We start from the raw sequence: 57,671 nt of genomic DNA, 5'->3' as shown, positions 1-57,671 counted from the left end.
CTTCTCCCGCGGTGCGCGGAACCGTCTCGCCGGCGTTGGTCCCATCTCCATGACACTTGAAACAGACTTCGTACTCGAAGTTCACCGGATCGACGGGATTCCCTCCCACGTCGATGCCGCTGACGCCACGGAGGGCCCCCGAAGCCGTCGGGGCGGAAACACCCCCCGGCGGCGCCACCTGGTGAGGATTGTGACAATCCGTGCACTCCACGTGCCGAGGAGCGGTCAGCGGATCTTCCTCGGGATCGTGCACGCCGCTGGTCAGGGTGACCGGGTGCCTGTACGGCTGGCCGAACTCGGCCTCGGTGTTGTCACTGGCCACGTTCATGTTGTGGCAGGCCAGGCAGGTGTCTTCCTCGTTCCGCTGATTGATCCATCGCGGCTGAGCCGCCGAATGAGGATCGTGGCAGTTTCGACAACCGTTGGCGACGACGCTGGTCTCGTCCGACTCCGGCCAGGGGTCGGGAGGGGACCCGTTCCACCCCGCCGTGGACGTGGCATGCTGGCTGCTGTCCCAGTTGGTCTTGACGTGGCAGGAAAGGCAGAGGCCCGCCTGGTAGTTGGAGGTCACGAGGAAATTCCCGTAGCTGTTGTCGTGGGGATCATGGCAGGCGGTGCACTGCATCTCTCCATTGGCATCGAGGGTGACGGGCGGATCGATCGCCGCGGGGCTTTTCAGTTCCGGATCCAAACCGGCCAGGTTGTCGTCGTAGAGGAACGACACCGGGTGATCATCGCCCAGGTCGGTCTCGAGACTGCCGGTCGACGGATCCAGCATCCGGTGCCCGGCGGGAAAGGCGATTTCGCTGGGTTCGGAGACGACGTCACCCAGGGCCACCGTGCCGTCGTGACAGGACAGGCACATCCGGGTCGCACCGGTGGGCTGTCCCGGCTGGGCGTCGAGAGTCGGACTGTCGTAGAGCAGATAGCTCGCCCGGCTGTCGTTGCGATTCCACAAGGGGGCGCGGGTCGTCGCACGGTGCGGTGCGTGGCAGAAAATGCAGATCCGCTCTTCGGTCAAGGCTTTGACCTGCCCGGGCCCGCTCGTTCCCAGGTTGTGAACGGTATTCTCGATACCGGCCCAGGAATTCACTCCGACCAGGGCGATGATCCCGAAGATGACCCTTCGAGAGTTCATGGCTGCTCCTCAGTGGCTGCTAGAAGTTGGAAAACCTGAACCCTGCGATTGTAGGCGTCGGCCACAAGCAGACGACGACCCTCCTCGACCGTAACGCCGGCAGGCATCCAGAACTCCCCGGCCCCGTGACCACGTTGCCCGAGGGCCATCAGCAGTCGGCCCTGGCCGTCGAAGATCTGGATCACGTCAAACAAGGCGTCGCTGACGTAGATTCTCCCGAGCCGGTCGACGGCCACGCCCCGGGGACGATGGAAGGTTCCCGGGCCGTCCCCCGCGACACCGAAAACCTGCCGGCTCTTCCCCTCGGCGTCGAGCACCTGGATGCGGAAGTTCATGGCGTCCACGACGTACAAACGACCCCACGGCCCAATGGCCACATCGGTGGGAAAGTTGAACCGCCCCTCCTCCGCGCCCCGCCCCCCGAGCGAGGCGGTCACGGCACCGGCGTAGTCGACGAGCGCCAATGCGTGCCGGGTCACGTCACAGACGACGATACGCTGCCGCTCGGTATCGACGGCCAGACCCGCCGGGCGGGCCAGCGCGCCCTCGGCGCTGCGCCAGGCCACACGCCCACGGACGTCGAAGGCCACCAGGCGACCGGCCATCGAGTCGCTGACGACGAGAAGATCCGACCCGACGAAGGCGCAATCGACCGGTGTGTTCAGCTTGCCCGAACCCACGTGCCGAACCTTGCCTTCCGGCCCATGGACCCACACCACGCCCGCCCCCGGATCGGCGATACACAGTCGGCCGTCGCTTCCCGTCCCCAGGCCGTGGGGCCGACGATAACCCCGCTCGCCCGGGCGGTACTCTCCCGCCCAGGCCAGGCGGGCCTTCTCCGGCGGGGCAGGCCAGACCAGCGCCTCCCCGTCCGCCGGCTCGAAGGTGGGACCAGCCTCGAACGTGCATCCGCCCAGCAGGGCGGCGAGCACGAGAGCGGCGAGGCCCATGCCTCTCATCGGAAGCGTCTCCTCATTACGATCTGCACCTCGTCACGATCATCGACCCCGGAAAGCTCCACGTCCTGGTAGCGCACATACCATAGCAGGCGCAGTTCCACGGCCCGGAGTTGCCAGCGACCCACCAGCCGGCCCTGCAAGTAGCGGCCGTGGCGCCCTAGAATCACCTCGTTCCACCGCTCGAGGCCGAGATCCACCCGCAAGCGTCCGTATTGCAGCCGGACGTCCGTGCCGAAGAGCCGGGAACGGGTGTCGTCCACCCGATCGGGGTACGTCGTCCGCCGAATCTGCCCGCGGAGGTTGACCGAGAGCGCTCGCCCACGGAGCACCTGCCAGTTGGCTCCGAACTGTTTGCTGGCATAGGAGAGGATGTTGCTCTGCCGGTCTCTCCAGGCCCCGCGAACGCCCCAGCGCCGGCCGTCGTAGCCGGCACGCACCTCGGTATCGACCAGGTCCTCCAGGCGCGCGTCGCTCAGGCCGGAGAGTTGCCGGTTGTCCTTCTGGAAACGGGATCCCCGCAGCCACAACCCCCGCGTGCCGCGCCAGGCCGCGGAAACCCTCCGGGAGATGGCCACGGTCGACAGGTCGGGCACCGAGGTCACCAGGTAGTTGATGCGCAGGGCCTGTCCGGGAACGATGTCGCCTGCGGGAACCACGACGATTTCCGTCACCCCGTCCCGTTCGACGACTTCGTAGTCCATATTCTCGACATAGACGATTGTGCCCGTCGCATCCGTCACGCTCACCGAACCGGGAACCACGTCGGGATGGGCCAGGAGAATCGGGAAACCGAGTTCGTAGGTCTGATCCTCGGTGATCGGTCGCTCTCCGGTGGGCAGAGCCTCCTCCTCCGCCCGCCGGCCCCGCGACCAGCCCAACATCAGCGCTCCCGCCTCGAGGTGCCTGGTGTAGTCGAAAGTGAGCACCGCCTCCCGCACGTCCAGGGAGCCGTCGAGGGGCAGAGCCTGGTTCTCGAGCAGGGCATAGACCCGTGTCGCCAGCGAACCCCAGAGCAAGTGACTGCCCTGGAACTTGCCCTTCTTGCTGACCCGCTTGCCGATATCCTCTTCCTGGGACTGGTATTCGAACAGGGCGTTGAGCCGGAGATCCGGCAGGGGCTGAACGGCGACCGAACCGCTGCCGAGGAGGTAGCGCGATGTGGAGGTTCCCGTGCGATCGTAGCCGTAGAAGTTGGTCGCCAGCTGCACTTTGTTCGTGCCGCCCGGGCGATAGGACAAGCCCGCGCTCATGCGATGGGTGACGTAATCCTGCCGGGCCGCAATCTCGGAATAGTCCAGCCGCTCGGCCAGCAGGGAGACTCTACCCGTCTTTCCGCGGTGGTCGACCCGAAAGCCCAGGTCATTCTTGCGTTCGTCCCGCGGGTCCCCCTTGATGCCCCAGTTCCGGCTGCGACGCCAGTGGAAGCGCAACGGCCAGCTGCGGGATTTCCGCCGGATCGACAGCACCTCGCCGCGCCGGCGCACCAGGCGCGCGGGGGCGAAGGAAGAATCGAGTTCCTGGACGAAGCTGGTCGCAACGATTTCGCCGGACCAGCGGAATCCGGGCAGCAGGCCGAGACGGAAACGATAGTCGCTGTCGTTGGTGTCCTGACGACCCGCCAGGCGTCCCGCCGTCTCGTCCACGTCCGAACGCCGCACGCGCAACGTCCCGCCGAGAGAGAAAGGAAGCAAACTCGGGTGCAGGAAAGACCCTTCGAGGTCGGCACTGACACCGCCCAGCCAGGTGCTCTCCACCTGTTCGCTGACGAGGCCCGACTGGCCCGGCCGACGACTGGCGCGCTCGAGGTGGTAGCCGAAATCCAGGTAACCCTCGCCGAGATGGACGCGGATCGGCCGGACGATACGCGCACTCTGCGCGGCCGCGAGAGCCGGGACGAAAAGCAGCAGAGCGGCGCACAATCCGCCCCGGAGCCACCCTCTCCTCACGATGCCCCCTTTCCTCGTGCGGGGAGGGGAAAATGAGGATCGTGGCAGGTCACGCAGGCCGCATCCGCGACGGGGGGGTGCCTCTCGCCGAGATAGGCCGGCCGATGGCAGGTCGTGCAGAGGCCCACCACTTCGCCCCGTAGCAGCATGGGCTGGCGGCTGCGATGGGGGAGATGACAGGCCATGCACTCCCCGGCGGCCACCGGGCCGTGCGGACGTCTGCCCGCCGGCAGCGGGTTCAACAGGCCGAGCGACTCCCCGTGACAGCGCAGGCACAGTTCCCGCCGCGACAGGCGCAGACGCGCCGCTCCCGCGCCGGGGGCCGGATTCTCACCCTGCCCGGCGTGACACTGCTGGCAGAGCCGGGCCGCGTAGGGGCCATGGGTGCTTCCCTCCCAGACCGGGCGGCGACGGGAAGCCGGCTTCGGCACGGCCGGTCGGGGCGCCGCCGTTTCTTCCTTTCGGGCTTCCTCCTGGCGGGCGGCCCGGCGGCTGGGGGGATCGTCGAAGAGCGCCTCGAGAAGCTTGACCCGCCCCTCCCGGCTGCAAGCAGCGCCGAGCAGGCAAACCGTCAGCAAAAGAGCCAAAGCTCCCCTGCGTCCGGAGCCCGGTGAATTCACGGGTGGGTCTCTGTCTCGGCCGCCTCTACCGTCTCCCCCGCACCTTCCTCGGCAGGCTGACCGGCGCCTCCAGCCGGCTCTCCAAAAGCATAGATATTGAGCTTGTGGGGCCCGGCCTGGTTGGTCACCAGCACGAGATAGCGGGGAATGATGCGCGGATCGATCCTGGCGCGGAAGTAAGGCAGCAAGCTCGTGTCGAGAGTGATCTCGAAGGGCAGGTACATGTGCCCCTCGAAGTTACCGTACCCGCCATAGACCGTCGCGGGTTGTCCATCGGGAAGAAAGATCTGGGCGTTCTCGAACGCCGCATCGAGAACGTGCAGCAAGCCGTCCTCGTCGACGGCAATCCCCTTCGGGCGGGCCAGGTTGCCGGTCCAGTCTCCCGCCGACCCGTAGCTGGCGAGGAACTCACCCTCGGGGGTGAGCTTCTGCACCCGGAAATTCATGCTGTCGCAAACATAGAGTGCGCCGTCGGCGCCGATGGTGAGAAAGGAGGGATACTTGAAAGTGCCCGGAGAGCTGCCCTCGCCGCCGATGGTACCGACCCGCTTGAGCTTCAGGCGATCGTAGACCTCGATCTCGTGATCATGGATATCGGAGACGTACAGCCGGTCGCCGCGAACCGCCACATCGGTGGGGCGCAGCGTCTCGGGGTCACCGATGGCCGTCAGGAAGTGCTGGTCACCCGGGGCATAGACCATCACCTGGCGGCGCATGACGTCGGCCACGTAGAGGGTACCGTCATCGGCGAAGGCCAGCCCCGACGGACCGGCCAGCTTGCCCCCCCCCTTGTCGTCGATGTGATCGAAGAGGCCGGCGGCCAGATCGATCTTGATCACGGTGCGCAGGCTCGAATCCGCGATGAAGATGACACCGTCATGGACGGCGATGCCCCGGGGCCGGGTGAGTTCCTTCAGCGGCTTGCCACCCAGCAGCACCGCCGACAGGCCGCGACGAGCGCCCGGCAGATCGGCGTCGCTGGTGATCGCCGTGAGGAACTGGAGCCGCGGGGCGTCCGGCGGTGGCGGGAAGAAGGCCGGTCCCGAGACCGGGGGTGCCTTGCCTGCCGGCGAGCAACCCGCGAGCGCCAGCAGGCCGAAAGCAAGCACAGCGATGACCAGTCCAGACGGGAACGCAGCCTTCATCATCAATCTCCTCGCAAATCCACCGGCCCCACACAAACGACAGGCCGGGGAGAGAATACCCCCGGCCTGTCCCCGGTGTGGGAAGACACGTGCTTTGCCGGCCCCGCGCTACTTGTCGTGACAGGTCAGGCAAAGCCCCGAGGGGTTGCCGCCCTGGCTGGTCGTCTGGGCCACGCGCAGCAGGTGCGTGTTGGCGACGGCCTCGCCGGGCGCGTCATGGACGTCGTGACAGCTGTGACACTGGACCTTACCAGCCTCCAGAACGTCGGCAATCGTACCCGATCCACCCATGGTGTTGGAAGTCGGATGCAGGCCCGTGTCGGCGGTGTCATAGACGATCGAGATGGGGTGCGTGGCGCGCAGGTCCGGGTTTCCGCCATCGCTGAGCTGCGGAATCTGGTCCCCCGTGCCGATAAAGTTGGTGCCGCCATTGTGGTTGTCGAAATCGTCGATGGCGACGGTGCCGTCATGGCAGCCGAGGCACATCTTGGTGATGCCCGTCGGCTGGGCGTCGGCGGCGCCATCGAGCGTCGAAGAGGAGTACATCGTGTAGCTCGCCGTGGACAGTGCATGGTTCCACAGAAGCCCCTCGAGTCCACGGGTGCGGCCGTGATCGTGGGGAACGTGGCAGACGCGGCAGATCTCGCCACGATCGTTCCAAGCTTCGCTCGAGAAATCGTGGGGGCTGTTGGTGATGCCGTTTCCGGCGCCATTGGCCAGAACCGGGGCCACCATCACGGTCCACAGCACGGCTGCCAGGATGGTCAGTAGGAACGCGCTCTTTTTCTTCATTGCTGGTCTCCTTGGAAGGGGTCGTGTCTTCCACTTCCTCTGCTCGAGTTTCTTGCTCCCCGTGGGCCGCAGGCGGCCAGTTCGTTTGCCGGGGGCAGGCTTACTGCCTACTTGGTAAGTCAGTCATTGTTTTACCCCGATTCGCCCCCGTTGTCGAGTGAAATTCTAGGCTTTTTGGGTGCGCCGGGAGCCGGCCGCCAAACCCTTATTTATTAGTAAGTTGCGAATCGTCATAAAGGACAACCCCAGTCTCTTTTCATGGTTTTGCGGGCTTGTCCGCCCCGGGATGTTCTCAGGCGCCTGACTCGCCCCGCGCCACGGCGATGTCCAGCGCCCGCTGCGCGAGGGCCTCGAATCGGCGGCGGGCCCCCTCGAAGGCCGCCCGGGTGGGCCGTTGAATCAGGGCCGGCCCGGCCAGGGACCGCAGCAGACTATCGGGAGGGGAAAGCAGCGCCAGCCCGATGGCCGGGCCCAGGGGCTCGGCGGCCACCTGCTCGAAGCGGGCCAGGACCCTGGCCACTTCCTGCTTCAGCCCCACCGCGCCACCGCCCCGGGGGCGACGGCCGTCGAAAGCCCGGGCCAGTTCCCCCCGCCCCAGCCGGGGCAAATGGTCGCGGAGATCCGGCCAGGCCACCAGGTCCATCCCCGCGATCCGGGCTCCCCGGCTGGAGAGGCTGAGGAATCGCGCCTGGGGGTCTCGAGCCCGAATCGCCTGGAGGATCTGCTCGGTCTGTTCCCGGTAGCAGACGAAGGGCCATTCCGCCTCCAGTCTCCGGCCGGTCCAACCGAGCACCGGCTCGGTCGGCGCCGACCGCCCCCCACGTCGCCCGGCCCCGTCCTCCGGATCCAGAGCGAAGTCGAGACCCGTCGCCAGGACGGGAAAGCCCCCCAGGGTCCAGGCCAGCACCAGGGCCGTGGTTCCCGCGTTACCACCCGTGGGCAACGAGGCGCTGCGACCGAACCACCCGGCCAGCCAGCCATCGCCCGGGCCGAGGAAAACCGCCCTCCGTTCGATCGGCCACTCCAGGTGGGCGGGATGAGTGCTCGCCTTGGCAAAGAGAACGACGTCTTCCAGCAACTCGGCCGGGACCCCCTCGAGATCCGCGCTGCAGTCCTTCCCCTCGATCACCACGACCCCGTCCGGGCGCAGGCCCCGCGCCGCCAGGGCGCGAACCGAGGAGTTGGTGGCCAGCAGGACGCAGCGATCCGCCGCACCCTCCAGGGCGTCGAGCAGCCCGTCGCGGGAGGGGCCCGAGCCCACCACCAGCACCGGGCGACCGGCCAGTGAACCGAGCAGGTCCGCCACGCTGGCCGAGGTCATCAGCCCGGGGAGGTTCGCCGCCAGGTGATCCTGCCAGCTCTCCGCCGAGGCCAGGAGCGTCTCCTGCTCGACCCGGGCCTGGCGCGACCACTCTCGAATCGCCCTCTCGAACTCCGCGCTGCTCGGGGGGCCCGGAACCAGGGAGGAAGGAGGGTCTGCGCGCAACACCTCGAGCCCCAGGGTCAGCAGACCGCGCGCCGCCGCCCCGATCCTGTCCTGGACCGCCGACAGGCCGACCACCCGTCCTTCGCGTCCCGCGGCAGCGTCCTGCGCAACCCAGGAGACGATCAGCGCCTGCGGACAACGGGAGGCGAGCAGGCCGAGATGCTCGCCGCGGCCCCGGGTGAGCACCACCGCCGGGGCCACCGACTGCCGGGCCGACCAGGCCTCGACCCAGCCGGCGATGCCGGTCGCCTCACTCACCCGGCGGCCTCCAGCCGTAGGCCTCGAGCAACCGTTCCGCGGCCCAGGTGGGCGAGAGTTCCTCGGAGAGCACCCGGCCTTCGATATCGGCCAGCAGGGCGCGGACGGCATGGTGCTCGCGCAGGCTCTCGGTCAACCGCCGGTCCACCACCGACCACATCCACTCCAGCCGCTGCGCGCGGCGTCGCTGCCGGAGGCGTCCGGAAGCGCGGGCCTGCTCCCAGCGCTCGGAGATCGCCGCCCAGAGAGCATCGACGCCGTCGTCGGCCAGGGCGCTGCATGTCAGCACCGGACCTCGACTCGCCGGAGCGCCCATGGTGCGCAGGGCGGCGGCCAGCTCCCGACTGGCCGCCTCGGCGGCCGTCTTACCGGCACCGTCGGCCTTGTTGACGGCCACCAGGTCGGCCACCTCCACGATGCCGCGCTTGATACCCTGCAGCTCGTCTCCCGCGCCGGGAATCATCAGGACCAGGAGCAGATCCACCATCCCCGCCACGTGGGTCTCGCTCTGCCCCACGCCGACGGTCTCCACCAGCACCACGTCGTAGCCGGCCGCCTCGCAGAGCAGCAGGCTCTCCCGGGTACGCCGGGCCACTCCCCCGAGGGAACCGGCCGAGGGCGAGGGGCGGATGAAGGCTCCCTCCTCGGCGGCCAGAGCGGCCATGCGGGTCTTGTCCCCCAGAATGCTGCCCCCGCTGCGGGTGCTCGACGGATCCACCGCCAGCACGGCCACCCGATGACCGGCGGCGATCAGGCGCCGGCCGAGCACGTCGATCAGGGTGCTCTTGCCCGCCCCCGGCACACCGCTGACCCCAACCCGGTGAGCCCCCCCCGTGTGGGGCAACAACCGGTTGAGCAACTCCTGCGCCCGTTGCTGATGAGAGCGAGCGGTACTCTCCACCAGGGTGATGGCCCGGGCCAGCAGCGCCCGCTCACCGGAGAGCACCCCCCGGGCCAGTTCCTCCACCGAGGGCCTGGAGACGCCGCCCCTTTCACTCATCGTCGAGATCGTGCCCCAGGCGTCGGGCCAGTTCACCGAGCAGCTCCGCCGCGGCCTCACCGACCACGGTGCCGGGCAGGAAGACGGCGGACGCTCCCTCCCGACGCAGGGTCTCCAGGTCGCCCGGAGGAATCACGCCGCCGACGACGATCATGATGTCCCCTCGCCCCTGGGCCTCGAGGGCCTGGCGCAGGGCGGGCACCAGGGTCAGGTGCCCGGCGGCCAGGGTGCTCACACCGACGATGTGGACATCGTTCTCGACCGCCTGGCGCGCCGTCTCTTCCGGCGTCTGGAAGAGGGGCCCGATATCCACGTCGAAGCCCAGGTCGGCGAAGGCGCTGGCGATCACCTTCTGCCCCCGGTCGTGGCCGTCCTGCCCCATCTTGGCCACCAGTATCCGCGGGCGACGTCCCTCGGCCTTCTCGAAACGACGGCACAGTTCCCGCACGTGTTCCACGATCTGCCGACCTCCTCCCACCTCGGCGATGTAGACCCCCGAGACCGCCTGGATCGACGCCCGGTGCCTGCCGAAGACCCGCTCGAGGGCGAGGGAGATCTCCCCCACGGTGGCTCGAGCCCGGGCCGCCTCCACGCTCAGTTCGAGCAGGTTGCCCTCGCCGCTCTCCGCACAGCGGGTCAAGGCCTCGAGGCCGGCCTTCACCGCGTCGTCGTCCCGCTCCCGCCGCAGGCGCTCGAGCCGCGCGATCTGGGCTTCCCGCACGGCCCGATTGTCCACCCGCAGCACCTCGAGGGGCGTCTCCTCCCGGGGTCGGAAACGATTGACGCCGACGATGGTCTGCCGCCCCCCGTCGATACGCGCCTGGGTACGGGCCGCCGCCTCCTCGATCCGCAGCTTGGGCAGACCCGTCTCGATCGCCCGGGCCATGCCCCCGAGATTCTCGATCTCGTCGATGTGTTCGAGAGCCTTGCGGGCCAGCGCCGCCGTGAGGGTTTCCACGTGAGCACTACCGCCCCAGGGATCGATGGGGTGGCAGCTCCCGCTCTCCTCCTGGATCTGGATCTGGGTATTGCGGGCGATGCGTGCGGAGAAGTCCGTGGGCAGGGCGAGGGCCTCGTCCAGGGCGTTGGTGTGCAGGGACTGGGTATGCCCGTGAGCCGCCGCGAGGGCCTCGATGGCGGTGCGAATCACGTTGTTGAAGGGATCCTGGGCCGTCAACGACCAACCGGAGGTCTGGCAATGGGTCCGCAGCGACAGGGAGCGCTCGCGGGTCGGGCCGAAGGGACGCAGCAACCGGGCCCAGAGCAGCCGCGCGGCGCGCAGCTTGGCCAGCTCCATGAAGTAGTTCATCCCGATCGCCCAGAAAAACGACAGCCGCGGCGCAAAGGCGTCGATGTCGAGACCCGCCGCCAGGCCCGTCCGCACGTACTCGAGCCCGTCGGCCAGGGTGTACCCCAGCTCGATGTCGCAGGTCGCCCCGGCTTCCTGCATGTGATAGCCCGAGATGCTGATCGAGTTGAAGCGGGGCATGCGCTGGGCGGTGAAGCGGAAGATATCGGCGATGATCCGCATCGACGGCCCGGGAGGATAGATGTAGGTGTTGCGAACCATGAACTCCTTGAGGATGTCGTTCTGGATCGTGCCGCTGAGCTTTTCGGGAGCGACCCCCTGCTCCTCGGCGGCCACGATGTACAGCGCCATCACCGGCAGCACGGCACCGTTCATGGTCATCGACACGCTCATGCGATCGAGCGGAATCCCCTCGAAGAGGATGCGCATGTCGAGAATCGAGTCGATGGCGACACCCGCCATGCCCACGTCCCCCGCCACCCGCGGGTGATCCGAGTCGTAACCGCGATGGGTGGCCAGGTCGAAGGCGATCGACAGCCCCTTCTGCCCGGCCGCCAGGTTGCGGCGATAGAAGGCGTTGGACTCTTCCGCCGTGGAATAACCGGCGTACTGGCGAATGGTCCAGGGGCGCCGGGTGTACATGGTGGTGTAGGGCCCCCGCAGGAACGGCGGAAAACCGGGCTGGGTCCGCAGGTGATCGAGCCGGGCCAGGTCCTCACCCCCCACTTCCCCGGCGATCTCGATGCCCTCCGGGGTAACCCACACCTCCCGGTCCTCGGCAACCGTCGGGGAAACCTCGCGGTGCAGACGTTCCCAGTCCAACTCCACCCGGGAAAAATCGAGAGTTCCGCTCATCGCCCGCCCTCCAGGAAATCCAAGGTGGCGGAGAGCACCGCCGGAGCGTCGCACCCCCGGTGGACGAAGCCGGCCGCTCCCGCCGCCCCCAGGGCCGGCGCATCTTTCCCGGGCCGCCCGGCGACCAGGATCCGCCCGGCGCCGGCCCGCGCCAGGGCCGCCACCAGAGCCGGTCCGTCGACACCGCGCCGCTCGGGAGTGGTGCAGATCACGGCCACCGTCTCGGGGGCCGACCGGTAGGCCTCCACGACCGCCTCCACCTCCCCCGCCGGCTCCGCCCCCACCGACTCGATGCCGCCCGCGGCGAAGAAGTTGCGGACCCAGTCCGACGGGCCGATCACCTCCCGCAGGGTGCCGAGAGCCGCGAGAAAGACCCGCGGCCGGTGCCCGTGCCGGGCAAACCAGGCATCGGCGCGATCCCGCAGGGCTTCGAAGGCCGCCCCTTCCCGACGGACTTCCAGCCCCGTGCCCTCGACAGCGCCGCCGCGGCCGGCGAGGGCCGCGGCCAGGGCCTCCAGGCCGGCGCCCGCTTCGAGGGCCGCGACAGCCAGATCGAGCAGACCGCGGGTGTTCTCGTCGGCCGCCTGCGCCGCGACACGGGCCAGCAGCTCCCGGGCCGGTGGGGGACACCCGGTCCGGCGGGCCGCCGGGTACCGTCCGCCACTCCGACCCGGCGCCGCTTCGTCGAGCAGGGGGAAGGTGTTCACCCCGGTCACGCTCATACGGCCCGTCGCCACCTGCTCGGCCGCCGAGGAGGCGTCGGCCTCGATCTCTTCCCGCAACCGCCCCGACGCGATCCGGGCCCACAACCCGCCCTCGCTTTCGATCGCCTGCAGCATGTCCCAGGCGGCCCGGGCCTGCTCCCGGGTCAGGGCCTCGATCACGCCACTGCCGCCGGCCGGATCCGTCAACCGCCCGAGGTGGCTCTCCTCCCTCAGGATGAGCTGGGTCTGGCGGGCCAGGCGCAGCCCCTGGGAGCCGGGCTCGTCGAGGGCCGCGTCGTAAGGCAGCACGGTGATCCAGCGGGCCCCGCCGAGGGCCCCGATGAAGGTCTCCTGGGTGCCCCGCAGCAAATTGGTCCACGGATCCCGGCGGCTGCGCCGCCTGAGCAACGAGCGGGCATGGATCGCCGCCGAACCGTCGTGCCCGCCTCCCGCCGCCTGCACCATGCGCGCCCAGCAGGCCCGCAGGGCCCGCAACCGCGCCATCTCGGGGAAGATCTCCCGGCCCACCCCGGTGACGAAGAGCATGCCGCTGCCGGCGGCGCGGACATCACCGCGGGCGGCGATCACCCCCCGCAGCACTTCCGCCGCCGCGGCCAGCATCAAGGCCATCTCCCGCACGCCGTGGCCGCCCGCCTCCCGAAAGGGGTATCCCGAGACCACCAGCGTCTTGAGCTCGGGGGCCCGATCGGTCAACTCCCGATGCACGTCCGCCAGCCAGCGATAGCGCCAGGACGGTGTGCCGTCGAGTCGTCCCGTGCGACACCAGGCCGCCACCGGGTCGTCGGCCACGCTCCCGCGCAAGCGACGGGCGTCCCCGCCACGACGGCGACACAGAGCGAGGAGCGCGGGAACCAGCGCGGGTCCCACGGCGCGGCCATCGAGATGGAGGGTGACCCGGGCCAGGTCCACCCCGGCCAGGGTCCGGTGGAGGGTGTCCAGGTCATCGACGGCCACTCCCTCCACGCCGGCGGAGTCCAGGCTCAGCGCCAGGGCGTCGGCCCCCCCGTCGACCGCCTCCGCGGCGGCGGCGGCCGCTGCCTCCGCGCTGCCGGCGGGCAAGCCCGCGACGATCTCCCAGCCGGACGCCGGGCGCCGGACCTCGCCGCGGGTGAAGGGAAAGGTGCGAGGAAAACCGGCCGGATCGGCCAGCCCCGCCTCCGAGGTGTACAGCGGCTGCACCGACACACCGGAACGCAAGCGCCGCACCAGGTCGGCCAGGGCGCCCTCACCCAGTTCCGCCTCGACCCTCCGACGCCAGGTCGCCTCGTCCACGGCCGGAAACTCCGCGGCCAGCCCCTCGTCGTTGCGTTTCATCGACTCGCGCCTTCTCCTCCCGGGAATCCGCCTGGGGGGCGCGGTCCCCGCGGGGCTTGGGAGTATAGCCCGCCCATCGCGGCCGACCCGCAACAATCGCCCCCCCGGTATCGGAGCCCCGGCGCGAACAGGCCGGCATGCCGGCCCGGCGCTGGACTCGAAGGTTCGCGCATCATGCGGGCTAAGATCAGGGATCACCCGGCTTGAAGGAGGTCGCCATGGATTCGCCCACCCGCCGTCGACGCGAGAGCACCTGTCCACTGGACTGCCCCGACGCCTGCAGCCTGACGGTGGAAGTGGAAGACGGGCGGGTCGTCCGCATCGACGGCGACCGCCGCAACCCCCTGACCGACGGCCTGATCTGCGGCAAGGTGCGACGCATGGCCGAGCATCTCTACTGCCCGCAGCGGCTGCGCACCCCGATGCTGCGCCGGGGCCCCAAGGGCGCGGGCACGTTCGAAGCCGTCGACTGGGACCAGGCTCTCGACCGGGTGGCCGAACAGTTGCTGGCGACCCGACGACGCTGGGGCGGCGAGGCGATCTTGCCGGTGTGCTACGGCGGATCCAACGGCATGCTCAGCCAGGACTCCGCCGACTTCCGCCTGCTGGCCCGCCTGGGCGCCAGTCGAATCGACCGCACCCTCTGCGCCGCCCCCTCCGGCGCCGCCCACCGCGGCCTCTACGGCCGGATGCCGGGAGTCGCCCTGACCGACTACGTCCACGCGGGACTGATCGTGATCTGGGGCGCCAATCCAGAAGTCTCCGGCATTCACCTGGTCCCGCAGATCCGGGCCGCCCGCCGACGGGGAGCCCGGCTGGTGGTGATCGATCCCCGACGCACCGGGCTGGCCGCGCAAGCCGACCTGCACCTGGCGCCCCACCCGGGGACGGATCTGCCGCTGGCGCTGGCGGTGATCCGCTGGCTGCTGTCCACGTCCCGGGCCGACGAGGCTTTTCTCGCCGCCCACAGTACCGGTCTCGAGCCGCTGCGCCGACGCGCCGAGCCCTGGACCCTCCAGCGGGCCGCCCAGGTCTGCCGCATCGAAAGGCAAGCGCTCGAGGCCTTCTGCCGGCTCTATGCCGAAAGTTCTCCGGCGGTCATCCGCCTCGGCTGGGGCGTCGAACGCAACCGCAACGGGGGCAGCGCCTGCGCGGCGATCCTGGCACTCCCGGCAGTGGCCGGGAAATTCGGCGTCCGCGGCGGCGGCTTCACGGCCAGCAGCTCCGGCGCCTGGGATCACGACCCCCTGGCCGCCGCGGGAGAGACCTGGCCTGCCACGCGGGTGATCAATCTCAACCAGGTGGGCCAGGCCCTGCTCGCCGCCGATCCGCCGATCCGCCTGCTCTTCGTCTACAACTGCAACCCCCTGGCGACCCTCCCCGCGCAGCAGAAGGTGCGCGCCGGCCTGGCGCGGGAGGACCTGTTCACGGTCGTCTTCGAGCAGGTGATGACCGACACCGCCCGCTGGGCGGACGTGCTGCTCCCCGCCGCGACCTTTCTCGAACGCACCGAACTCAGCCGTTCCTACGGCGCGCTGGCCATGAGCCTGGCCCCGGCCGCCATCGCGCCGGTGGGCCAGGCCCGCTCCAACCTGTCGGTCTTCTCCGAACTCTGCCGGCGCGTCGGGGTCGCTCGACCGACAGACCCCGAGACCCCGGAGGCCGCCGCCGCGGCGGTGGTGCGTTCGGTGGGCGATCCCGCGGCCCTGGCCCGCCAGCTACAGGACCGGGGCGTCGCCGCACCCCCTTGCGGCCCGGCTCCGGTCTCCTTCGTCGACGTCTTCCCGGGTACCGACGACCGACGCGTCCACCTCTTCCCCCCCCGGCTCGACGCCCAGGCCCCCGCCGGCCTCTACGTCTACCAGGAAGATCCGGCCACCGGGGACCACCCCCTGGCCCTGATCAGCCCCGCCGTATCCCGGCGCATTTCTTCGACTTTCGGGCAGCTCTCCAGCACACCGGCCGCGCTGGAGATCCACCCCGCCGATGCCGCGTCCCGCGGCATCGGCGACGGCGACGGCGTTCGGGTATTCAATGCCCAGGGCGAGGTCCTCTGTCACGCCCGCATCGCTCCTGGGTTGCGGCCCGGCGTGGTCAGCCTGCCCAAGGGCCTCTGGAGCCACCACACCCTCAACGGCGCGACGGCCAACACCCTCTGCCCCGACACCCTGGCGGACCTGGGCGGAGGCGCCTGTTTCAACGATGCGCGCGTTCAGGTCGAACGGGCCTGAAGGCCGGCGCGGCCCTCGGCGATCACGGTGCAGCAGCATGTCAGCTCGGCCCCGAACAGGATGATCACCCAGGAGATGTAGATCCAGAACAGGAAGAGGGGTATCGCGGCCAGGGCCCCGTAGATCGCCTCGTAGGTCGGCACCCGGTGAAGATAGATCACGAAGCCCACCTTGGCGGCCTCGAAGACCCCCGTCATCAGTCCCGCGACCAGGCTCGCCGGACCCAGCGGGATCCGCCGGTTGGGCAGCAACCAGTAGAGCAGGAAAAACGCGCCGAACTCGGAGCCCCAGACCAGGCCCCGGAGCCACCAGCGGGAAACCGCCGGCATCGCGGCCACCGCCGACAGCAGCGGCAGGCTGGCCAGGTAGGACGAGACCAGCAGGCCCACACCGGCCAGCAGGGGCACCAGCAGCGCCGCCGCCCAGTAGAGCAGCAACCGCCGCCCCAGCGGACGACTCTTCGGCACCCGCCAGATCTGGTTGACCTTGGTCTCCACCGCCGAGATCGCCATGAACACGGTCGCCGCCAGGACCACCAGGCCCAGCAGGGACAGGTGGCTGGCCCGCTCGGCGAAACGCTGGAGGTGCTCGCCGATCAACTCGCCGCTGGTGGGCAGGAAGTTGCGGAAGACGAAATCCTGGAGCCGGCGGCCGACATCCTGGAAATACGGCAGGGCGGCCAGCAGCGGGAAGACCACCGCCATCGCCGGCACCAGGGCGAAGATCGTCAGGAAGGAGAGTTCCGCGGCGCTGGCCAGGCAGCGATCCTCGCGCAGGCGCCTGAAGGTCATGCCAGGCACCGTCAGCCATTGCCGCAAGCGAACCATACCTTTCTCCCGGCAGGAAACGTCTCCATCGGACGGCCCGGCCCGATCCCGGCAGGCACCCGCGATTCTACTCCCGGGCGACCGGCCGATCAGTTCCCGGGGCGGCCGGCGCCAACCCAGGCGGCTGCCACTTCCCGCGCCAGCCGGCGGCAGCGCTGGTGCTCACCGTATTGCAGGAGGAAATCGACGATCCCCCGCGCCTGGGAAGCCGTCGCGGGGTCCGCCGCGAGGTACTCCGCCACCCGGAGCAGGCCCACGCCGGCGGGCTCCGCCGCCGGATCCAGCCGCAGCGCCCGGGCAAAGGCGTGGGCCGCCCGGGGACGGTCGCGCATCTGCTCGAGGCTGTAGCCGATGGTGACGAGCTGGCGATAGTCCAGGCCCAGGTCCCGGGCATGGGGCAACAGGGCGGCGAAGATCTCGGCCGCCAGCCGCATTTCCCCCCGCTCCAGGCAAAGGGGAACGGCGATCGCCCCCAGGCGCACCGCGGCGGAAGTGCGGCGGGCTGTCGAACGCATCAAGCAGACCGCGTGCAGCAGGCGGGGATCCTCCGGCGCCCGCTGCAACAGCGCCTCGAGCTGTTCGAGAGCGCGGTCCGGCTGCACCGCAAAGCGCCTCCACAGCTCCTCCAGCCGGCTGGCGGGCACATGGCATTCGAAAACCTCCCGGCTCGCCAGTCCCATACCCCGCGAAGGGGGCGGCAGGGAACTCCGGCCGTCACCGGCAACGCCACCCGACCCGGACGCCGACCCGCGACCGGGGGTCGGGGGCGGCTTCCGAACGGACTCGTGGCGGCACCGACGCGTGACACCGGCACCCGCGAGCACCCGGCTGCAGGCTTGCGAGACAGCGTGGACCAGCCACCGGCCGATCCGTCCAACCACGGGGAACTGCCGCACCGGAATCCTTTTCTCGCCCGAGGGGCCCCCCCGGGTCCTGGCGGAGGCGCACGCCCCCCATCCCCCGGGAAGCTAGGCGGACGAGACGGCCCCGTCCACCCCTCCCCCTCCGCCTTGATGGCGCGGCAGCCGCGCATTAACTATTCTCTGGAACCTTAAGACACGCTGGGAGACGAAAAAAAGACGATGCACGACGAACAGAGACAGGCCGTGCCGGAACCGGACCGAAGCCGATGACCTCCCCACCCGCCCCGGGCTGTCTTTCGCTGGCTTTCGTGGAAGAAATCTTCCGGCGGTACCTCGAGGATCCCGCCTCCGTGGACGCCTCGTGGCGCGCGTATTTCGAAGCCGAAATGGCCGGCGCCCCCTCGGGAGCCACCCCGCCGCGGGTCGGTCCCGCCACGCCGCCGCGCACCCTCTTCGACCCCGCCCCGCCCCAGGGCGGCCCGAGCGAGGTCTCGGAGGCCGTGGCGCTGCAGGACCGGGTCGATCAGCTGATTCGCGCCTACCGGGTCCGGGGCCACCTGATCGCCAGGGTCGACCCCCTCGGCCGCCCCCACGCCTTGCCCCTGGTGGGCCAGGAGCGCGGAGCGGCGCCGGACACCCCGCCCCGCCAGCCGGAACTCGAACCGGAGTTCTACGGCCTGACCGACGCCGACCTCGACCGCGTGGTCTCCTCGCGCACCATCGCCGGCACCTCCGGCCGGCACACGATCCGCCAGATCCTCGAGCGGCTGCGCAACACCTACTGCCGCTCCATCGGCGTGCAGTTCATGCACATCGACAACCTGGCGGTGAAGAACTGGCTGCAGAGCCGGATGGAGTCGACGGAAAACCGCCTCCACCTGGACCGCGGCACCCAGCATCGCATCCTGCAGAAACTCACCGACGCGGTGATCTTCGAGGAATTCATCCAGAAGAAGTATCTCGGGGCCAAGCGCTTTTCCCTCGAGGGTTCGGAGAGCCTGATCCCCCTGCTCGACCTGACCATCGAAAAGGCCGGTGAAGACGGCCTGGAAGAGATCGTGCTGGCCATGGCCCATCGCGGCCGACTCAACGTCCTGGCCAACATCATGGGCAAGAGTCCGAGCAAGATCTTCGCCGAGTTCGAGGACCGGGATTTCGAACTCTACATCGGACGCGGCGACGTCAAGTACCACCTGGGTTGGAGCTACGATCGTCCCACCGCCTCGGGCCGCACGGTGCACCTCTCCCTCTGCTTCAATCCCAGCCACCTGGAATTCGTCTCCCCCGTGGCCCTGGGCCGGGTGCGGGCCAAGCAGGACGTGCGGGGTGACGAGCGGCGCGAGAAGGTGCTCGGCCTGGTGATCCACGGCGATGCCGCGTTCGCCGGCCAGGGCGTCGTGCAGGAGGTCTTCAACCTCAGCGAGGTCGAGGCCTACCGCACCGGCGGGACGATCCACGTGATCGTCAACAACCAGATCGGTTTTACCACCTGCCCCGACGAAGGCCGCTCGAGCCTCTACGCCACCGACGTGGCGCGGATGCTGCAGATCCCCATTTTCCACGTCAACGGTGAGGATCCCGAGGCCGTCGCCCAGGTCGTTCGGCTGGCGATGGACTTCCGCAGGACCTTCCGCAAGGACGTGGTGATCGACATGTACGGCTACCGGCGTCACGGCCACAACGAAGGTGACGAGCCGGCCTTCACCCAACCGGCGATGTACAAGGCGATCCGGGCGCGCAAGTCGGTGCGGGAAGGCTATCTCGAACACCTGCTCAAGCTCGGCGACGTGACCCGCGAAGAGGCCGACGCCCTGGCCTGGGCCCGGCGGGAAGAGCTCGACCGGGAGCTGTCGATGGCCCGCCGTTTCGACTTCCACGTCCACTCGGAAGACGGTCGGGGCCGCTGGTCGGCCTACAGCGGAGGCCTCGAGCGCAATCTGCCCGAAGTGGAGACCGCTCTCGAACCCCAGCGCTTCCAGCGGCTGATGGCGGCCCTCACGCGGGTTCCCGAGGGCTTTCAGCCCCACCCCAAGATTGAACGTTTTCTCGCCCGACGGCGGGAGATGGCCGAGGGCAAACTCCCCCTCGACTGGGCCACCGCCGAAGCCCTGGCTCTGGCCAGCCTGGTCGAGGAGGGCCACCGCCTGCGCTTCGCCGGACAGGACACCGGCCGGGGCACCTTCTCCCAGCGCAACGCCGTGCTCCACGATGCTCGGGGTAACGGCGAGACATGGATTCCCCTTCAGCACGTGGCCGTGGGCCAGGCGCCGGTGGAAATCGTCAACTCGCCCCTTTCCGAGGTGGGCGTGTTGGGCTACGAGTACGGCTACAGCCTCGACATGCCCGACGGCCTGACCATCTGGGAAGCCCAGTTCGGTGACTTCTGCAACGTGGCCCAGGTCCTGATCGACCAGTTCATCACCAGCGCCGAAGACAAGTGGCGGCGGCTCAGCGGCCTGGTGATGCTCCTGCCCCACGGCTTCGAGGGCCAGGGTCCGGAGCATTCCAGTGCCCGTCTCGAGCGCTTCCTCAGCCTCGCTGCCGAAGAAAACATCCAGGTCATCAACACCACCACGCCGGCCCAGTATTTCCACCTGCTCCGGCGGCAGGTCCTCCGCCGCTGGCGCAAGCCGCTGATCGTGATGAGCCCGAAGAGCCTGCTGCGGCATCCGCGCTGCGTGTCGCCCATCGAGGACTTCACCTCCGGCCGCTTCCGCCGGGTGCTCCCCGACGAGGTGGTGGGCCCCGCGGACCAGATTCGGCGCGTGCTGATGTGCAGCGGAAAGATCTACTACGAGCTGCTGGAGCACCGCGAAAAGATCGGGCGCCGGGACGTGGCGATCCTCCGCCTCGAGCAGCTCTACCCGTTGCGGATCGAGCGCATCGAGGAAGTCCTGGCGGCCTATCCCGAGCAGGTGGGGGTGCTCTGGATCCAGGAAGAGCCCGAGAACATGGGCGCCTGGCGCTACCTCAAGGTGATCTTCGGCGACCGGATGCTCAACCGGCACCCCTTCACCGGGATCTATCGGCAGGCCTCGGCCAGCCCGGCCACGGGCTCGGCCCGCAGTCATCGTATCGAACAGAACGCCGTGCTCGACCTGGCCTTCGCCGGCCTTCAGTAGTGGAGACTCCGATGTCCGTAGAATTGAAGATCCCCTCCTTCGGCGAATCGATCACCGACGTGGTCCTCGGCGCCTGGCTGGTACAACCGGGGGAGTACGTGGCCCAGGACGATCCGGTGGTCGTGATCGAAACCGACAAGGTCACCGCCGAGTTGCCCGCCCCCGTCGGCGGCGTACTCAAGGAAATCCTCAAGCAGGAGGGCAGCAGTGCGCAGGTCGGAGACGTGGTCGGCCTGATGGAGGCGGGCGCCGCGCCCGCGGCGCCCGAGCCGGCCGCGCCGGCCCCGGACACGGACGACGCGCCGCCGCAGGTGCCGCCGGAGCCGGCCGCGGACGCCGGGCCGCGGGTGATGCCCGCCGCCGCCCGCGCGCTGGCCGCCGCCGGCCTCGAGGCCGGTGACGTCAAGCCCAGTGGCCCCGGAGGGCGCCTGCTGAAAGAAGACGTTCTGCGGCACGCCGCCGGCGCCGGCGCCGGATCCAGCGCGGCGGAAGGCGCGCCGGGCCGGGCGACCGAGGCGGTGACCATGACCCCCATGCGCCGCCGCATCGCCGAGCGCCTGGTGAGTTCCCAGCACGAGGCGGCCCTGCTGACCACCTTCAACGAGATCGACATGAGCCGGGTGATCGAGCTGCGCGCGGCCCACAAGCAGGCTTTCCTCGAGCGCTACGGCGTCAAGCTGGGCTTCATGTCCTTCTTCGTCAAGGCCGCCATCGAGGCGCTGAAGGTGATTCCCGAACTCAACGCCCGGATCGACGGCGAGCAGATCGTCTACCACCACTACTACGACATCGGTGTCGCCATCGGCGGCGGTCGCGGCCTGGTGGTGCCTGTGCTGCGCAACGCCGAACGTATGAGCTTCGCCCAGGTCGAGCAGGCCATCGGCGACTTCGCCGCGCGCGCCAAGAGCTCCAGGCTGAAGATCGAAGAGCTGCAGGGCGGAACCTTCACCATCAGCAACGGTGGCGTTTACGGATCGCTGCTCTCGACGCCCATCGTCAACCCGCCCCAGAGCGGAATCCTCGGCCTGCACGCCATCCAGGACCGTCCAGTGGCCGTCGACGGCCAGGTGGTGATCCGGCCGATGATGTACGTCGCCCTGACCTACGACCATCGCATCGTCGATGGCCGGGAAGCCGTGACCTTCCTCAAGCGCATCAAGGAATGCGTGGAGAACCCCTCCCGCATCCTGCTGGAGATATGAGCCGTGCCCCAGAAACACGACCTGGTGATCATCGGTGCGGGCCCCGGAGGATACGTCGCCGCCCTGCGTGCGGCCCAACTCGGCCTCGACGTGGGCTGTATCGAGAAGGAACCGGCCCTGGGCGGCACCTGCCTGCGGGTGGGCTGCATCCCCAGCAAGGCGATGCTCGAGTCCAGCGAGCGCTACGACCAGCTGCGCTCGGGCCTGGACGACCACGGCATCCGCCTCGGCCGGGTCAGCATCGACCTGGAAGCGCTCCAGGCCCGCCGGGCCAAGATCGTCGAGACCCTGGCCAAGGGCATCGCCGGTCTGCTGCGCAAGAACCATGTCACCCGCTACATGGGCCACGCCCGGCTGACCGCGCCGGACTCCGTCGTGGTGGAAGGCCCCGAGGGCACCATCGATGTCCGCGCCGAGCGGATCCTGATCGCCACCGGCAGTGTCCCGGCCACCCTGCCCGGTATCGCTTTCGATGGCGAGCGCATCGTCTCGAGCACCGAGGCCCTGACCTGGGCCAAGGCCCCCTCCCACCTGGTCGTGATCGGCGCGGGGGCCATCGGCCTCGAGCTGGGCTCCGTCTGGCGGCGGCTCGGATCGAAGGTGACCATCGTCGAATACCTCGATCGCATCCTTCCCGGCATGGACATGGAAATGGCCAACGAGGCCCGGCGCATCCTCACGCGCCAGGGACTGACCTTCCAGCTCGGCTGCCGGGTCACCGGCGCCTCCCGGAAGGGCAGAACCAGGGTCGTGATCGAGATCGAAGGCCGGGACCCGGTGGAAGGCGACCGACTGCTGGTGGCCGTGGGCCGCAAGCCCAACACCGAACGCCTGGGCCTCGAGGAGGTGGGCATCAGCCTCGACGAACGGGGTCGCATTCCCGTCGACGCGAACTACGCCACGACCACGGCGGGAATCTACGCCATCGGCGACGTGATCGACGGCCCGATGCTGGCCCACAAGGCCGAGGAAGAAGGTATCGCCTGCGTGGAGAAAATCGTCACCGGCCACGGCCACGTGAACTACGACGCGATCCCCGCCATCGTCTACACCCACCCGGAGATCGCCTCGGTGGGCCCCGGCGAAGAGCAACTCGCCGAACAGGGACGCGCCTACCGCAAGGGAGTCTTTCCCTTCGCGGCCAACGGCCGGGCCCAGGCGCTCGGTGAGATCCAGGGCCGGGTCAAGATACTGGCCGATGCCGAGACCGACCGCGTGCTGGGGGTACACATCATCGGGGCCCGGGCCGGCGACCTGATCGCCGAGGCGGCGGTGGCCATCGAGTACGGCGCCAGCTCCGAGGACCTGGCGCGGGCGGTCCACGCGCACCCCACCCTCGCGGAGACCCTGAAGGAGGCCGCCCTGGCCGTGGATGAGCGGGCGCTGCACATCTAGCGCCCGGCGGGGGCCGTTATCCGTGGAAGAGCGGCGGCACCCGTTGCCGACGGGCCGCTAGCGGGAGTTCCGATCCAGACGCTCGGTAAGCTGCCTGAGCTTCTCTTCGAGCTGGTCGATGCGCTCGCGCAATTCCTTTTCGCGGGCGCGCTCGAGTTCCTTCAGCTCCCTCAGCCAACCACCGTCATCGAGATCCGCGGCCCACTCTTCCCGGGCCTGGCGGACGGCCTCCCGGGCCCGGCGCATCGGCCCGATCCACTTGACGGCCAGGCCGCTCCGCGGCCGCTGTCCCACTTCCGCTTCCAGTTCCACGGTGCGGCCGTCCCGCCACACCTCGAGGCGCAGGCTCTCGCCGACCTGCTTGCCCAGGACCCTCGTCTTGAGCTGCAGGCCGCTTTCCACCGGTCTGCCGTCGACGGCCAACAGAATGTCGCCCACCTCGACTCCGGCCTTCGCGGCGGGAGAATCCTCCTCCACCCGGCCGATCATCACGGCGCCGGAAGCCTCCACGCCAAAATGCCGGCAGAGTTCACCGGTCAGGTCCACCGGCGCCACACCGAGGAAGGCCTGCGTCCGGCCCGGCAGCCCGCGCAGGAAGGAAGGCCCTCCCTCGATGACGAAAACCCTGGGGGCGTCTGGGGAGGCGGACGGCGGCTCCTCGGCGCACACCGCCGTGGGGGCCGGACCCGCCAGGGCCAGCAGCACGAGGAGGGACAGGGAACGGACGAAGAAATCGCTGATCATCGTGAGGGCCTCCGGGTGTCGCGGCGAGGCTCCGCAGGGCCTGCCGGTCAATAGGTGATGCGGCCATCGGCCGCGGCGTAGACAGCGTAGATCCGTGAGGGCTCCCGCTCGGCACGGCGGCCCAACTCCACCGCCAGCGGCCGATCGCCCCCGGCATCGAGGAGCACCAGCGGCGGCGCGGCCTGGCGGCGGAGTTGATCCAGCTCCTGCTGCAGGCGGGAGATCTCTTCCCGCACCACCAAGGCCGGTGAGCCTGCCGAAGGCGACGAAGGGGGCTTGAGGCCGAGCAGCACCGCGGCCGTCAGCACCATGGCGGCCAGGACCACCGCGGCCACCGCGGCGGGACGCCGCGAAGGACGCGACTCGTCGAGGGACCGGACCACGCCCCGGGTGAAGCCGGGCGAGGCCGGAGGACGCCGGAGGGCGCCGAGAAGACGATCGAGGTGCCTGTCACTGAGGTCTTTTCTCATCGTGGTTCCCTGCCCGGGTCTGCTTCGTTTTCGAGCCTCTCCCGCAGGCGGCGGCGCGCGCGGGAGATCCGCGATTTGACCGTTCCCGCAGGCAGCGAGAGGGCCTGGCCGATCTCTTCGATGCTCCAGCCTTCCACCGCCCGCAGCACCAGGGGAGCCCGGTACTTGAGCGGCAGGTCGGCCAGGGCCCTGGCGACCCGGGAGAGGGCCTGGCCCTTTTCCGCCTGGACCTCCGGCCCGGGCAGCGGCGAGCGGGCCGCCGATGCGGCCGCCAGGGGGACGAAGCGCAGCAGCCGCCCCCGGCGTTCGGCACTGCGCACGAGATGGGTGGCGATGCGATACAGGTAGGCCCGGAACATCCCCCGGGCCCGGTAACGCCCCGCGGCGCGGTAGAGGCGGAGAAAGGTTTCCTGGGCCAGGTCTTCGGCGGTCTGCCGGTGACCGCTGAGGCGATAGAGATAGGCCACCAGGTCGTCCTTGTGTGTTTCCACCAGCTCGGCAAAGGCCTCCCGGTCTCCGGCGGCCACCCGCGCCATCAGCCGATCCGCGGTATCGGCCGTCCGGCCGGGATCCCAGGCGACCGGCGCCACGACTGGACCCGTCATCGGCTCTCCTTCCACCCGCTGCGGCCTTTCCGCCGGGTCGGCCCTTCCTTCACCCCCTAAAACGTCCCGGCGGCCCACCGGTTCCCTCCCGGCCGGAGTTGACCCGGGCAGGCGGGACGGCTAGCTTGGGCCGCTTCACCGAGGAATCCCCATGCGACTGCCCGTTCTCAGCGCGGATGAAATCGTCAAGATGCGGGCGAGCTGCCGGCTCGCCGCCCGGGTGCTGGAGTTCATCGGCCCCCACGTGGTGCCCGGTGTGACCACCGACGAGTTGGACCGACTCTGCCACGACTTCATCGTCGATCATGGAGCCTATCCTTCCCCCCTCAACTACAAGGGCTTTCCCCGCTCCATCTGCACGTCGGTCAACGAGGTGGTCTGCCACGGCATCCCCGGTTCCCGGCGACTGAAGGAAGGGGACATCATCAACATCGATGTGACCGTCCACCTGGACGGCTTCCACGGCGACACCTCCGAGATGTTCCTCGTCGGCAAGGTCAAGCCCGAGGCCCGCAAGCTGGTGGACGTCACCCGCCACAGCCTTGCGCTGGGCATCGGGCAGGTCCGGCCCGGAGGCCACATCGGCGACATCGGCGCGGCGATCGAGGCCTACGCGGCCGGTCGCCACGGCTACGGCATCGTCACCCAGTTTTGCGGCCACGGTATCGGGCGCAAGTTCCACATGCCGCCCCAGGTCTCCCACGCCGCCCGGGCGGGCACCGGACCGGTGATGCGGCCCGGCAACGCCTTCACCATCGAGCCGATGATCAACCAGGGCACGGCCCGCTGCGAGATCCTGCGCGACGGCTGGACCGCGGTGACCGCCGACCGCAAGCTCAGCGCCCAGGCCGAGCACACCGTGCTGGTCACCCCTGACGGCGTCGAGATCCTCACGCGCCGCCCCACCTGAGGGGGCCGTCGTCGTCCCTCGGCGACGGAGGCGAATTTTGCCTTGAGACCCTCACTGACTAGCCATATAATTAGCCGCCCTTGGCTGGACAGTAATTTCTTTTCCGGAACCTTCCGGACTGTTTCCGGCTTCGCCGCCTGATTCCCGAGGGAAACCATGAGACCCGTGCTGGTCGCCCCCCCCTCCCCGGACCGGGAGCCCCCAGGCTCCGCCCCCCCCGTCTCCGGCTGTTCCGGGGGAAACTGCGGCGACTGCGGACTGGCGGGAGCCGAAGCCGCCAGCGCCCGCATCGAGACGGCGGGCTGGACGGGCGGCCGCCAGGCCGTGCTGGCGGGGGTGGTCTTCATCCTGCCCCTGCCCCTGGCCGCCGGCGGAGCCCTGCTGGGCGAGACTCCCCTGCACCAGTTGCTGGGAGCCGCCCTGGGGCTGGGGGTCGGCGTGGCCCTGGCCCGCGGGATTTCCACATTCTTCCTTTCCTCCGAGGCCCCCTCCCGGAGCCCCCACACACCCACGGAGAAGAGATGAGCGCGATGGCGAGCCCTGCCGCGGGCCGAGGCACCTTTCCCCGCGGGATCCATCCCCCGGAGTGCAAGCAACTCTCGGACAAGGTGCAGATCGAGGTCCTGCCCACACCCAAGCAGGTGAAGATTCCCCTCCTCCAGCACACGGGCGCTCCCAACGAGGCGGTGGTCAAGCCCCGTACCGAAGTCGCCCTGGGCGATCTGCTGGGTAGCAGCGAGGCCTTCGTCTCGGCGCCGGTCCACGCCTCGATCGCCGGTAAGACCGCCAAGGTCTCCGTGGCCACCCTGCCCAACGGCCGCCACGTGCCGGCCATCCCGGTCAAGGCGGCCGGGGACCAGCTCGAGGGCGAGGCCCTGCGGGAGGAGATCTTCGGCGGTCCCTGGCCGAAAGACGTCGCCGGACACGATCCCGGGGCCATTGTCGACGCCGCCCGCCAGGCGGGCCTGGTGGGCCTGGGAGGGGCCGCCTTCCCGACCCATGTCAAGCTCAAGCGCAACGCCGACAAGCCCATCGACACCCTGCTGGTCAACGGCTGCGAGTGCGAGCCCTACCTCAACGCCGACAATCGCCTGATGGTCGAGGCGGCCGACGCCGTGGTCACCGGGGCCCTGCTGGCCGGCCGGGCCTGCGGCGCCGACCAGGTGCTGCTGGCCATCGAGGACAACAAGCCCGAGGCCATCGCCGCGGCCCGCACGGCAGCCGAAGGAACCCGGGCGCGGGTGGTCGAGGTGCGCACCAAGTACCCCCAGGGTGGCGAAAAGCAGCTCATTCTCTCCGCCCTGGCCCGGATCGTCCCCACCGGCGGGCTGCCCCTGGACGTGGGCGTGGTGGTGATGAACGTGGGCACCGCGGCGGCCCTGGCCCGCGCCGTGCTGCGGGGCCGCCCCCTGACCCACCGGGTGGTCAGCGTCACCGGCCGCGGCATCACGCGCCCGACCAACATCCTCGCCCCCATCGGCGCGAGCTACGCCGAGTTGATCGACTTCGCCGGTGGCCTGCGTCCCGACGCGGGGCGGGTGATCGCCGGCGGACCGATGATGGGTTTCGCCCTGGGCAACCTGGACACGCCGGTGACCAAGGGCACCAGCGGCATCGTGGTGCTCACCGAAGAAGAGGTTCGCCGGCGGGAAGAGACATCCTGCGTCCGCTGCGGGCGCTGCGTGGACGTCTGCCCGCTGCACCTGGTCCCGACCAAGATCGCCCTGGCCTGCCGCCACAAGAACTGGGAGGTGGCCCGGCGCTATCACATGACTGCCTGTATGGAATGCGGCTGCTGCGCCTATGCCTGCCCGGCGGGCATTCCGCTGGTGCAGTTGATCCGCATGGGCAAGGCTACCGCCCCCCGGAGCTGACGATGAGCGAATCCTCTCCCGCCCTGCGCGTCGCCCCCTCGCCTCACCTGGCCCAGGGCTCGTTCACCACGCGGCGCATGATGATCGACGTGCTGATCGCCCTGGCCCCGGTGATCGCCGTGGCCCTCTGGGTCTTCCGCTGGTATGCCGTCAAGCAGGTGGGCCTGAGCGTGCTGGCCTGCCTGGCCTTCGAGGCGCTGTTCACCTCCTGGCGGGGCCGGCGCCCCACCCTGGGCGACGCCTCGGCCGCGGTCACCGGCCTGATCCTCGGGCTCTCCCTGCCCTGGAGCGCCCCGTGGTACGTCAGCGTGATCGCCTCGATGGTGGCCGTCGGCATCGGCAAGATCGTCTTCGGCGGACTGGGCCAGAACCTCTTCAACCCGGCGATGGTGGGCCGGGCCTTCGTGATGATCTGCTTTCCCGCCGCCCTGGGGGCGGCGGCCTACACCGTCGCCGGCGCCGGTCTCGAGGTGATCACCCAGGCCACGCCCCTGACCGCCGCCAAGCAACTCGGCGAGGCCACCGGCTTCACCGCCCTGGCCCTGGGCACGGCCAACGGCTCGCTGGGTGAGACCAGCGCCCTGGCCTGCCTGATCGGCGGGCTCTACCTCTGCCTGCGGCGCACCGCGTCGTGGGAGATTCCGCTGGGCACCCTGGCCTCGGTGGGAGTCATCGCGTCCATCGCCTGGTGGATTGCTCCCGGCGCCCTGACCCACCCCCTCCATCACCTGCTCGGCGGCGCGCTGCTCTTCGGCGCCTTCTTCATCGCCACCGACCCGGTGACCAGCCCCCTCACTGGCCGGGGCAAGCTGATCTTCGGCGCGGGACTCGGAGCGCTGGTGATGCTGATCCGCCTGGCCAGCGGCTATCCCGAGGGCGTGATGTTCGCCGTGCTGCTGATGAACGCCGTGGTGCCGCTGATCAACCGCTGGACCATCCCCGAGCCGGTGGGCGGCCCCGTGCCGGCCCGCTGAAGGGAGGATCGATGGGCAAGGGATACATCACTACCGCCTGGCTCGTGCTGGTGCTGGCCCTGGTCTTCGGCGCCAGCCTGGCGGGCATGGAGCTCGTGGTGGCCGAACGCATCGCCCACAACAAGCTCGAGGAAACCCTCTCCCAGGTGCCGCGCCTGGTTCCCGGTGCGACCCGGGGTGAACCCTACGACATGGACGGCCGCACGGTCTACCGGGCGCTGGGAGACAGCGACACCCTGGGTTGGGTGGTCCCGGCCCGGGCAACGGGCTTTGCCGATCAGGTGGAGGTGCTGGTGGGCGTCGATGCCGAGGTGAAGACCATCACCGGCATCTACGTCCTCTCTCAGAAAGAAACTCCCGGTCTCGGCGCCAAGATCACGGGCGACGAGTTCCAGAACCGGTTCAAGGGCAAGGACGCCCTGGTGCCCCTTGAAGTCGTCAAGGGCGCCGCCGAGCCCGGTCCCCACCAGATCAAGGCCATCACCGGCGCGACGATCTCGTCGGTCACCGTCGCCGACCTGGTCAACCGTACCGTGACCGAAGTGCGCGGGCCGCTGAAGGCCGCCGCGGGGAGGTAAAGATGAGCCAGGATGGGCCGACCGCCCTCGAACGCTTCGTCAACGGCATCCTGCCTGAAAACCCGGTCTACCGGCAGCTTCTCGGCATGTGCCCGACGTTGGCGGTGACCAACGGCATGCAGGCGGCGATGACCATGGCGGGAGCCACCACATTCGTGCTGATCATGGCCAACGTGATCACCAGCCTGATCCGGGGCCTGCTCAAACCCCACCTGCGGATCCTGGTCTTCACGCTGACCATCGCCACCTTCGTCACCATCGCCGACCGCTTCCTGGCCGCCTACATGTACCAGATGAGCAAGGAACTCGGCCCCTACATTCCTCTGATCATCGTCAACTGCATCATCATCTCGCGCTGTGAGATCTGCGCCCAGAAGCAGAACGTCTTCACCGCCCTCTCCGATGCCGTCGGCATGGGCCTGGGCTTCACCGTGGCCCTGGCCAGCATCGCCACGGTGCGCGAGCTGCTCGGCTCGGGGAGTTGGTTCGGCTTCCACGTACTGCCGGCCTCCTGGCCCGACTGGGTGCTGATGGTCCTGCCCCCCGGCGCCTTCCTCACCCTCGGCTGCCTGCTCGGCCTGGTCAACTGGCTCAGCGCCCGACGGGCCGAGAACGCCAAGAGCGCGAACACCGCCGCTCACGACACCATCAAGGAGACCGCCTGATGCTCGAGCATATCGGCGAGTTGGCCCTCATCGGCCTGAGCGCGATCCTGATCAAGAACTTCGTGCTCTACTACTTCGTCGGGATCTGCCCCTTCCTCGGCGTCTCGCGCAAGGTCTCCACGGCTTTCGGCATGGGCTGCGCGGTGACCTTCGTGATCTCCATCGCCGCCACCCTGAGCTGGATCTTCACCACCTTCGTCCTGCGCCCCGGCGCGCCCCTGAGCACCTGGGTCTGGCGGATGGCGGGTGGAGACCCCGAGACGGTGGTGGACCTGAGCATTCTCAGCTACATCGTCTACATCTTCGTCATCGCCTCGTCGGTGCAGTTCGTCGAGATGTATGTGCGCAAGTTTTTCCCGCCGCTCTACAAGCAGTTCGGCGTCTTCCTGCCCCTGATCACCACCAACTGCGCGATCCTCTTCGCCTGCCTCGAGATCCTCAAGCACGTCAGCGGCGTCGACGACGCCTCCCGTTGGGGCCTCGACAGCGCCCTGGTGCTGGCCGCCGGCGGCGGAATCGGCTTCACGCTGGCCATCAGCATCATGGCCGGCATTCGTGAGGAACTCGACGAGTGCGACGTACCCAAGCCCCTCCAGGGCGCGGGCATCGCCCTGCTGGTCGCCGGCATCCTCGCCATGGCCTTCATGGGCTTTACGGGCGTCGACCGCGGCCTTGCCAACCTCTTGTTCTCTTCGGGAGCCTGAGATGTTCACCTGGGTCGTCATTTCCCTCGCCGCGGGCACCATGCTGCTGCTCGCCATCGCCATGTCCTTCGTCCTCGGCTGGGCCAACCAGGCCTTCCACGTCGAGGTCGATCCGAAGATCATCCAGGTCAACGACGTGCTGCCGGGAGCCAACTGCGGCGGTTGCGGCTACGTGGGCTGCAGCGAGTACGCCGAGGCGGTGGTGCTGGGCGGCGAGTCGGTGACCAAGTGCCCGGTGGGCGGCGCGAGCTGCGCGGAGGCCATCGCCGGGGTGATGGGCGTCAGTGTCGAGCAGAGCTGGCCCTACAAGGCCGTGATCCACTGCGGCGCCCACTTCGACCAGCGCAAGGGCAGGATGGACTACATCGGCGAGCAGACCTGCTCGGCGGCCAACGTAATCTCGGGCATCCAGGGCTGCACCTATGGCTGCCTGGGCTTCGGCGATTGCGTGGAGGCCTGCAACTTCGACGCGATGCTGCTCGACCGCGGCCTGCCCGAAGTGATCTACGACAAGTGCACCGGCTGCGGCGCCTGCGCGGAGGCCTGCCCGCGGAACATCATCACCATGGTCCCCTTCAAGGCCGAGCGCATCATGGTGGTGGCCTGCTGCAACAAGGACTTCGGCGGCGAGGTCAAGGCCGTCTGCGAAGTGGGCTGCATCGGCTGCAAGGCCTGCACCAAGGTCAGCGACCTGCTCGAGATGGACGGCAACCTGCCGGTGCTCAACTACGACGTCTACGACCCCGAGGCGACCGACTTCAGCGACGCCCTGCACAAGTGCCCGATGGACTCCCTGCTCTTCGTCGGTACCCCCACCGAGGCGGACAAGCAGGCCGTGGCCGAAGAAGAACTCCCCGAGCGCGTGGAGGCCGACTTCAAGACCACCGCCGACGAGGCGGAGTGGAGGGGCTGAGTGCGGCTGGAGCCGGAAGGCTGTCTTGGGCGGGATGCCGGGTCGAGCCGGCGGGCGCGGTTTCAGGGGGCCCTTCCGCACGTGAGCGAAGTCCAAAGCCCCTGCTGTTTGCCTGGGACGGGATGAGGCCGCCGGCAGTCCGCAGCACGCGACCCGCGCCGCGAGGCGAGATGCACTCCCAGCACTCGCGCAACGCCTGCAGGAGACTCGCCGCTCTGCACGGCGGCAACGCCGCGCCGGCGCAACCCGGTAAGCTTGTCATGAGTCCATGACCGCGCGTCCGTCTTGATTTTCGTGACGTGAGTATCCCTAAAGCCGCGGAAAGATCCGGACTCTTTGGAGACTGTCAACAACCGCCCCCAAGCGAGTTGACACGGGCATGGGATCCGACGGCGAGACCGGCTTGCTCGAGGCGGTCGATCAGGGGCTGGAGCAGGTCGGCGTAGGGGCGGTGCCGGCCGATGGACGAGGTGTAGACGGGACGGCGGACCTGGGCGTGGCTGGCGGTCAGACAGGGGCCGGAGCGGCGGTGGAAGTCGAGGCAGGCGGGATCCCAGTCGAGACCGACGAAGTCGAGCAGGCGGCGGGATTGGCCCTCGGGGTCGTGGACCAGCTCTTCGTAGTGCAGCTCCAGCATCTCGACCGGCAGGTGGGCCTGCCAGTGCTCCATCGCGTGGTGGTGGTCGATCAGGCACGCGGCCAGGTCGTCCAGGTCGTAGGAAAAGGTGCAGCTTCCTCCACGGAAGTGGGTGAAGTAGAGCGAGAGCGCCACGTCCCGCGGATCCCGGCGCAGGTCGATCACCTTCGCGCGAGGGAAGCACAGGGCGATCAGCGGCAGGAACACATAGTTCGCCGGCGCCTTGTCGGTGGTCAGGGTGCCCGACGGCAGACCGGCGGGCAGGGTCTGCTCGTACTCCCGGGCGATCTGTCGGGCGACCGCCGCATCCAGGTCGAGCAGGCCGAAGGGGTAGGCGCGTTCGATGCCCTCCCGGCCCCCCATCGACAGCGCGACCTCTCCGAAGAAGAGGTTTTCCCCGAGGGCGTGCACCCGCCGGTGGGCGGCGAGGATCTGCTCGACCAGGGACGTGCCCAAACGGGGCATGCCGACGATGAACACCCGTCCCTCGCCGTCGTCGGACCATCGGCGCTCGGCGAAGAATTCGCGACCCGCGAACAGGGTGGGCGCCAGGGTGATCAGCGAACGAGCGCGCCGATCGTGGCGCACACCGGCCAGGCGGTTGCCCCGGCGGAAGTGCTCGAAGGCCCGCCGCGCCTCGCCCCGGCGGTGGAGGATTTCTCCCAGGGCGAAGTGCAGATCGACGCAGGCGGCGGCGTCGCCGGCAAAACGATCGAGGAGCAGCTCGAGGTGCTCGGCATCGTCGTATCGCCCTCGCCGGGCCAGCTTGTAGTAGGGCGCGGTGACCCGCTCGTCCCGGGCCAGGGCCTCGTCGTAGCAGCGCCACGCCTGCTCATCCTCTCCCAACAGCTCGTAGGCCCAGCCCAGGTTGGCCAGACCGGCGGCACCCAGTTCCCCTTCCGGAACCTGCTGGAAGGCCTCGACCGCCTGCTCGGGACGACCGGCGAAGATCAGTGCCGTACCCAGGTCCCGCAGGTAACGGGGCTCGCCCGGGCGCAGGGCCACCGCCCGCTCGAGGGGCTCGACGGCGCGGGCCTCGCCCCCGCTGCGAAGGTGGCAGACCCCCAGTCCGTGGGCGGCGCCGTGGCGCGCCGGATCCACCGCAAGGGCGCGGGCGTAGGCCTCGGCGGCCGCAGCGGTCTCCCCCCGGCGGCGGCGCAGGTGGCCGAGCAACTCCTGCACCTCTCCGCTCGCCGGTGCGGCCGCCGCGGCGGCTTCGAGGGGCGATACGGCGCCCTCGTCGTCCCCCGCCCTCAGGCGCACCAGGGCCAGAAAGTAGGCCGGCGCCGGCTCCGAAGGATGCTTCCGGTGGAGGCGCTCGAGGCGCCGGATCGCCCCCCCGAGACGATCCCGACGCAGGTCGTCGAGGGCCCGCTGCAGGTCCCGGAGCGCCGCGGGCGCCGACGGCAAGGGAAGGGGGGCCACGACGGCATCCGGCGCTGTCTGAACCATCGGTATCTCCTCGGGAGATCCTATCGGCCGCCGACGGAGAGCCTGAAGGCCTTGGCGGAACCCCCACCGGCCGGGCGGGTCGGGCCACGGCTCCCGGGAACCGGTCGTGTTACGATACAAATCTTCGTAACACGACCCTGCCCGCAACAGGAGTTTTATCGGAGGGTTTTCCTCATGACGGGAAAGAGAATCGGGATCCTCGTCGTCGTTCTGCTGCTGGCCGGCGGCCCCCTGGCGGCCCACGAGGTCCAGCACGCCCTCAGCCGTGGCGAGGCCTGGATACTCACCTTGCAGACCGACGATGGCGAGCCCTTCGTGGACCAGCCCTGGATCCTGCGGACGGAGGATTCGGGGACCCTGGTCGCCCAGGGCCGCACCGACAACCGGGGGCGTCTGGCCTTTCTCCCGCCGGATCCCGGTCACTATGAGTTGCGGGCCGAAAGCCCCGATGGACACGGGGTGGTTCTGCCCCTCGACCTCGATGCCATCGAAGCCGGCCCGGCCGGCGATGCCGGGCACGTCCATCTCCCCGGCCGGCGCTGGGGGACCTGGGTGTCGGCGTTGGGATACCTGCTGGGCATCTTCGGCCTGGCGACAATGCTGATCGGGCGCCGCCGGTGAAACGACGCGCTGCCAGCCGGCGGAGCTAGGTGCGCCGGTGCACGTCCCCGACGGCTTTCTCGCGCCGCGCTTCTACCTGCCCCTGTGGGCGACGCTGCTGCCCGCGTGGGGCGTTGCCCTGCGCAGACTGCGACGGCGGCTGGACGAACGCACCCTGCCTCGCCTCGCCGCCGCCACCGCCGTGGCCTTCGCCCTGTCTTCCATCGCCCTTCCCCTGCCCGGGGGTACCAGTGTCCACGCCAGCGGCGTGGGTTTGCTGGCCACGGTCTTCGGCCCCGCGGCGACGTTCGTCAGTCTTTCCCTGGTCTTCCTGATCCAGGCCCTGGTGCTCGGCCAGGGGGGCATCACCGCCCTCCCCCTCGGAGCGCTGGCGCTGGGACTGGTGGGGGGGTCGGTGGCCACGGGACTTCACCGGCTGCTCGGCCGCCGTCTGCCCCGCACGGCCCTCTTTCTCGCCGGCGCCGGCGGCACCCTCGCCGCCGCCGGGGTGGTGGCCGTGGCCCTGGGCATCCAACCCGCCCTGGCCCATCGCCCCGACGGTACGCCCCTGTTCTTCCCCTTCGGCCTGGAGGTCACCCTTCCCGCCATGCTGCTGCCGCACCTGGTGGTGGGGGCCGCGGAAGGTGTGCTGACGGTGCTGGCCTGGCGCGCGTTCCAGGAGCGCGCGCCTGGAGCGTTGCCGTGAAGCCACGCCTGCTGTTCGCCCTGTGGGCCCTGGCGGTAGTGGGCGCCACGCTGATCCACGACCCGTGGCTGCTGGCCGCCGCCGCCGCCGGAGCCCTGCTCGCGGCGGGGCGTCGCGCCCCGCGGGTGCTGGCGCGAGCGGCGCTCGCGGTGGGCCCCGTGGTGCTGGCGGTGGGCGGCGGCTGGTGGATCGCCCGGCGCCTCGCCGGCGGCAGCCCCTGGCCTGTGATCACCCTCGTGGCCGTGCGGGTGCTGCTGATCGCCGTGCTGACCCAGGTTTGGCTCCTGCGGGTCGACCCCCTGCGCGCGGTGGCCTTCTCCCCTACCCTGACCTTCCTGCTCACCGCCGCCTGGTCCCAGTGGCTGGTGCTGCGACGGCTGCACGGCGAGATGCGGGCCGCGCTGACCTCGCGGCTGCTTCGACCCGCCGGAAGGACCCTGCTCTGGCGCCACGCCGCGGCCCAGGCCGCCACCGTGCTCGAGCGCTCCCTGGCCCGGGCCGAGCAGACCACCGACGCCATGCGCTCGCGAGGATTCTTCGATGATCCGACTTGAAGCGATCACCGCCTGCGCCGCGCCGGGGCGGACGGCGCTGCGGGACGTCGACCTTTGCGTCACGGAAGGAGAGCGGCTGGTGGTGCTGGGGGCCAACGGCAGCGGCAAGACCACCCTCCTGCGCCTGCTCGACGGCCTGCTCTTTCCCTCCGCGGGCCGCTACTGCTACGACGGCGTGGAGGTCACGGCCGCGGGGCTGCGACGCAGCCCCTTCGCCCGCCGCTTTCGTTCCGAGGTGGTGCTCGCCTTCCAGAACCCCGAGGCGATGCTCTTCCACCCCTCTGTCTTCGACGAGATCGCCTTCGCGCCCCGCCAGCGACGCCGGTCCGAGCAGGAAGTCCGCGAAACCGTCGAACGCTGGGCCTCGGTCACCGGCGTGACCGACCTCCTCGAACGCTCACCCTGGGAGTTGTCCGCCGGCGAGCAGCAAAAGGTCTGCCTGGCGGCGATCCTCGCCGTCGGGCCCCGGTTGCTGCTGCTCGACGAGCCGACGGCCAGCCTCGACCCCCGCTCGACGGGATGGCTGGTGGATTTCCTCGACGAACTGGGCCTGACCACGGTGATCGCCACCCACTCCCTGAGCCTGGCCCCGGAACTCGGCAACCGGGCCCTCGTGCTGGGAGAGGACCACCGGTTGCTCTGGGACGGGCCTACCGAAGAGCTGCTGGGCGACGCGAAATTGCTGGTGCGAGCCAACCTGGCCCACAGTCACCGCCACCGTCACGGCGGCCGGACCCACCGCCACTTCCACATCCATGACTGGAGCTAGAGCCATGCAGGACAGCCCGACCTCCGATTCGAAGGAGCAGACGATCCGCTTTTCCGTCTCCCTGCCGGCCTCCCTGCTGGCCGAACTGGACCGGCGGGTGGTCCGCCGGGGCTACGCCTCGCGCTCCGAGCTGGTGCGGGACCTGATCCGGGAAAGGATGATCGACGACGCCTGGGCCCGGGGCGAGGAAGAGGTCTGCGGCGTGCTGACCATCGGCTACGACCATCACCAGCGGGACCTGGCCGACAAGCTGGTGGAGATCCAGCACGCCCACGGCGCCCACGTCCACTGCGCGACCCATATCCATCTCGATCACCACAATTGCCTGGAGTGCATCGTGCTGCGGGGACGGCCGGCGGAGATCGAGCAGATCTCTCTCGAGATCGGCGGCCTGCGGGGGGTTCATTTCGCGCGCCTGACCCGCACCGCCCCCCTGGGGAATCTGAACGCCCCTCGGCGCGGCACGGCCAGCCCTCAAGAGCACGCCCCCGCCATCCTCAAAGAGCGTCCGGCCAACAGGAAACGCGGATCCTCCCGCCGTGACACAATGGCAGGACGAAACGCCCCCCCCCCATCGGCGAACACGTAGGTGCGGCTGATGAAACAGGCGCGCGGGACCGACCCCGAAGCCGTCGACTCCCAACGTCCCAGAGACGGCGAGCCCAGTGACCGGGTTTGAAGGTCGGCCGCAAGGCCACATCCAGGCGTATCGGCGCGAAACCGCTCAAATCGCTCCAGGGCCCGTCGATCCAGCCGATCGAACGCATGGCCGCTTGGGCTCGGCCGGCGGGAAGAGAGTCTGCGAACAGCCCACGCCTGACCGACCTGACCGATCCGGTGGATCTGTCAAGGCCGGCGAAAAAGACGGCGGAACAGCGAGGGGCGGCGGACCCGGGTCACGCTGCGGTCGTTGAGACGCAGGCCTACGTCGAGCACCTGCTCGTCGCGGGGAATGCCGACGAAGTCCAGGATCGCCCGCTGCCCGGCTTCCTGGTTGAGGTCGTCGAGTTCGAAGAGACGGAAGGCCTCCGGGCGCTGCTGCCGCCAGTGTTCGAAGCGCCGGTAGTAGTCGTCCCAGTACATCTCCAGGGCCTGCTCCAGGCTCTCCGCCTCGTACTTGGGGTAGCAGTCGTCCCAGCAGTCGGCCTGCCAGCGGCGGCCGTCGTGGCGGATCCAGTGGTTGCGCGGCCCGGCCTTGTGCAGGTAGGAAGCCACCGTCGCCGCCCGGTCCCGCCGCAGCCCCACGAAACGCACGCCCGGAAAGCGCCGGGTGATGCGCTCGACGTAGGGCAGGTAGTAGAAACCCACGTCACCCACCAGGCGACGGGGCGACGCCCCCAGCTCTTCGAGCAGCGCGTCGAGCGCCGCCTCTCCCCCGCTCCAGCGCAGCGCCGCCCCCGGCCGCTCGTGGCCGACGGCGGCGTCGGCCTGGGCGTCGAGCAACCCGGCCAGGGTCACCGTCCCGCAGCGCCCCGTCCCCAACCCGAAGACCACCTGCTTGCCGCTCATCGCCTGCCTCGCTCCACCCGGCCCAGCCACTGGCGCAGGCTGCCCAGGCCCAGCGCCGGGCAGGCCGCCAAGTACAACGCAGCGTAGAGGCCGACCACCGCCGGCGCGACCAGCAGCACGGGACCTCCCGCCAGAAGCCACCAGGTCAGCGCCGCCGGGGCCGCGGCTCCCGCGGCCACCACCGCCAGGGCCAGGGCCCGGCCCAGGGGCAGGAAGTGTCCCCCCACCCGGGCCGCCAGGCGGCGGCGCAGGGCGGCCAGCTCCACCCAGGCCCCCGCCGCGGATCCCAGGGCCAGCCCCAGCGCCCCGAGGCGCAGGTCACTGCCGGCGGCCGCCCCCCCGAAGATCTCCGCCATGCCGTGGCGATCGAGGGCCAGCATCGCCGGCACCGCCACAAGGGCCGAGACGCCCACCCGCAACCCGGCGATCTTGGCCGGCACCACCGTCTCACCCAGGGCGAAAAAAGCGTTTTGCAGCAGCCGGGACCAGGTGGTTGCCACCAGGCCCAGGGTGTAACCCGCCAGCACCAGGGCCACCAGGGCGTTGTCGGCCAGGGTGAAGCGTCCCGAGCGATAGATCGCTCCCACGATCAACCAGCCGAAGGCCAGGTAGCCCACCGAGGTGGGCACCACGGCGAAGGCCATCTGCTCGAGGCTGCGGCGCAGACGCGGAAGATAACCGTCACCACCATCGGCCCGGCGGGAGAGTTCCGGCAATTCCGCCGCCGCCACGGACATGCCGAACAGGCTCACCGGCAGCAGGTAGAGCGTCGCCGCCCAGCCCATGGCCGCCACCGCCCCCGCCGCGAGTAGAGAGGCCAGGGCCAGGTCCAGGTAGGCCGAGAGCTGGTAGACCCCCCGCCCGGCGATGACCGGCCCCACCGCCCGCAGCACCTCCCGCACGCCGCCGACCCCCAGGGAGAGCGACGGCCGGAAGCCCCGCAGCACCCCGGCCACGAAAGGAAGCTGTACGAGGAACTGCAGCGCGCCCCCGGCCAGCGCGCCCCAGCAGGCGGCCAGCAGCAGCGACTCGGGCTGCCAGGCGCCCCGGGAAACGGCCACCAGGGCGGCGATGATCGAGACATTCCACAACACCGGCGCCAGGTAGGGCACGAGGAAACGACGGTGGGAGTTGAGCACCCCCAGGGCCCAGGCGGAGAGCACCAGCACGCCGGTCATGGGGAAGATGATCCGCACGGCCTCGACCGCCAGGGCGAAGCGGTCGACGGCGCCGGGTGTGGCCACATCGAGCAGGAAGCCCGGGGCAAAGATCGAGACGATGGGCCGGGCGAACAGGATCCCGGCCAGGGAAAGGACCGCGGCCAGCACCAGCAAAAGCGAGAACACGGCCCCCGCCAACCGTCCCGCCTCCTCCCGCCGTCCCTGCTCGATCAGCCGCGAGTAGACGGGGATGAAAGCCGCCGAAATGGTGCCCTCACCCAGCAGGTTCTGCAGCACGTTGGGGCCGCGCAGGGCGGTGCGGAACACGTCCGCGTAGCCGCCGACACCGAAGAAGTGGGCCAGCGCCCGGTCGCGGATCAAGCCCGCCAGGCGACTGGCGAAAATGCCCGCCGCCACGATGGCGGCACGACTCCCGCCCGCGGGCCGATCTTCCCTGCGCTCTTCCGCCGTCATCCGCCGCCCGTTTCCGCGCCACCGGCAGTCCGCCCGCCGGCACCGGCGAGTGAGCCTATCAGGGCAGAGAAACCAGCCGCAAGCTCCACCTCCCAAGGGGACTCGAGGGTGCCGGCATCCCCGCGCGGAAGCCGAAACCCGCCCAGCGCCGGGGCCCGGTCACCGCTTGGCAGCGCACCCCGCACGGCGTCGCCGCCGGCCGTCCCGCCTGGCGGAGACCCCGGCGATCCGGGCCTTCCCGCCGTCCGCCGATCCCGGCCGCCATCCCGCCTCCCGGCCGATCTTTGACACGATCGTGATCGCTTCCCTGGACGCATCGGCGTACACCGATGCCACCATCCCCCCGCCGGCCCTGCCGGAAATCGGGCGCCGAAGTCCCGGAGGTCATGACGTGACTGCAAAGCAGACAAGCACTCTGCGCACGCTGTGGGTGTGCGCCTGGATCCTCAGCCTCGTCCTGCCCGCGTCGGCGGTGCAGCCACGCGAACACCTGGCGCGCTACGACGGCGCCCTCAAACCCCGCCTCGGTGGCGCGGTGGCGATCCGCCCCATGGCCGTCGATCAGCTCCCCGCCGCCGATGCCCTGCGCCGCGGCTGGGAGGAGTTCATCGCCGGGCAGGACGGCACCTGGAAGATCTACCTCGACCCGCGCAGCGCCCTGCCCGCCCTCGCCGAAGGACGCGGCATCGCCTGGGTCCCGGGAGCCGGCAACACCCTGCCAGCCGACGGGCCGGTCACCCTCGAGCGCCTCGAGCGTCTGGCCCGGGAGTTCCTCAGCGACCACCGGACGCTGCTCGGCGATTGGAACGACCGGATCGAACTCGACCGCCAGGCCTCGGCCATGCGGCGCCCCGGCGTGTACCAACTGGTCTTCAGGCAAGTCGTCGATGGCGTGCCTGTCTCCAACGCGCGCCTCGACTTCCACGTCGCCGCGGGCAACCTGGTCGCCTTCGGCACCCACCGCTGGGCCCGCGCCACCGTCGATGGCGTGCCCCGCATCGACGCCGCCGAGGCGCAAACGATTCTCGACGCCTACCTCGGCGGCGACGACCGTGACGCTCGCCTGCCGGCCGACCCTCCGGAGCTGACGCTGCTCGCTCTCGATCCGCGCATGGAGTCGTCTCCCACACCCTGGCGGGGGGCGCGGGGCGAGGGACTGATCCACCGACTGATCTGGCGCCTGTCGTTCCGCGTCGCGGGCGAGGCCCCCCTGTGGGTCGGCGAGATCGACGCCCACAGCGGCGAGGTACTGGCGTTTTACGACGCGGCCCATTACGCCTCCGTACGCGGCGGGGTCTTCCCCCGGATGGGCAATGGTGATTGCGCGACCGGAGGCTGTGACTTCCCCCACCCGCTCCCCTTCGCCGACCTGAGCGAGGACGGGCAACCCACCGTGTTCACCGACGATTTCGGGGTCTACTCCTGCAACAGCGACCTGGCTCCGGTGACGACGAGCCTCGACGGCCGCTACGTGCGCATCGACGATGCGTGCGGACCCATCAGCCGGACCGCCGTCTGCGGTGAGGGGCTCGACCTCGGCCAACGGGCGGGCGAGAACTGCGCCGTGCAACCCGCGGCGAGCGCCGGCAACACCAGCGCCGCCCGCACGGCGTTCTACGACATCAACCGCGCCAAGCAGGCGGCGCGGGCCTACATGCCCGACAGCGCCTGGCTCCAGGGCGTGCTGACGGTCAACACCAACGTCAACAACACCTGCAACGCCTCCTACAGCGGCCAGATCAACATGTTCCGGGCCGGCAACGGCTGCGGCAACACGGGTGAGAACCTCGGCGTGCTGGTCCACGAATGGGGACACGGCATGGACGACAACGACGGCGGTGGTTTCGACAACCCGTCGGAGGCCTACGCCGATGTGGTCGCGATCTTCTGGAGCCACGACAGCTGCATCGGGCCCGGTTTCTACGTCGACGGGCGCACGTGCAGTGGTTTCGGAGACACCTGCCTCGACTGCACCGGCGTACGCGAAATGGACTGGGCACGCCGCCAGGCGGGTGAGCCGGCGACCCCCGCGGGCTTCGTCGACCCGCGCTGCGGAAGCGGCGACGGCCCCTGTGGACGCCAGGTCCACTGTGAGTCCCACCCGATCAGCGAGTCGATCTTCGACCTGGCGACGCGGGACCTGCCCGCCATGGGCCTGGATCCGGCCAGCGCCTGGCAACTCGCCGAGAAGCTCTGGTACGAAACCCGCACCGGCTCGGGCGGTGACATCTACAATTGCTCGCTTCCCGACTCCGACTCCTGCGGCTCTTCGAGCTGGTACCAGCAGATGCGGGTCGCCGACGACGACGACGGCGACCTGTCCAACGGAACTCCCCACGCGGCGGCACTGTTCGCGGCTTTCGATCGTCACGCCATCGCATGCGGCACCGCCGGCGATCCGCAAAACCAGAACTTCAGCTCCTGCCCCACCCTCGCCGCGCCGCAACTCGCCGCCTCTCCCTCCGGCGGCGGTGTCGAGTTGACCTGGGACACCGTGCCCGAGGCCGCCACCTACACGGTCTTTCGGGGCGACCTGGGCTGCGATGCCCAGGCGGTGAACATCGCCACCGTCGACGCGCCGGCGACATCGTTCTTCGACGACAACGTTTCCGAGGATTTCATCGTCAACTACCGCGTGCGACCCAACGCCGCCAATCCCGCATGCAGCGGCCCGGTTTCCAATTGCGTGCGCATCCCCGAGACCGCCAAGCTGATCCTCAACGCTCACCGTGTCGACGATTCCGGGGCCAACGGCGACGGCGACGGCCGGCTCGAGCCCGGCGAGACGATCACGCTGCCGACTTCCCTGTTCAACTACGGTGCGGCGGATGCCCTCGAGGTCAACGGTGGACTGCGCACCCTCGACCCCCGCGTGGTGCGCGTGCTGACACCGGACACCACCTGGCCGGACATTCTCCAGACGGAGGTGCAGGAGTCCCTGGCTCCCCACTTCCGGCTCACCGTGCTCCCCGATGCGGTATGCGGTGACGTGCTGGGCTTCGCCCTCGATTCACAGGCCCTCGACGTACCGCTCCACACCGATCTCTTCGACATCGGCATGGGAGTCTTCGTACGGGACTACCTCAACGACCAGGACACGAACATTCCCAACCAGACCACCGAGCCGGTGATCTCGACGATCACCATCGACGACGTGCGCACGGTCACCGACCTGGACGTCTCGATCGACATCAGCGCCATCCGTTCGAGTGACCTGATCGTCGAGGTCAGTTCTCCCGCCGGCACCACCGTACGCCTGAAGAACCAGACATCGGGCGGTCTCGACACGCGCTACGATCGCGACCGGCAGCCGGACGGGCCCGGGGTGATGAGCGATTTCGACGGGGAGCCGCTCGAGGGGACCTGGACCCTGTCGATCCAGGACGTCGTTCCCGGACCGTTCCCCACCGGCAGCACCCTGCGCAGTTGGACGATCCACGCCACGGTCGACGAACCCTTCGACTGCGCCGCGTTCTCCTGCTCCGACGTGATCCCCGGCGCCGTACCGCCGACGATGACCGTCGAGAAGGCCGGCGCCGACCTGGTGTTCGACTGGCAGATGGCCGCAGACGCCGATGGCTACAACCTGCTCGCCGACGACGACGCCCGGCTCGACACACCGGCACTCGTCGGCCAGACCAGCGGCGGCACGACCCTGACCCTGAGCGGAGCGGCCGGCGGCCGGGCCGGGAGCATCCGCCACTACGTGGTGCGCGGCACCAACACCTGCAACTGGGAAGGCCCCTGACCGGAGGGCTCCCGCCCGCGGCCTGAAAGCGGCGGCGCCCGGCCGCCCCCCAGGCCCCATCACCGGCGGGCCCCGTTGCCTGGCCATCGCGGGCGGGGTACAACCAGCGACACCGCCCCCCCCGGGGCGGCAGAGCCGAGGAGGCCCGATGGCATACCCGCGATGGCTGCCGGCAGCGTTGCCGGCGATACTGCTCGCGCTGATGGGAGCATCCTGCTCGAGCGCCCCGCCCCGCGCGGGCCTCGACTCGCTGCTGCTGATCACCGTCGACACCCTCAGGGCCGACCACCTCGGCTGCTACGACCCCCGGACGCCGGTTCCCACACCCCGCATCGACACCCTCGCCGCCGAGGGTCTGCTGGCCCGCCGGGCCTGGACCACCGTACCGATCACCGCCCCCTCCCACGCCACGATTCTCAGCGGCCTCGGCCCGCTGGCCCACGGGGTGCGCAACAACTACCGCTATCGCCTGCCCGGGGACGTGCCCACCCTGGCCACGATCCTCGGCGCCCGGGGGCGGCGCACCGCCGCCTTCGTCGCCGCCTACACCGCTTCACGGGATTTCGGCCTGGACCACGGCTTCGAGCTGTTCGACGACGACCTGGGCGTCGACGCTCAGGGTCGACCCCGCTCCCAGCGCCCGGGCGACGAGGTGGTCGATCGCGCCCTGCGCTGGATCGAGGCCCACGGCTCGCAACCGTTCTTCGTCTGGGTCCATCTCTTCGATCCGCACTCTCCCTACGAAGCGCCGGAACCCCACCGCTCGGCCCACCCCACCGACCCCTACGCGGGCGAGGTGGCCTTCACCGACGCCCAGGTGGGTCGACTGCTCGACGCCCTGGCCGCCTCTCCCGCCGCGCCCCACACGGTCACCGCCCTGGTGGCCGACCACGGCGAGTCCCTCGGCGAGCACGGCGAGGAAGAGCACGGCATGCTGCTCTACGAGGCGACGATCCGGGTCCCGCTGCTGATCCGCGCTCCCGGTCGCATCACCGCCGGCTCGGTGATCGAGGGCGGCGTCAGCACCACCGACCTGGCCCCCACCCTGCTCGGCCTGCTGGATGTCACCCCCGGGGAGGACTTCGAGGGCCGTGACCTGCTCGCCGATCCGCCGAGCGCCGACCGCCCCCTCTACACCGAGTCGATCTATGCGCACGAGGAGCTGGGCTGGTCACCCCTCTACGGCCTGCGCCAGGGCGACTGGGTCTACATCGCCGCTCCCCGGGAAGAACTCTACGACCTGGCCACCGACCCCGCCGAGCGCCACAACCTGGCCGCCGAGCATCCCGAGCGGACGGCCCGGATGCGGACCACCCTCGAGGAGATGCAGCGCAGGCGGCTGCGGGCCGAACGGATCCAAAGCGCCCTGGGCAGCGGCGGCCAGCTCGAGGCCGAGGACATGGCCCGTCTCGAAAGCCTGGGCTATGCCGCCGGGGGCGCCGCCGCTCCCCCGGACGACCCGTTGCCTCCCGTCACCGGGCGCAACCCGGTGGACAACCTGGTCGACTACCAGGTGCTGATCCGCGCCCAGCACCTGATCCTCGCCGGCCAGGCCCCCGCCGCGGTACGCATGCTCCGGCGGCTCAACCGCGACGATCCGGGCAACCCCCAGTACCAGCTCAAACTGGCTCTGGCCCTCGAAAACGTGGACGACCCTGCCGCCGCCGACGCCACCTACCGGGAACTGGTCCGGGACCACCCCTCCTTCCTCCTCGGTCACCGCTTCTACGCGGCTTTCCTCGAGGCCCGACGACGCGCGGAGGAGGCCTGCGCCCTGTGGGCCCGCTTCGCCGGCGCCTACCCGGAGGCGGTGGGAGCCGTGGCGGAACTGGCCCGCTGCGAGATCGACCTGGGTCGGGCGCCGAGGGCCCTCGAGCGCCTCGAGCGGCACGTCGATCGGCACCCGGGGGACCCGCAGGCCTGGACCCAGCTCGGCCGGGCCCGGGGAGCGGTCGGCAACGCGGGGGGGGCTCTCGAGGCCTTCGCCCGGGCGCTGGCCTTGCGCGGCAGCGACCGCAAGGCCCTCGATGCCCTGGTCACTTTCGCCAATGCCAGCGGCGAGACCCGCCGGGCCCGGCGCCTGCTCGAATCGTTGCCGGCCTACGGCAAGGGCTCAGCGGCGATCCGCGGCGCCCTGGCCCGCCTGCGCTGAGCCGCGGCGGTAGACCAGCCAGCGGCCCACCTCCCGGTCCACGCGGTAGTCGGCCTGCACCCGCCGGCGGAGAGGGTCGAACTTGATCATCTGGGCGTAGGAGTCCTCCCCCTCGAAGGGGTTGAGGTCGCCTCGGCCAACCAGGATCACCCCCGGTGGATCCCGGTCGAACCGTTCGAGAAACTCCCGCCGCCGCTGCTCGAGTCCGCCGATGGCCACCGAGAGCCGCTCGCCGGTGAGAAAGAGATGGTGGAAGGGATAGCGGGTGACCGGATGGCGGTCGGCGAGGAAGTAGATTCCCGGTCCCAGGCCCCAGACCAGCAGCGACTCGCCCGGCGCGCTGGCCCGGGCCACCACCCGGGCGACCTGCTCTTCGAGCGCGGGCTCGAAGCTGCCCTGCGCGATCCGGCGCAGGTAAGCATCGCGACCGATGGCGCCCGTGCGGTAGGCCCAGGCCGCCTGGAGCTGGGGGTCGCCGGTCCAGCGGCCCAGCTCGCCGGCGGCCACCACGACCAGCAGCAGCAGGCCGGCGGCGGCCAGGACGCGGCGGCGGCCGCCCGCGCCGAAGGACTCGCCGAGCCAGGCGATCCCGCCCCCCGCCGCCACCGCGAAGGCGGGCACGGTCAGCAGGTAGTGGTAGTTGGCCATCTGCCCCTGGATGATCACCACCACCACCGGCAGCAGCAGCCAGGGCAGCACCCAGGCCAGCAGGCGATCCCGCCCCCGGGCCAGCCTGAGCAGGCACAGCCCCGCGCCGACCACCGCCGTGGGAATTCCGAACCACACTCCTCGGGGAACCCAGGCGATCACGTGGCCCCAGTTGCGGAACTCCGCGGTGACGTGGTGGAAGACCCGCGGGAAGACGAACACCGCCTCGTAGAACTCCCCCACCCCGCCTCGCAGGGCGAAGTAGACGAAGGCGGGGACCCAGGCCAGCACCATCCCCGCAGCGAGCAGAAGGCCCCGCCGGACCCACGCCATCGGCTGCCGGGGCTCGAGCCACAGCCAGGGCCAGATGGCAGCCAGCGCCAGGGCGGGCATCTTGAACTGGCCCGCCACGCCGATCAGCACGCCCACCCACAGGGCGCGGGAGGCGCGCTCGCCCGCGTCCAGGCTCAGCCAGGCGGCTCCGAGCACGGGCAGGGCGAGCCACAGCTCCCCCTGGGCCCTCGACCAGTAGCCCTGCCACTGGGGCGCCCACAGTCCGGTCGGCAGCAGCAGGGCGGCGATCAACCCCGCCCAACGCCCCCACAGCCGCCGCGCCAGGGCGAAGGCCAGCAGGCTCTCGGCCGCCAGCACGAGGCCCTCGAGCAGCCACACCGCCGGCACCCGCACACCGAAGAGGGCGAAGGCCAGGGCGTAGACGTGGGTCAGCCCCGGCGGCTTCTGGTCCCAGATGTCCCGATAGGGCAGCCATCCTTCGAGGCCCCAGCGGCCGAAGCAGGCGAACAGCCCCTGGTCGAGCCCCAGGGGCTCGCCGTAGCGCAACCACTGGAGAAACAGGAAAACACCGACCACCCCCAGCGCCGCGACGACGAAGGCCAGGCGCGGCAGGGCGGTGGTGGGGCCGGGGGGAGGGCTCGAGGAGGGTCGCGTATTCACGGTGGAGGATTCTAACGCGCCGTCGTGCTCCCCGTGCGCCGCCCCTTGACGACGATCCCGGCGCCCCTCGACAATCCCGCAGGCTTCCCCCACGATCCGGGGTGCCCGGAGGAAGGATGCCCCCGTCCACCCTCGACACACAGATCCGCCTGGCGGCCTTCAACTGGCTGGCCCGTCAGAACGCAGATCCCGAGCGACTGCTTTCCTGGCAGGCGCTGCGCGCCGGTTTCGAGTTCGGGGGACGCAGCATTCCGCTGATCAGCCAGAGGGGCATCTGGAAACCCGCCATCATCCCGGAAGTCCCTTTGTCGATCACCACCAGCCCGGGGAACCCCTACAAAGACGAGCTGACTGACGACGGCTTTTTGATATACCACTACTGCGGCAGCGACCCCAACCACCGCGACAACAAAGGACTCCGCAAGGCCTTCGAACAGCGGACGCCTCTCGTCTACCTGCATGGCGTGCTGAAAGGACGGTACCTGGCAGCCTGGCCGGTGTACGTCGTCGAGGACGACCCCCCGCACAGGCGCGTGGTCATCGCCTTCGACGAGCAGCCCGCGGTCGGTTCGATCCCGCAGATCTTCTCCGTGGACTGGACCCGGGGAAGCGATGCGGAGACGATTCGCCGCCGCTATGCAACGCGCAGCGTCAGGCAACGTTTGCATCAACGCACGTTTCGCGAGCGCGTCCTCGAGGCGTACCGGCACACCTGCGCCCTGTGCCGGCTGCGCCACGACCAGTTGCTCGATGCCGCCCATATCGTCCCGGACTCCGACGACCGGGGTGTCGCCCGCGTTTCCAACGGCCTGGCCCTGTGCAAGCTGCACCACGCCGCCTTCGACAACTACTTCATCGGGATCCGACCGGACCACATCGTGGAGGTGCGACCCGACGTCCTCGAGGAATCCGACGGCCCGATGCTCCTCCATGGCCTGAAGGAGATGCACCACCGGCGCATATCGGTTCCCCGGGCCGAACAGTACCGACCGGACAGCCGCCTGCTCGAAATACGCTACGAGAAGTTTCGCAAGGTGGGCTAGCCGCCCCCCCCGGCGCCACTCTTGCTTCTCCCCGGGGGCTTTCGACCCGGTTTTCCCGGTACCCGGGGCCGGCCGGCGTTTGCTTCAGGAACACCCGCCGCTGGCGGGCCGGCGCTCGCTGCCCCCCGAACTGCGGCCGTAGCTGCCGGGACCGTCGAGCAGCCCCCGGGTGCCGCGATAGAGGTAGAAGAAAGCCTGGCCCGGGGCGGGAGCCTGGCTGTCGCCGAAGCCTTCCGTGTCGGCGTCGGGGGAGTCGTCTTCGAGACAGACCACGGGGCCCAGGTCGCCGACACCGAGTTGGTCCACCGAGCCGCGAATCGCGTCGTAGCGCAGGGGACCCGACTCGTGCCGCCAGTGCAGCACCGTGGGAGCGGCCTTCGAGACCTCGATCCGCGGCGCCCGCCCGGCGTCGACCAGCCACAGCTCACCGAGCAGGTCGGGATTCTGTTCGGTGAAGTCCCCCACGCCCGAGAAGAGCACCCGTCCGGCATCGTCACCGATACCCAGGGAGCCGCCGGCCAGCGAGCCCACGTCTCCCAGCCCGCCGAGCAGCCCCGCCCGCAAGGCCGAGACCCGTTCGACACCGCCCCCCTGGGCCGGAACCCGGTAGAGATCCACCGGGGCGTCGGGATCGTCCTCGAAGAAGGGCGCGTCGGAGAAGAAGTACACCCACTGCCCGTCCCGGCTCAGCCGCACGCCTCCCGAGCCGCCCTTCGTCGTGTCGGTGAGCTGGCGCAGGGTGGGGCCTGCCGGCTCGTAGACGAAGATTTCGCTGTTGCCGTCGGCATTGGCGCCGGCCAGGTCCCCCGACGACGCGAAGGCGATGATGCCGCCGTCGTCGCTGATGTCCGGTGCGCGGGAGGGAGACGCCGAGTCGGTGATCTGCTCGACCGCGCCGCCCGAAGCCGGCACGCGGAAGATCTCGTAGCCGCCGTCGGCGTTACCGCCCGCCAGGTCGGCGTTGGATTCGAAGACCACCCACCCGCCGGCCGCGTCGATCCGCGCCCGGGCACTGGCGGTCCCCGCAGGTCCCGAGGTCAGGGCCGTCACCGCGTTGCCGGCGGTCGGGTCGAGGCGGAAGATCTCCCGCGAGCCATCGGGATTGCTGGCGTCGAGGTCCGCGTCGCTGTCGAAGACCACCACCGTCGCATCGGCGCTGACCGCCGGCCGCCGCGAAGCGGTACCCGCCCCGGCGGAGGTACGCTGGGTCAACCCCGAGCCGTCGGCCTGGACGCTGAAGATCTCCTCCGACCCGTCCAGGTTCGCCAGCCCGCCGCCCGGGTTGCTGTCGGCGCTGAAGTAGATCGTGCCCCCGTCGCTGAGGACCGGGCCGGCCGGGGTGCCGCCCCCGAGGCTGGTGATCTTCTCGGAGGGCGCCCCGGGCGGCTGCTGGCGCCACAGGTCGCCCCCGCCGAGCACACCGGTCCGGCGCACGAAGACCGCCAGGTCGCCGGGGCGCGAGAGCGTGGGCTCCTGATGGGAGGTCGTGTCCATCACCAGCAGGTCCCGCTCGCCGTTGCCGTTGCCGTCCATCACCCGCAGCCGCAGCTCACTGTCCAGGGCGTAGAAGGCGATCCGGCCGGCGCCCCCGGCGAAGGTGGGCAGGAACGAGCCGGCCTCGAGCAGGGTACTGGTCAACTGGGTCCGCCCCGTGCCGTCGCTGCCCACGCGGAAAATCTCGAAGTTGCCGTCGAGATTCGCGAAGAGGGTGCCGTGATTGGAGTGGTAGACCACCAGTTGGCCGTCGTCGCTGATCGACGGCGCCCGGGAAGCCGGATCGCCGGTCACGCCCAGGGCCACCTGGGTCTGGGTGAGCTGGCGCAGGCCCGTGCCGTCCCAGGCGATGGCGAAGATCTCGTCCCAGTGGTCCGGGTTGCCGCCCAGCGGGTCGCCGCTGGACTGGAAGGCGATGGTGGAGCCGTCTCCCGAAAGGGAGGCGGCCGGGGCGGCGTAGCCCGCCGCGGTGGTGGTGAGCTGGCGCAGACCCGTGCCGTCGGCCAGCACGGCGAAGACTTCGTCTCCCCGGTCCGGGTTGCCGCCCAGGGGATCGCCGTCGCTGACGAAGACGACGCGCGCCCCATCGTCGCTGATCGACAGGGAGTCGAAGCCTCCCGCCGTGAAATGGGTGAGCTGCACCAGGCCGGTGCCGTCGGCATCGACGGCGAAAAGCTGGGAGAGGTTGTCGGCGTTCTCCCCCAGGGGGTCGGTGTTGGCCACGAAGACCACCCGGGAGCCGCTCCCGGCCAGGGCCACCAGTCCCACCCCGCCTCCGTCCGGGGCCGCCTCGTGGGTCAACTGCCGGGTTTCCGTACCGTCGCTGCGGTAGAGATAGAGCTCCGAACCCCGATCGTGGTTCTCGCCCACCAGGTCGGCCGGCGAGGGAAAGGCCAGCCAGACGCCGTCGTCGCTGACCGAAACCAGCGCCGCCGAGCCCCGCTCCACCGCCGTCAGGGCCTCGGCCGCACCGCTGGCGGCGTCGAAGCGCACCACTTGGAAAGCGTGGGAGGGGTTCTCCCCGGCCAGGTCCGCCGAACTGCCCGTGTAGACGAAGGTGCCCGCGTCGTCCAGGACCGGGGGGCCGGCCACGGTGGTCTTGACATCGGTGACCTGCACTACGGTCTGGCCCGCGGCCGGCGGGCCCGCCGGCCAGGCCAGGACCACTCCGGCCAGGATCCCGCAACCGTTCGCCACCACCCGCCACCGACGGTTCCTTTTCTCACCCATCTTCGGATCTCCTCCGGCATCCGCCCTAATCTACGCCCAACTGGCCCGGAAGGGAGTTTTCGCTATGATGGCCGGATCCCTCGCAGCCCCCGGCGGAGAAAGCCATGGCGTGGAAGTACAGCGAGAAAACCACCCGTCTGTTCATGGACGCCGTCCGGGGCAGGCCGGGCACCCACATGGGTGAAATCGAGGATCCCGACGGCTTCGGCGAGCATGGCTCCATCGCCTGTGGTGACGCTCTGCGCTTCACTTTCCGGGTCGAGCGACACCCCCGGGATCCGACCCTCGACCGGATCACCGAAGCCCGCTACCTGACCTTCGGCTGCACCTCCGCCATCGCCGCCTCGGAAGCCCTCTGCGCGATGATCGAAGAACGTCACTGCACGCCCATCGAGGCCCTGGAGATCAGCAACCAGGACATCGTCGACTACCTCGAAGGACTGCCCCAGGAAAAGATCCACTGCTCGGTGATGGGAGCCGAAGCTCTCGATGCGGCGGTGTTCAACTGGGCCCAGAAGCGCGGGGTCGACTTGGCCAAGCTGGGCATCGACATCCAACCCCACGAGCAGGAAGAGGGGCGGATGGTCTGCAAGTGCTTCGGACTGACCGAACCCTACCTCAAGCGCAAGATCGAAGAGTTGCAGCTCAAGACCATCGCCGACATCACCGGCGCCGTGAAGGCCGGCGGAGCCTGCATGTCCTGCCACCACGCCCCGGGTGGACTGCAGGATCTGCTCGACGAGGTGTGGGGGCCGCGGCCGACACGGCTCAAGGAACTGCCGCTGCTCCCCGGCGGCCACGCGGCCGCCCGGCCGCGAGAGGCGGCGCCCGACCCGAGCGACTCGCCCTACCGTTTCGCCAAGCGGATCGAACAAGCCATCGAGCAGGCGGTGCGTCCCACCCTGGCCCGGGACGGCGGCGACATCGAAATCGTCGACATCAAGGGCAAGCTCGTCTATTGCCGGCTCTCCGGTGCCTGTGCGAGTTGCATGAGTGCCGGCCGTACGATGAAGATGCTCGTCGAACAGGCCCTCAAGGACCGGGTCGACGAACGGATCCGGGTGATCGAAGTCTGAGCCCGGCAAGGGAACGCGATGGAGATCATCTACGCCGACAACAACGCCACCACCCGGGTCGCCCCGGAAGTGCTCGAGGCCCTGCTGCCCTACCTGCGGGACGATTACTTCAATCCTTCGTCGATGTACGAGGCGGCGCGCTCCGCCGCCGCCGCGGTGGACGCGGCCCGTCGCAGCGTGGCCCGCAGCCTGGGAGGCGTGGCGCCCCGCGAGATCCTCTTCACTTCCTGCGCCACCGAGTCCAACAACACGGCGATCCTCGGCTGCGCCAAGGCCCGGCCCGAACGGCGACACATCATCACCACGCGGGTCGAGCACCCCGCCGTGCTCACCGTCTGCCAGGCTCTCGAACGCGAAGGCTACGAGCTGAGCTGGATCGGCGTCGACCGGGACGGCAGGATCGACCTGGACGCGTACGTGCGGGCCCTGCGTCCCGACACCCTGCTGGTCAGTGTGATGCACGCCAACAACGAAACCGGCGTGATCTTTCCCATCGAGCGGCTCTCCCGGCTGGCCAAGGAGACCGACCCGGAGATCCTCTTCCATACCGACGCGACCCAGACCGCGGGCAAATTGCCGCTGGATCTCAAGCGCGCCCTGCCCCACGTGGACCTGCTCTCCTTTTCAGGACACAAGATCCACGCCCCCAAGGGGGTCGGAGCCCTTTTCATCCGTCGTGGCACTCCCTGCCGCGCCCTGCTGCTCGGCGGGCACCAGGAGGAGGGTCGCCGGGGCGGCACCGAGAACGTGGCTTTCGTGGTGGGCCTGGCTCGCGCCCTGGAAGTGGCCGTGGCCGGTCATGCCGAGGACGACGGCCGGATCACCGCCCTGCGCGATCGGCTGGAGTCGGCCCTGCTCGCGCGCATTCCCTTCGCCCGCGTCAACGGCGCCGGCGCCGAGCGCCTGGGCAACACCTCGAACCTCTCCTGCCACTTCATCGAGGGCGAGGGGATGCTCTACCAGCTCAGCGCCCACGGCATCTGCGCGTCCAGCGGCTCGGCCTGCACCTCCGGCTCCCTCGAGCCCTCCCACGTGCTCCGGGCGATGGACGTCCCCTTCACCGCGATGCACGGATCGGTGCGATTCAGCTTTTCACGCTACAACAGCGAGCGGGACGTCGAACGCATCGTCGAGGTCTTTCCGGGCATCGTGGCCAGCCTGCGCCGCCTGTCGCCCTACTGGGACCAGCAGGCCGACCGCCCCCGGCCCGACGCCATGGCGATGCTCGAGCCGGGCGGCGCGGCGAGCGCCCCATGAAGACCCTCGTGCAGGTGCTCGGCGCCCTGCCCCTCTTTTCCCGCCTGAGCCCCGACGAACTCGGCCGGCTCGCCGCCCTGGGAGGGGTCCAGCGCTACGAAAAGAACCAGGTGATCTTCAACGAGGGCGAGCCGGGAGTCGGCTTCCACGTGGTGCTCGGAGGCCGGGTCAAGGTCTTCAAGTCCAGCGCCGAGGGACGCGAGCAGATCCTGCACATCTGGACTGCCGGGGAGATCTTCGGCGAGGTGCCGGTGTTTGCCGGCGGCTCCTACCCGGCCTCCGCCCTGGCCCTCGACGCGGTGCGCACCTTCTTCCTGCCTCGGGACGGCCTGCTGACCTTCCTCCGCCAGCGCCCGGAACTGGCCCTCAAGCTGCTGGCGGCCCTGGCCCGGCGGCTGCACCACTTCGCCGGGGTGATCGAAGACCTCTCCCTGCGGGAAGTCCCCTCCCGCCTGGCGGCCTACCTGCTCGACCTGCACGCAGTGGAAAAAGGCGCGCAGCCGGTGGTGGAGCTGGAGATTTCCCGCGGCCAGCTCGCCAGCCTGCTGGGCACGATTCCCGAGACTCTCTCGCGCATCTTCAGCCGCCTGGCCCGCGAAGGTCTGCTCGAACCCCTCTCCGCCCGCCGCCTGCGCCTGCTCGACCCGGAGGCCCTGGCCCAGCTCGCCGACCGCCACCGGGGAAAGCCGTAAGGAACGGCACGCCCCGACAGGACCGCCCTCCACCGCCGGCTCTCATCCCTGGATGAAGGAGGTCTCGTCGGAGGCCAGCGCCTGGGGGGCGTCAATCGCCTTCGAGAAGCGGGGTTGGAGGGCATGGAGCCGCTCGCTTCCGCGGGGCGTGCGACGAGCCCTCGCCCACCGCCCCGAACCTGCTGACACGCTCCCCGCGGATCACTCCTCGACGGCCTGAACCCGGACCCGCCCGCCCGTGGCCTCCGTCAGCGCGGCGATCAGCGCGCCCGCCTTCGAACGCAGGGCCCGCACTTCCAGCCGCGGGCAGTCTCCGAACTCCCGCTCCACGCCGCGCAGCCACGCGCCTTCCCGCGCCAGCACCGCCTCGACCGTCCCCAGGTCCTCCCACCGGCAACGCAACTCCAGAGCCTGCTCGAGCCACACCGCGCGCCGGGGCGCGGCGGCCAGGGCATCCCGAGCCGCTTCACCATAGGCCCGCACCAGCCCGCCGCTGCCCAGCTTGGTGCCGCCGAAGTAGCGCGTGACCACCACCAGCGCCTGGTACACCCCCGCCCCTTCGATGGCTCCCAGAATCGGCGGGCCGGCGGTGCCGGGGGGCTCGCCGTCATCGTCGTAACGTGTGCTGTCGCGACCCGGCGCTCCCACCCGCCGGGCCCAGCAGTGGTGGGTCGCATCGTGGTATCGGCGCCGTACCTGCAGGAGTCCGGCGGCCGCCTGCTCCCGGTCCGAAGCCGGAAGGACCTGGCCGATGAACCGCGACCCCTTGACCTTGATCTCGATCTCGGGTCCGCGCTCCACGGCCAGGTAGCGGTCCTCCTCGCGGCCCATGCGACCCTCAGTCGGCGGCCGCCCGACGGGAGAAAGCGACGATGAACACGCAGAGCGCGACGAGGGTCAAGATGCCGGCGATCTCGCCCGTCGCACCGCGGAAGCTGGCGTCGTCGAGCAGGTGCACCACGGCCTTGGCCCGGGTGCTTCCCGTCGATCCCTTGATCACGGCGTTGGCGATGGCATCCACCACACCGATGATCGCCCCGCCGGCCATCAGCCCCGACGCGATCAACACGCCGCGATCGCTGCGCAGGCGGGAGACCTCTTCACTTTCTCCCGCGCCCCGCCGAGCCACCAGCCAGGAGAGGATGCCGCCGAGAAGCACCGGCGTGTTGAGCTCCATCGGCAAGTACATGCCCAGGGCGAAGGCCAGGGCGGGTACCCCCGCCATGCGCAGGATCATCGCCAACAGCACGCCGATGCCGAACAGGTACCATTGCAGGGGCTGCGAGACGGCACCGAAGATGCCGACCAGGATCTCCTTCATCGCCGAGGCCTGGGGCGCCGGAATCGCTCGCGTCCCGAAACCCTGGGAAGGATCCGCCTGGGCCATGACCCACAGGGCCAATCCGCAGAACACCGCCGCGACCAGGGTGCCGAGGAACTTCAGCGCGAGTTGCCGCGAGGGCGTGGCCCCGATCCAGTGGCCGATCTTCAGATCGGAGGCCAGGGCGCCGGAAGCGGCGAGAGCCGTGCAGACCACGCCCCCGATCATCATCGTGACGAACATCCCCATGCCGCCGCTCAGACCCATCTTGAGCATCACCACGCCGGTGATGATCAGCGTCAACATGGTCATCCCCGACACCGGGTTGGTACCCACGATGGCGATCGCCCGGGCCGCGACCGGCGCGAAGAGGAAGGCGATGACCATCACCAGCAGGGTGCCCACCACCGCGTAGCCCAGGGAGCTGGCCGCGCCGATCCCGAAAGAGAAGAAGAGAAGCGCCGCCAGGGCGAAGATCACCAGGCCCACGATGGTGGTTCGACCGCCGAGGGAGCGGTCGACGCGAGGCACCTCCGTCGCCGCGCGGGTGTCCTGGTGACGCATACCCGCGATGTTGGCCACGATCGAGCGGATCATCGAGGGCAGCGAAGAGACGATCCCCAGGATCCCGGCGCCGGCGATGCCACCCACACCGATGATGCGCACGTATCCGGTGAAGACCTCGTCAGGGCTCATCCGGCCGATGGGCACCGCGCCGGGGGGCAGGACGATGCTCACGTGCTGCCCGATGGCATGCACCACCGGCACCAGCACGAAGTAAGAAAGGAACGATCCGGCGCAGATCACCGCGGCGTAACGCAGACCGACGATATAGCCGATGCCCACGATCGCCGCATTGTTCAGCACCCGGAGCTGGAGAAAGTGGCGGGAGAGCAGGTTGCCGAGCCCCACGGCATGGAAAGAGATCTCCTCGGCCATGGCGTGGAAGGTCGTGACCAGTCCGTCATAGAGCGCGCCCAGGCCGGCGGCCATGGCCAGGATCTTCGCCTGGCCTCCGACTCGCTCGCCGGAAAGCAGGATTTCGGTGGTGGCGGTCCCTTCGGGCCAGGGGAAACGGCCGTGCATTTCCACCATGAAGTGATAGCGCAAGGGGATCAGGAAGAGAATGCCCAGGCACCCCCCGAGGAAGGAAACGACGATCACCTGCAGCATGGTGGGCTGCGGGACTCCGGATCCGGGCACCGCCGAGAGCATGTAGAGGGCGGGAATGGTGAACACCGCACCGGAGACCACGTGGGACGAGTTGGCGCCGATGGACTGAATGATCACGTTTTCGAGCAGGGTGCTCTTGCGGGCGAACAGCGGCGAGAGGCCGATGGCCAGGATCGAGATGGGAATCGCCGCCTCGATCCCCTGCCCCACCTTCAACGCCAGGTAAGCGGCCGCCATGGAAAACACCGCGCAGAAGATCAGCCCCAGGGTCACCGAGCGAAGCGTCACCTCCGCCACACCGGACTCGTCGGGAATCACCGGCACGTAGTGCTCACCGGGAGCCAGTTCCCTCCTCGCGTTGTCCGGCAGGCCCTTGATCTCGTCCCCGGCAGCGTGACTCATCGGCTCTCCTTCCCGCGCCGCCTCTCCGGGCGGCGGACGGCACACTCTACCACCACCGACCTTCCGGCTGACGGGGACCACCCGGGGCCGCTATATTGCGCCTCGTGTCTGACTCCCCGACGGCCGGCTCCGACCCCGCGCGCTCCCTTCCCCGGGGTGTGCTGACCCGCCTCTTCCTGCGCAATACCGGCGCCAACCTGGCTCTGCGCGTGATCGCGGCGGCCATGGGCCTGTGGGCCACGGCCTGGGTGATCCGGGTCTACGGCAACGAGCGCTTCGGCCTCTTCGCCCTCGCGTTGCAGCTCTCCGGCCTGGTGGGCGCCCTGGCCCCCGGACTGGCCGGCGCCTATACACGGGAGATCGCCGCCCTCGCCGGGCGCGGACAGACGGCGGCCTTGCGGGCCCTGGTACGCCTGGCCACCCGGTGGCTGGGAGCCCTCGGACTGTTCCTCGGCGGCGCCCTGGCCCTCTTCGCCTGGGCCGGCGGCGTGGGCCTGTTCCGTCTTCCCCCGTCCCTCCTCGCGGAAGGGCGGCTGATCTTCGCCCTGGCGGGCCTGCTGCTCGCCCTGCGCTTCGTGGGCAACGTCTTCGGCGACACCCTGGCCGGGCTCCAGGAATACCCGCGCCTGGCCCTGGTGCGAGGCCTGGCCGCCATCGCGGGTTCGGTGGCCACGCTCCTGGTCGCCCGGGCCGCCGGCCCCCTGTGGCTGGTCCTCGCCGCCCTGGCCGGCGTTCGCGCGGCGGAGGCCCTGGCCCTGGCCCTGGTGGCCGGATCCCGCCTGCCACGCCCCGCGGGTCCCCCCCCACCGCCTTCCCGGGAGTGGCTGCGCGCCCTGTGGCGGGTGGGCGCCCCCCTGGCCCTGATGCAGCTCGCCTCGCTGATTTTCTACCAGACCGACCACGTCATCCTCGGCGTCCTGGTCTCGGCCGAAGCGGTCACCTGCTATCACGTCACCGCTCGCCTGCACAACCTGGTGCGCGAGTTCCAGGGCACCC

45 protein-coding genes and 1 pseudogene (2 of these 46 cut by a window edge) are annotated in these 57,671 nt (G+C 70.0%); 24 read left to right on the top strand and 22 right to left on the bottom strand.

Going from position 1 to position 57,671, the window contains the following annotated elements:
* From Q9Q40_01320 to Q9Q40_01275, 10 genes are all read right to left on the bottom strand, one after another.
* Positions 1–1,138: the 5' portion of a cytochrome c3 family protein gene (locus Q9Q40_01320; GenBank protein ID MDQ7005852.1), read on the bottom strand. 554 nt of this gene lie to the left of the window's left edge; 1,138 of the gene's 1,692 nt are visible here — the first part of the coding sequence; its start codon is at positions 1,136–1,138; its stop codon lies beyond the left edge, outside the window.
* Positions 1,135–2,097 (bottom strand): hypothetical protein, encoded by a 963-nt coding sequence (locus Q9Q40_01315; GenBank protein ID MDQ7005851.1) that lies wholly within the window; start codon positions 2,095–2,097, stop codon positions 1,135–1,137. The genes Q9Q40_01320 and Q9Q40_01315 overlap by 4 nt, the downstream gene beginning before the upstream one ends.
* Positions 2,094–4,043, bottom strand: a complete 1,950-nt coding sequence (locus Q9Q40_01310; protein ID MDQ7005850.1) for a hypothetical protein — start codon at positions 4,041–4,043, stop codon at positions 2,094–2,096. The genes Q9Q40_01315 and Q9Q40_01310 overlap by 4 nt, the downstream gene beginning before the upstream one ends.
* Positions 4,040–4,630: a cytochrome c3 family protein gene (locus Q9Q40_01305; protein ID MDQ7005849.1), complete on the bottom strand. Its 591-nt coding sequence runs from the start codon at positions 4,628–4,630 to the stop codon at positions 4,040–4,042. The genes Q9Q40_01310 and Q9Q40_01305 overlap by 4 nt, the downstream gene beginning before the upstream one ends.
* Before the next feature lie 29 nt (positions 4,631–4,659).
* Positions 4,660–5,808, bottom strand: coding sequence for a hypothetical protein (locus Q9Q40_01300; GenBank protein MDQ7005848.1), 1,149 nt, complete (start codon positions 5,806–5,808; stop codon positions 4,660–4,662).
* A 108-nt stretch (positions 5,809–5,916) separates the two neighbouring features.
* Positions 5,917–6,600 (bottom strand): cytochrome C, encoded by a 684-nt coding sequence (locus tag Q9Q40_01295; GenBank protein ID MDQ7005847.1) that lies wholly within the window; start codon positions 6,598–6,600, stop codon positions 5,917–5,919.
* A gap of 292 nt (positions 6,601–6,892) precedes the next feature.
* Complete coding sequence (locus tag Q9Q40_01290; protein MDQ7005846.1) at positions 6,893–8,344, bottom strand: DUF115 domain-containing protein; 1,452 nt, start codon at positions 8,342–8,344, stop codon at positions 6,893–6,895.
* Positions 8,337–9,344, bottom strand: a complete 1,008-nt coding sequence (gene meaB, locus Q9Q40_01285) for a methylmalonyl Co-A mutase-associated GTPase MeaB (GenBank protein MDQ7005845.1) — start codon at positions 9,342–9,344, stop codon at positions 8,337–8,339. Before meaB ends, Q9Q40_01290 begins: the two co-directional genes overlap by 8 nt.
* The gene (scpA, locus tag Q9Q40_01280) at positions 9,337–11,508 is read right to left on the bottom strand and encodes a methylmalonyl-CoA mutase (protein MDQ7005844.1); all 2,172 of its coding nucleotides are present in this window, start codon (positions 11,506–11,508) and stop codon (positions 9,337–9,339) included. The genes meaB and scpA overlap by 8 nt, the downstream gene beginning before the upstream one ends.
* Positions 11,505–13,547, bottom strand: a complete 2,043-nt coding sequence (locus Q9Q40_01275; GenBank protein MDQ7005843.1) for a methylmalonyl-CoA mutase family protein — start codon at positions 13,545–13,547, stop codon at positions 11,505–11,507. The genes scpA and Q9Q40_01275 overlap by 4 nt, the downstream gene beginning before the upstream one ends.
* 218 nt (positions 13,548–13,765) lie before the next feature.
* Here Q9Q40_01275 and Q9Q40_01270 point away from each other — a divergent pair, with 218 nt between their 5' ends.
* Positions 13,766–15,778, top strand: coding sequence for a molybdopterin-dependent oxidoreductase (locus Q9Q40_01270; protein MDQ7005842.1), 2,013 nt, complete (start codon positions 13,766–13,768; stop codon positions 15,776–15,778).
* On the opposite strand, the gene Q9Q40_01265 is transcribed toward Q9Q40_01270, so the two are convergent.
* A complete protein-coding gene (locus tag Q9Q40_01265) occupies positions 15,760–16,605 on the bottom strand; it encodes a YihY family inner membrane protein (GenBank protein MDQ7005841.1) in 846 nt (281 codons plus the stop codon). The genes Q9Q40_01270 and Q9Q40_01265 overlap by 19 nt on opposite strands.
* A gap of 89 nt (positions 16,606–16,694) precedes the next feature.
* Positions 16,695–17,207 carry a hypothetical protein gene (locus Q9Q40_01260; protein ID MDQ7005840.1) on the bottom strand — a complete coding sequence of 171 codons (513 nt, stop codon included), beginning with the start codon at positions 17,205–17,207 and terminating at the stop codon, positions 16,695–16,697.
* 527 nt (positions 17,208–17,734) lie between these two features.
* Here Q9Q40_01260 and Q9Q40_01255 point away from each other — a divergent pair.
* The 3 genes from Q9Q40_01255 to lpdA are packed head-to-tail and all read left to right on the top strand — an operon-like array spanning position 17,735 to position 23,187.
* A complete protein-coding gene (locus tag Q9Q40_01255) occupies positions 17,735–20,590 on the top strand; it encodes a 2-oxoglutarate dehydrogenase E1 component (protein MDQ7005839.1) in 2,856 nt (951 codons plus the stop codon).
* Between the two features lie 11 nt (positions 20,591–20,601).
* Positions 20,602–21,792, top strand: a complete 1,191-nt coding sequence (gene odhB / locus Q9Q40_01250; protein ID MDQ7005838.1) for a 2-oxoglutarate dehydrogenase complex dihydrolipoyllysine-residue succinyltransferase — start codon at positions 20,602–20,604, stop codon at positions 21,790–21,792.
* Positions 21,793–21,795: 3 nt separating this feature from the next.
* Positions 21,796–23,187: a dihydrolipoyl dehydrogenase gene (lpdA, locus tag Q9Q40_01245; GenBank protein ID MDQ7005837.1), complete on the top strand. Its 1,392-nt coding sequence runs from the start codon at positions 21,796–21,798 to the stop codon at positions 23,185–23,187.
* A gap of 57 nt (positions 23,188–23,244) precedes the next feature.
* On the opposite strand, the gene Q9Q40_01240 is transcribed toward lpdA, so the two are convergent.
* Genes Q9Q40_01240 through Q9Q40_01230 form a run of 3 tightly spaced genes read right to left on the bottom strand, consistent with a single transcriptional unit; the run spans position 23,245 to position 25,006 of the window.
* Positions 23,245–23,931, bottom strand: a complete 687-nt coding sequence (locus Q9Q40_01240) for a PDZ domain-containing protein (protein ID MDQ7005836.1) — start codon at positions 23,929–23,931, stop codon at positions 23,245–23,247.
* Between the two features lie 47 nt (positions 23,932–23,978).
* Entirely contained in the window at positions 23,979–24,401 is a 423-nt protein-coding gene (locus tag Q9Q40_01235) for a hypothetical protein (protein ID MDQ7005835.1), read from the bottom strand.
* Positions 24,398–25,006 (bottom strand): RNA polymerase sigma factor, encoded by a 609-nt coding sequence (locus tag Q9Q40_01230; GenBank protein ID MDQ7005834.1) that lies wholly within the window; start codon positions 25,004–25,006, stop codon positions 24,398–24,400. The genes Q9Q40_01235 and Q9Q40_01230 overlap by 4 nt, the downstream gene beginning before the upstream one ends.
* A 151-nt stretch (positions 25,007–25,157) precedes the next feature.
* Here Q9Q40_01230 and map point away from each other — a divergent pair, with 151 nt between their 5' ends.
* From map to Q9Q40_01190, 8 genes are all read left to right on the top strand, one after another.
* A complete protein-coding gene (gene map, locus Q9Q40_01225) occupies positions 25,158–25,916 on the top strand; it encodes a type I methionyl aminopeptidase (GenBank protein ID MDQ7005833.1) in 759 nt (252 codons plus the stop codon).
* A 156-nt stretch (positions 25,917–26,072) separates the two neighbouring features.
* Positions 26,073–26,441, top strand: a complete 369-nt coding sequence (locus Q9Q40_01220; GenBank protein MDQ7005832.1) for a hypothetical protein — start codon at positions 26,073–26,075, stop codon at positions 26,439–26,441.
* Positions 26,438–27,790 carry an electron transport complex subunit RsxC gene (rsxC, locus tag Q9Q40_01215; GenBank protein MDQ7005831.1) on the top strand — a complete coding sequence of 451 codons (1,353 nt, stop codon included), beginning with the start codon at positions 26,438–26,440 and terminating at the stop codon, positions 27,788–27,790. The genes Q9Q40_01220 and rsxC overlap by 4 nt, the downstream gene beginning before the upstream one ends.
* 2 nt (positions 27,791–27,792) lie before the next feature.
* Positions 27,793–28,764 (top strand): RnfABCDGE type electron transport complex subunit D, encoded by a 972-nt coding sequence (locus tag Q9Q40_01210; protein ID MDQ7005830.1) that lies wholly within the window; start codon positions 27,793–27,795, stop codon positions 28,762–28,764.
* An 11-nt stretch (positions 28,765–28,775) separates the two neighbouring features.
* Positions 28,776–29,342 (top strand): FMN-binding protein, encoded by a 567-nt coding sequence (locus Q9Q40_01205; protein ID MDQ7005829.1) that lies wholly within the window; start codon positions 28,776–28,778, stop codon positions 29,340–29,342.
* 2 nt (positions 29,343–29,344) lie between these two features.
* Positions 29,345–30,007, top strand: a complete 663-nt coding sequence (gene rsxE, locus Q9Q40_01200; protein MDQ7005828.1) for an electron transport complex subunit RsxE — start codon at positions 29,345–29,347, stop codon at positions 30,005–30,007.
* Positions 30,007–30,711 carry an Rnf-Nqr domain containing protein gene (locus tag Q9Q40_01195; protein MDQ7005827.1) on the top strand — a complete coding sequence of 235 codons (705 nt, stop codon included), beginning with the start codon at positions 30,007–30,009 and terminating at the stop codon, positions 30,709–30,711. Before rsxE ends, Q9Q40_01195 begins: the two co-directional genes overlap by 1 nt.
* A gap of 1 nt (position 30,712) precedes the next feature.
* Positions 30,713–31,624 carry an RnfABCDGE type electron transport complex subunit B gene (locus Q9Q40_01190; GenBank protein ID MDQ7005826.1) on the top strand — a complete coding sequence of 304 codons (912 nt, stop codon included), beginning with the start codon at positions 30,713–30,715 and terminating at the stop codon, positions 31,622–31,624.
* Positions 31,625–31,970: 346 nt separating this feature from the next.
* Here the strand turns inward: Q9Q40_01190 and Q9Q40_01185 are convergent, their stop codons facing one another.
* Positions 31,971–33,713, bottom strand: a complete 1,743-nt coding sequence (locus Q9Q40_01185) for a sulfotransferase (GenBank protein MDQ7005825.1) — start codon at positions 33,711–33,713, stop codon at positions 31,971–31,973.
* A gap of 174 nt (positions 33,714–33,887) precedes the next feature.
* Here Q9Q40_01185 and Q9Q40_01180 point away from each other — a divergent pair, with 174 nt between their 5' ends.
* The 5 genes and pseudogenes from Q9Q40_01180 (at position 33,888) to nikR (ending at position 36,778) form a co-directional block, all read left to right on the top strand.
* A complete protein-coding gene (locus Q9Q40_01180) occupies positions 33,888–34,334 on the top strand; it encodes a hypothetical protein (protein MDQ7005824.1) in 447 nt (148 codons plus the stop codon).
* A gap of 37 nt (positions 34,335–34,371) precedes the next feature.
* A complete protein-coding gene (locus Q9Q40_01175; protein MDQ7005823.1) occupies positions 34,372–35,019 on the top strand; it encodes an energy-coupling factor ABC transporter permease in 648 nt (215 codons plus the stop codon).
* Entirely contained in the window at positions 35,016–35,573 is a 558-nt protein-coding gene (locus tag Q9Q40_01170) for an ABC transporter permease (protein ID MDQ7005822.1), read from the top strand. Before Q9Q40_01175 ends, Q9Q40_01170 begins: the two co-directional genes overlap by 4 nt.
* Positions 35,560–36,342 carry an ABC transporter ATP-binding protein gene (locus Q9Q40_01165; GenBank protein ID MDQ7005821.1) on the top strand — a complete coding sequence of 261 codons (783 nt, stop codon included), beginning with the start codon at positions 35,560–35,562 and terminating at the stop codon, positions 36,340–36,342. Before Q9Q40_01170 ends, Q9Q40_01165 begins: the two co-directional genes overlap by 14 nt.
* Before the next feature lie 4 nt (positions 36,343–36,346).
* Positions 36,347–36,778, top strand: a pseudogene (gene nikR, locus Q9Q40_01160) (nickel-responsive transcriptional regulator NikR).
* Positions 36,779–37,188: 410 nt separating this feature from the next.
* On the opposite strand, the gene Q9Q40_01155 reads toward nikR, so the two are convergent.
* A complete protein-coding gene (locus tag Q9Q40_01155) occupies positions 37,189–37,851 on the bottom strand; it encodes a hypothetical protein (protein MDQ7005820.1) in 663 nt (220 codons plus the stop codon).
* Positions 37,848–39,485 (bottom strand): murein biosynthesis integral membrane protein MurJ, encoded by a 1,638-nt coding sequence (gene murJ / locus Q9Q40_01150; GenBank protein ID MDQ7005819.1) that lies wholly within the window; start codon positions 39,483–39,485, stop codon positions 37,848–37,850. Before murJ ends, Q9Q40_01155 begins: the two co-directional genes overlap by 4 nt.
* A gap of 391 nt (positions 39,486–39,876) precedes the next feature.
* Here murJ and Q9Q40_01145 point away from each other — a divergent pair, with 391 nt between their 5' ends.
* Together Q9Q40_01145 and Q9Q40_01140 are read left to right on the top strand one after the other, a co-directional pair.
* Positions 39,877–43,233 carry a proprotein convertase P-domain-containing protein gene (locus Q9Q40_01145; protein ID MDQ7005818.1) on the top strand — a complete coding sequence of 1,119 codons (3,357 nt, stop codon included), beginning with the start codon at positions 39,877–39,879 and terminating at the stop codon, positions 43,231–43,233.
* A gap of 148 nt (positions 43,234–43,381) precedes the next feature.
* The gene (locus Q9Q40_01140; GenBank protein ID MDQ7005817.1) at positions 43,382–45,385 is read left to right on the top strand and encodes a sulfatase-like hydrolase/transferase; all 2,004 of its coding nucleotides are present in this window, start codon (positions 43,382–43,384) and stop codon (positions 45,383–45,385) included.
* On the opposite strand, the gene Q9Q40_01135 is transcribed toward Q9Q40_01140, so the two are convergent.
* Positions 45,347–46,987: a glycosyltransferase family 39 protein gene (locus Q9Q40_01135; GenBank protein ID MDQ7005816.1), complete on the bottom strand. Its 1,641-nt coding sequence runs from the start codon at positions 46,985–46,987 to the stop codon at positions 45,347–45,349. The genes Q9Q40_01140 and Q9Q40_01135 overlap by 39 nt on opposite strands.
* A 116-nt stretch (positions 46,988–47,103) precedes the next feature.
* Between Q9Q40_01135 and Q9Q40_01130 the strand changes: the two genes are divergently transcribed.
* Positions 47,104–48,030: an HNH endonuclease gene (locus Q9Q40_01130; GenBank protein ID MDQ7005815.1), complete on the top strand. Its 927-nt coding sequence runs from the start codon at positions 47,104–47,106 to the stop codon at positions 48,028–48,030.
* Between the two features lie 84 nt (positions 48,031–48,114).
* On the opposite strand, the gene Q9Q40_01125 is transcribed toward Q9Q40_01130, so the two are convergent.
* Positions 48,115–50,754, bottom strand: coding sequence for a hypothetical protein (locus Q9Q40_01125; protein MDQ7005814.1), 2,640 nt, complete (start codon positions 50,752–50,754; stop codon positions 48,115–48,117).
* 104 nt (positions 50,755–50,858) lie between these two features.
* Here Q9Q40_01125 and Q9Q40_01120 point away from each other — a divergent pair, with 104 nt between their 5' ends.
* The 3 genes from Q9Q40_01120 to Q9Q40_01110 are packed head-to-tail and all read left to right on the top strand — an operon-like array spanning position 50,859 to position 53,779.
* The gene (locus Q9Q40_01120; GenBank protein ID MDQ7005813.1) at positions 50,859–51,830 is read left to right on the top strand and encodes an iron-sulfur cluster assembly scaffold protein; all 972 of its coding nucleotides are present in this window, start codon (positions 50,859–50,861) and stop codon (positions 51,828–51,830) included.
* 18 nt (positions 51,831–51,848) lie between these two features.
* Positions 51,849–53,087 carry a cysteine desulfurase NifS gene (gene nifS, locus Q9Q40_01115; protein MDQ7005812.1) on the top strand — a complete coding sequence of 413 codons (1,239 nt, stop codon included), beginning with the start codon at positions 51,849–51,851 and terminating at the stop codon, positions 53,085–53,087.
* A complete protein-coding gene (locus Q9Q40_01110) occupies positions 53,084–53,779 on the top strand; it encodes a Crp/Fnr family transcriptional regulator (GenBank protein ID MDQ7005811.1) in 696 nt (231 codons plus the stop codon). The genes nifS and Q9Q40_01110 overlap by 4 nt, the downstream gene beginning before the upstream one ends.
* A gap of 201 nt (positions 53,780–53,980) precedes the next feature.
* On the opposite strand, the gene Q9Q40_01105 is transcribed toward Q9Q40_01110, so the two are convergent.
* Complete coding sequence (locus tag Q9Q40_01105; protein MDQ7005810.1) at positions 53,981–54,610, bottom strand: YigZ family protein; 630 nt, start codon at positions 54,608–54,610, stop codon at positions 53,981–53,983.
* A gap of 7 nt (positions 54,611–54,617) precedes the next feature.
* Positions 54,618–56,675 carry an oligopeptide transporter, OPT family gene (locus tag Q9Q40_01100; GenBank protein MDQ7005809.1) on the bottom strand — a complete coding sequence of 686 codons (2,058 nt, stop codon included), beginning with the start codon at positions 56,673–56,675 and terminating at the stop codon, positions 54,618–54,620.
* A gap of 104 nt (positions 56,676–56,779) precedes the next feature.
* Here Q9Q40_01100 and Q9Q40_01095 point away from each other — a divergent pair, with 104 nt between their 5' ends.
* Positions 56,780–57,671 carry the 5' portion of an oligosaccharide flippase family protein gene (locus tag Q9Q40_01095; protein MDQ7005808.1) on the top strand. It continues 644 nt past the right edge of the window, so 892 of the gene's 1,536 nt are visible here — the first part of the coding sequence; the start codon lies at positions 56,780–56,782; its stop codon lies beyond the right edge, outside the window.

The organism is Acidobacteriota bacterium, from assembly GCA_030949985.1.
In the GTDB taxonomy this organism is placed as follows: domain Bacteria; phylum Acidobacteriota; class Polarisedimenticolia; order J045; family J045; genus JALTMS01.
Note: the sequence above shows the minus strand (reverse complement) of the source record. Positions and strands in the feature narration are given on the sequence as shown.

Excerpts from the sequence above, each read along its gene's own strand:
- Q9Q40_01265 (MDQ7005841.1), bottom strand. The coding sequence starts at position 16,605 with ATGGTTCGCTTGCGGCAATGGCTGACGGTGCCTGGCATGACCTTCAGG.
- Q9Q40_01255 (MDQ7005839.1), top strand. The coding sequence starts at position 17,735 with ATGACCTCCCCACCCGCCCCGGGCTGTCTTTCGCTGGCTTTCGTGGAA.
- rsxE (MDQ7005828.1), top strand. The coding sequence starts at position 29,345 with ATGAGCCAGGATGGGCCGACCGCCCTCGAACGCTTCGTCAACGGCATC.
- Q9Q40_01295 (MDQ7005847.1), bottom strand. The coding sequence starts at position 6,600 with ATGAAGAAAAAGAGCGCGTTCCTACTGACCATCCTGGCAGCCGTGCTG.
- meaB (MDQ7005845.1), bottom strand. The coding sequence starts at position 9,344 with ATGAGTGAAAGGGGCGGCGTCTCCAGGCCCTCGGTGGAGGAACTGGCC.
- Q9Q40_01155 (MDQ7005820.1), bottom strand. The coding sequence starts at position 37,851 with ATGAGCGGCAAGCAGGTGGTCTTCGGGTTGGGGACGGGGCGCTGCGGG.
- Q9Q40_01180 (MDQ7005824.1), top strand. The coding sequence starts at position 33,888 with ATGACGGGAAAGAGAATCGGGATCCTCGTCGTCGTTCTGCTGCTGGCC.
- nifS (MDQ7005812.1), top strand. The coding sequence starts at position 51,849 with ATGGAGATCATCTACGCCGACAACAACGCCACCACCCGGGTCGCCCCG.
- Q9Q40_01100 (MDQ7005809.1), bottom strand. The coding sequence starts at position 56,675 with ATGAGTCACGCTGCCGGGGACGAGATCAAGGGCCTGCCGGACAACGCG.
- Q9Q40_01210 (MDQ7005830.1), top strand. The coding sequence starts at position 27,793 with ATGAGCGAATCCTCTCCCGCCCTGCGCGTCGCCCCCTCGCCTCACCTG.
- Q9Q40_01275 (MDQ7005843.1), bottom strand. The coding sequence starts at position 13,547 with ATGAAACGCAACGACGAGGGGCTGGCCGCGGAGTTTCCGGCCGTGGAC.
- Q9Q40_01220 (MDQ7005832.1), top strand. The coding sequence starts at position 26,073 with ATGAGACCCGTGCTGGTCGCCCCCCCCTCCCCGGACCGGGAGCCCCCA.
- rsxC (MDQ7005831.1), top strand. The coding sequence starts at position 26,438 with ATGAGCGCGATGGCGAGCCCTGCCGCGGGCCGAGGCACCTTTCCCCGC.
- Q9Q40_01195 (MDQ7005827.1), top strand. The coding sequence starts at position 30,007 with ATGCTCGAGCATATCGGCGAGTTGGCCCTCATCGGCCTGAGCGCGATC.
- Q9Q40_01110 (MDQ7005811.1), top strand. The coding sequence starts at position 53,084 with ATGAAGACCCTCGTGCAGGTGCTCGGCGCCCTGCCCCTCTTTTCCCGC.
- Q9Q40_01315 (MDQ7005851.1), bottom strand. The coding sequence starts at position 2,097 with ATGAGAGGCATGGGCCTCGCCGCTCTCGTGCTCGCCGCCCTGCTGGGC.
- Q9Q40_01270 (MDQ7005842.1), top strand. The coding sequence starts at position 13,766 with ATGGATTCGCCCACCCGCCGTCGACGCGAGAGCACCTGTCCACTGGAC.
- murJ (MDQ7005819.1), bottom strand. The coding sequence starts at position 39,485 with ATGACGGCGGAAGAGCGCAGGGAAGATCGGCCCGCGGGCGGGAGTCGT.
- Q9Q40_01120 (MDQ7005813.1), top strand. The coding sequence starts at position 50,859 with ATGGCGTGGAAGTACAGCGAGAAAACCACCCGTCTGTTCATGGACGCC.
- Q9Q40_01165 (MDQ7005821.1), top strand. The coding sequence starts at position 35,560 with ATGATCCGACTTGAAGCGATCACCGCCTGCGCCGCGCCGGGGCGGACG.
- Q9Q40_01130 (MDQ7005815.1), top strand. The coding sequence starts at position 47,104 with ATGCCCCCGTCCACCCTCGACACACAGATCCGCCTGGCGGCCTTCAAC.
- Q9Q40_01185 (MDQ7005825.1), bottom strand. The coding sequence starts at position 33,713 with ATGGTTCAGACAGCGCCGGATGCCGTCGTGGCCCCCCTTCCCTTGCCG.
- Q9Q40_01205 (MDQ7005829.1), top strand. The coding sequence starts at position 28,776 with ATGGGCAAGGGATACATCACTACCGCCTGGCTCGTGCTGGTGCTGGCC.
- Q9Q40_01105 (MDQ7005810.1), bottom strand. The coding sequence starts at position 54,610 with ATGGGCCGCGAGGAGGACCGCTACCTGGCCGTGGAGCGCGGACCCGAG.
- scpA (MDQ7005844.1), bottom strand. The coding sequence starts at position 11,508 with ATGAGCGGAACTCTCGATTTTTCCCGGGTGGAGTTGGACTGGGAACGT.
- Q9Q40_01240 (MDQ7005836.1), bottom strand. The coding sequence starts at position 23,931 with ATGATCAGCGATTTCTTCGTCCGTTCCCTGTCCCTCCTCGTGCTGCTG.
- map (MDQ7005833.1), top strand. The coding sequence starts at position 25,158 with ATGCGACTGCCCGTTCTCAGCGCGGATGAAATCGTCAAGATGCGGGCG.
- Q9Q40_01235 (MDQ7005835.1), bottom strand. The coding sequence starts at position 24,401 with ATGAGAAAAGACCTCAGTGACAGGCACCTCGATCGTCTTCTCGGCGCC.
- Q9Q40_01300 (MDQ7005848.1), bottom strand. The coding sequence starts at position 5,808 with ATGAAGGCTGCGTTCCCGTCTGGACTGGTCATCGCTGTGCTTGCTTTC.
- Q9Q40_01140 (MDQ7005817.1), top strand. The coding sequence starts at position 43,382 with ATGGCATACCCGCGATGGCTGCCGGCAGCGTTGCCGGCGATACTGCTC.
- Q9Q40_01125 (MDQ7005814.1), bottom strand. The coding sequence starts at position 50,754 with ATGGGTGAGAAAAGGAACCGTCGGTGGCGGGTGGTGGCGAACGGTTGC.
- Q9Q40_01190 (MDQ7005826.1), top strand. The coding sequence starts at position 30,713 with ATGTTCACCTGGGTCGTCATTTCCCTCGCCGCGGGCACCATGCTGCTG.
- Q9Q40_01230 (MDQ7005834.1), bottom strand. The coding sequence starts at position 25,006 with ATGACGGGTCCAGTCGTGGCGCCGGTCGCCTGGGATCCCGGCCGGACG.
- odhB (MDQ7005838.1), top strand. The coding sequence starts at position 20,602 with ATGTCCGTAGAATTGAAGATCCCCTCCTTCGGCGAATCGATCACCGAC.